Consider the following 45,511-nt stretch of genomic DNA (forward strand, 5'->3'; position numbering starts at 1 on the left):
CGCGAGCGATTGGGTACCGGTATTTCCGGTCATCCCGGCAATCATTGGCATGAAGAAGGCGAGCGCGACGACTTTTGAGAGCGTCTCTTCGAACTGGCTGATGATCGATCCGGAGACGAGCCCGATGAACAATAGCAAGACGAGCCACGGCAAACGACGGGTCGCAGCAATCCACGGCTTCGTCTCGAAATCGATCGATTTACCGGACGCCGAGAGTTTCTCGATGTCTTCGTTCGCTTCTTCCCGTAAGACGTCAAGCGCATCATCGACCGTGATCAGTCCGACAAGAATATCGCCCTCGACGACGGGTAACGAGACGAGATCATAGCGTTCGAACAGTTGCGCGACCTCTTCCTGATCGGTCTCTGCTGCGACCCGGATCACCTTCGTCTCCATGACGTCACTGATCCGTTCCGTATTTTCAGCTAAGATGACATCCCGGTATGAGATGACCCCAACGAGTTCACTGAGTTGATTGACGACGTAGACATAGTTGATCGTCTCCGAGTATTCGATGTAGTCGCGCATCTTCTCGACCGTCTCACCGACCGTAAAATCCTCTCCGACCCAGATGAACCGGTTCGTCATCAAGCGTCCGGCCGTTTCTGGTGGATACGTCAAGAGATTGCGGACGATCAGAGCCTCGTCCGTCCGCATGCTGCCAAGCAAACGGTCGGTCTCTTCCGGTCCCAGTTCCTCAAGTACATCCGCGACATCATCGTTCTCCATTAAATCGAGGACGTGCCCGGCACGCTCGACGTCTAAACGACGTAAGACGGCGAGACGTTGCTCCCCTTCGAGCTCTTCGAGGACATCTGCCAATCGCTCGTGATCGAGATAGTCGAGGAGTCGTGCCTGATCGTCTTCGCCCAACTCTTCATACACTTGCGCGATATCATACGGATAGACCTCTTCGATGACTTGCTGTGCTTGCTCCCGTTTTTCCTTCGCGAGTGCATCAAGCAAGAGCCACTTCCATTGCTGTTCTGCTGTCTGACGCAATCTCCTCACCCCCTGTATTCTGCCTTTTCATCTTAGCACGAGTTGATTCGCGATCGATATCGAAAAACAGTTGACATCTGTTTCCTACGGCTTTAAAGTTTGCCTTAAGGAAACATTATTTGTAGACCAAATCTTTCTCCAGAAATTGGAGTTAAAATTTTTATCCTACTTTTTGCCCTAAGGAAACTTTCCTTCTATATACCACAAAACCAAAGGAGTGATCATTCATGTACGCCCTTGACGTTGATCGTCTCACCGTCTCTTATTTTGATACCCATGCACTCGACGGAGTGTCCGTTCGCCTCCCGTTCGCTTCGTTGATTGGCATCATCGGACCGAACGGTGCTGGTAAATCCACATTCTTAAAAGCCATCCTCGGTCTGATCCCGGCTCGGATCGAGCAGTTACGCGTGCTCGACCAATCACTCGAAGACGTCCGGTCACGCGTCGCATATGTCCCGCAACGAAGTGCAATTGATTGGGACTTCCCGGTTCGTGTGCAGGATGTCGTGTTAATGGGCTGTTATCCGAAGCTCGGCTTATTCAAACGACCATCGAAGGCACAAAAAGCGTTCGCCATGGAATGCCTCGAGCGCGTCGGTATGGCGGGTCATGCCGAACGCCAAATCGGTGAACTGTCAGGTGGACAGCAACAACGGGTCTTTCTGGCGCGCGCCCTTGCCCAAGAAGCAGAGCTGCTATTGCTGGACGAACCGTTCGTCGGCATCGATGTTGCGAGTGAACAGATGATCATCGAACTCTTACGGACCCTTCGAGCCGAAGGGCGGACGATCGTCGTCGTCCACCATGATTTGCATAAAGCAGAGGACTACTTCGACACATTGATGCTGTTGAACAAACAACTGATCGCTGTCGGTCCGCCGTCTGATATCTTGACACCGGAATGGCTCGAACTAGCATATGGCTTACCCCTATTCGAACGACGCAAGGAGGGACAAGGATGACGTTCATCGAGGCATTACTTCAGTATGAGTTCTTACAAAAAGCGATGATCACCGCCGTCATGGTCGGCATCATCTGTGGTGTGATCGGTTGTTTCATCATCCTTCGCGGAATGTCGTTGATGGGGGACGCAATCTCGCACGCCGTTTTACCTGGTGTTGCGATTTCCTACCTACTCGGGATCAACTTCCTGATCGGTGCTGTCGTGACGGGTCTCGTGACAGCGCTCGGAATCGGCTTCGTTAGCCAGAACAGTCGCATCAAGAACGATACGGCAATCGGAATCATGTTCACATCGGCCTTCGCCCTCGGGATCATCCTGATTTCGTTCTTGCGTAGCAGTAGCGATCTCTATCACATTCTGTTTGGTAACGTCCTCGCGGTCCGTCCGAGCGACATGTGGATGACCGTCATCATCGGATTGATCGTCCTCGGTGGAATCTTCTTGTTCTACAAAGAGTTGCTGATCAGCTCGTTTGATCCAACGATGGCGCAAGCCTATGGACTATCAACGCGCTGGATTCATTACGGACTGATGACGTTACTGACACTCGTCACCGTCGCTTCACTTCAGACCGTCGGCATCATCCTCGTCGTCGCGATGTTGATCACACCAGCAGCGACCGCGTATTTACTGACGAACCGCCTCTCACGGATGCTGTTCCTAGCGGCAGGATTCGGTACGTTGTCCGCCATCGTCGGACTGTATTTCAGCTTCACCTATAATCTATCTTCCGGTGCGTCGATCGTCCTCGTCGCGACGACGTTGTTCGCACTCGTCTTTGTCTTCTCACCACGTCACGGTCTGATGCGTCACCGGAAACGAAAGGAGTCTACTGTATGAAAGTAAAACTTTTTCTGTTCGTCCTCCTCAGCACAGTGTTACTTGCTGCTTGTTCGACACCAGCAGAAGATAATGGAAAGCTGAAGGTCGTTGCGACATATTCGATCCTCGCTGACCTCGCACGTGAGGTCGGCGGTGAACATGTCGATGTCCACAGCATGGTCAAGATCGGTGCAAATCCGCACGAGTATGATCCACTTCCAGCAGACGTACAAGCGATGGCGGATGCTGACGTCGTCTTCTACAACGGGTTGAACTTAGAAGCCGGCGGTGCGTGGTTCGATAAACTGCGGGCAACGACTGGCAAAGACGCATCTGACGCGCCCGTCTATCGTTTAAGTAAAGGCGTCGAACCGAAATACCTGACGACGAAAGGCAAGGAATCGGAGACCGATCCGCACGCGTGGCTCGACGTAAGCAATGGGATACGCTACGTCGAAAACGTCAAGCAGGCATTAATCAAGGAAGATCCAAAGCACAAAGCCGACTACGAAAAAAATGCCGATTCTTATATCGAAAAACTGCAGACGCTTGATCAGGAAGCGAAACAGCAGTTTGCCGCTATTCCGAAAGCAGAACGTCATCTTGTCACGAGCGAAGGAGCCTTCAAATACTTCGGAACCGCCTATGACGTCAAAGCGGATTATATTTGGGAGATCAACTCAGATAATCAAGGAACTCCGGCTCAAGTCCGCCGGATCGTTGATACGATCAAGGAGCAAGATATCCCTGTCTTATTCGTCGAAACAAGCGTCGATCGACGGAGCATGGAAACCGTCTCAAGGGAGACTGGCGTTCCGATCGGCGGCACACTCTTCACTGATTCGCTTGGCGCACCTGGAAAAGACGGTGATACGTATTACAGCATGATGCAAACAAACATCGAGACGATCACAACAGCACTTGCCAAGTAAGCGTCAACAAATCGTCACGCCTTCTGGATACGTCTTTCCTTATAATGAAAGCAAGACGATGAAAGAGAGGCTTCCTATGCAGACACGACTTTATCGTTTCGCACTTCCACTCAGCCTTAGCCTGCTTCTTGCCGCGTGCGGGACGGCTGATCAAACGGGTGCTCCGAAAACAGAACAGACGAATCACGGAGACCATGCGGACCATGCCAGCCACGGTGCTGGTGATCAACTCGAGAAGACCGCGGGACCAGACACATTACCCGCTTTTCTGAACGAACAGGATGAGTCGATCCAGACAATTTACCGCTCCGTCGCTAAACATCCTGATCTCTTGAAGAAAATGCCTTGTTATTGCGGTTGCGGCGAATCTGCTGGTCATACAAGCAACTATGACTGCTTCATCGAAGAGCAGACTGCTAGTTCCACGACCTGGACGACGCACGGCATCACGTGCGGCACCTGTCTCGATATCGCAGCACAGTCGATTGTCGCTTATCAAAAAGGTAGCTCCGTCAAGGAAATCCGGACTGCCATCGATCAAGCGTACGCGAAGACTGCTGGCACACCGACGCCGACGCCAGCGCTTTAAAAATAGCCTGCTTCTTGTCACGAACCATGTGATCTGAAGCAGGCTATTTCGTTTAGACCGTCACAGCAACTTGCGCCGTCAACGCCATCGTATTTTGTTCCGAATCCTTAAAGAACGCCATCCACGTCTCTTCCGTCTCGGAACGCGTAATCATGTGTGGTTCTCCGAGAAAAACGACACCTTGTTCTTGCATCCGCTTATATTCTACTTGCAACGAATCAACCTCAAAATATATAACGGAACTCGGATGATCGAATGCCTCTGTCTCTGGCAAAGTTAACATTAATTGAATATTCCCACACTGAAGGAAAACCATCGTCTCGAGTTCAAATAGGACGGATAATTGCAACACATCCCGATAAAATGCTGTACTACGCTTAATATCCTTCACTGGAATTCCAATCTGTTGAATGCGTTTCATTTCATTTCCTCCCTCTGTTTGGCTCGTAAGACAAGCGGTCGACCCGACAACAGCTCATCCAGTTGATAGTACGTATGTGCCCGAATCGGTCGATCCGTTCGTGGCAGGTGACGAAGCTCATATGCCACTTCGAGTAAGTAAAACTTGTATTCCTCCCCTTCATCAAAACCGAAGCTCGCGCGCCGTTCTTCGATATACGCAAGGACACGCTCCTGTTGTGAGAACGAGAGCCGCTGGACTTGTGGGGCGAGTGCCTCGTGCGGAGAGAGCACGATTTCCCGCTCCGTGCGATACAATCGATGCATGACGCCACCACTTTGACGCAAGGCAATCAGACGCGCGGGTCGATATGGACGGGGGTGCGGATGCGCATGGACGAGGTAACGTTCAATCGTGACTTGAGTCGGTCCTGCCGGTAGAGAGATGACGTCATACATACAAAATCGCTCCTTCTCAAAAAATAATAGCTACTCTCATATGCTACCATATCTATCTAGCATTATTCCGTTGACGACAGAAGGGGAATCCGTTTTCAAAGTTTCGCAACTGGTTTTAAGACGAAGCGAGCGTGGAACAGATGGAGAGAAGCGATTCCTATCTGGAAAGGATGATTGTAGATGTCGAACATGTCCGCTGTCGGTTTCCACCGACACTTACCACTAACGGAACACGAAAGTCTGATTGACCTGGAACTACCACGCCCGGAAGCAACGGGACACGATCTCTTAGTTGAGATCAAAGCTGTCTCCGTCAACCCGGTCGATACGAAAGTCCGTGCTCACGGGAAAGAAGAAGACGCCCCGAAGGTTATCGGTTACGATGCAGCCGGAGTCGTCGTTGAAGTCGGCGATGATGCCTCCCTCTTCCAAGTCGGTGATGAAGTTTATTACGCCGGTGCAATCCAGCGCCCCGGTTCAAACAGTGACTTCCAACTCGTTGATGAACGAATCGTCGCCAAAAAGCCGGAACGGTTGACGTTCAGCGAAGCCGCTGCTCTCCCGTTGACGACGCTGACAGCTTACGAAGCATTGACCGATCGTCTCGGATTGACGTTTGATGCTAAGTCGAATCTCGAGAAGACGATCCTCATCATCGGAGCTGCTGGTGGTGTCGGTTCAATCGCGACACAACTCGCGAATCACGCTGGGCTGACCGTCATCGGAACGGCGTCGCGTGACGAGACGATTGATTGGGCAAAGGAACACGGTGCACATCATACGATCAATCACCACGAGGCATTCCGTCCTCAGCTGGAAGCCCTCGGTTACAAATACGTCGACTATATCTTCTGTCTCAATGCGACGGACCAACATTTTGAGACGATGGTCGATGTAATTGCACCACAAGGGAAAATCTGTAGCATCGTCGAGACGGATCAAAAACTCGATTTAAGTGCGCTCCAACAAAAGAGTGCGACGTTCGTCTGGGAGTTCATGTTCACGCGTCCGCTGTTCGAGACAGAGGACATGATCCGCCAACATGAGATTCTGACACAAGTCGCAACATGGATCGAAGAGCATACACTTGAGACGACGGTGACACAGACGTTAATCGGCATGAACGCTGACAATCTGAAAGAAGCACACCGTCTCGTCGAGAGCGGAAAAACGATTGGGAAGATTGTCGTCGAACATCATTAATGGGCATCGGAGCAGGTTGGGAGTAAAATCCCGTCCTGCTTTTTTGTCGTTCTAAGTTTTCTTTGTGAACCTGTATCTCTTACTTTGAAGATATTTTAAGCATTATGACTATATTTATTCGTCTAAAAAATGTACGATTACGGTAACAAATATTCCAACGTAATACATCTAATCGACGCTTGACTCACATAGACAAAGGAGCATCCATAATCCATATGCGAAAATGGTTCAATCAAAAGATCAGCCGACAGATCATGTCGTCGTTTTATCTCATTCTTATTACACTATCGATCTCTTCCCTGGCTGCTTATTTTTATACGAACCACCAAGTCACGGATGCGAAACAAGAGCTCGATGCGATCAGCTTGCGCGAAGATCGAGCGACAAAACTTTGGGACGATTGGCAGTCCCTTCAATACGAGATGCGGGGTTATATCGTCTTCGGTGACGATGCCGTGCTCGACGTGATTGATGAAAAAAAAGCCTCACTCGAACAACAGACGGCTTGGTTTGAGAAAAATCGTCTCTACAAGGCGGATCAAATCTATGCGTCTGATATTCGTTCGCTCTATAATTCTTATACCAATTTCGTCATGCCGAGCTTAATTAAATATGTCCAAGCAAAACAAGAAGGAAAGATTGACGAACGTTTCTTGCAGATGCCAAGTCTGAAGGCGATGATGCCACAAGTACCACGGGATCCGAATCGGAAATTCAAGATGAATGCCTCGAACAGTGAGACGATGCGTAAAAGTGTCAACACGATGGAGAGCACATTCACAAACTATCGGAGTAGTCTTCGCGCGAAAGAACTCGGTGCAAAAGAACAACTTGTCACCCAGACAAAGTATGCTGAGTGGATTTGGCTCGTCAATCTGCTCGTCCTATTCCTTGTCATCTTGCTGATTGTCCGCCCGTTCATCGAACGGACGACACGACAAATCCATCTCTTGAGTAAAGAGAGTAAGCTTCTTGCGAGCGGTGAGCATACGTTACCACTTATTCCGCTCAATCGTGCTGACGAGATTGGCGAATTGAGTAAATCGTTCCATCAGATGGCGACAGCCTTGATTGAAAATAAACACCAATTGATGTCGACGAACAACAATCTCGAAGATGCATTGAAACTAACGCAACGGAACGAGTCCCACTTGCGCCTGCGAAACCAATTGACCGAAACACTGGCATCGCGCGATAGCATCAGTGCTTATCCTTCTGTCATCCAAAAGATGGTTGAAATCACGCAGTCTGATCAAGGCGCACTGATCTTTAAAGAAGGAACAAAAGTCATCGATATCGTCTTTTATCCACAGACACCGCTCACAGTCGAGGATTGGATGCCAACGATTGAGCCGTTATTGCGTGAATCGCGACAAGATAAACGACCGCATACACAGTTCGAGGACGAAGTCGCACGCGCTGTCACACCGGTTCTTGATCCGAGTCAAAATGAGATCATCGCCTATATCTTCTTGTCCCGCGATCAGGATCGGTTTGATCGTTACGAGCTGGAAGAACTAGCCGCTTTCGCGCGCCAGCTGGCATTGTCACTCTTGCGGATGCGGACGTTCGACGAGATTGAACGCGAGCGGGAAAAAACGGCGCGACTATTGAACTCGATTCGTGAATCGATCGTCTATATCGAACCCGAAGGCGATATTCAATTGATCAACCGACCGTTGCTTGACCTGTTCGATCACCCGGTTGATGACAGCCTCGATGAGAACGGACTGATGAACATCACTCCGTCTGTCGTTCAACTCAAGCATCGCGTCGACCAACTATCGGAATTCGAACGTTACTTGAAAAAGACGTTCGTGAAACGAGAAATCGGTGAAGGAATCACCTTCTCGATCGATCACGAGCGACGCTTCATCAAGACGTATTCCGAGAGCATTCATTATGGTGGACAGTTCCGCGGGATTCTACTCGTCTTACGTGACGTGACGAACGAAGTCGAGATTGATCGAATCAAAAACGAACTCGTCTCGACGATCTCGCACGAACTGCGGACACCACTCTCGTCGATCTATGGCTTTACTGAGCTGATGATCCAGCGAGACCTGCCACCGAAGAGACAGAAGAAGTATCTCGAAGCGGTCCATTCGGAAACAGAACGTCTTTCACTGTTGATCAATGACTTCCTCGACCTGCAACGGATGGAAGCAAACCGTCAAGAATACGAGATGGCACCGTTCGATATCGTCGCGATGATTCGTGATTTGAAACAGTTGCATAGCCTGTCGTCTTCTTCCCACGCGATTGAAATATTCCGAAACGTCGAACCGCTGATCGTCGAGGGGGATGCGAAGAAGATTCGCCAATTGTTCAGTAACCTGATCAACAATGCGATCAAATACTCACCAGCGGGTGGAACGATCGATATCCAACTGACGCGACACGAATCACGTGTCACCGTCGCGATTCAAGATGAGGGCATCGGGATTCCGGCTTCCGCGATGAGTAACCTGTTCCAAAAATTCTATCGTGTCGACAATTCGGACACCCGTCAAATCGGCGGTACTGGTCTTGGGCTCTCAATCTGTCGCGAAATTGCGCGTGGACATGAGGGAGAAATCCATGTCGAGTCGATCGAAGGACAAGGCTCGACGTTCACAGTCGAACTTCCGTTGACGCAAAATACATGATGCATATGAAAAAGCGCCAGAATGCGAATCCGCATTCCGGCGCTTTTTAAATTAGGTAATGTTATGAGTTGAGACGGCTTGCCACTTCAACCGTCCGTTTCGCTTGATGTCGCACGGCTGGTTCGACGGATTCGACCATGTTGCCGTCTTGGTCGACAGTGACCGATGTACCATATGGATTTCCGCCCGCTGCGAACAAGACAGGATCCGAATAACCTGGTGCCGCAACGATTGCACCCCAGTGGAACATCGTCGTATAGACCGCGAGAACAGTCGCTTCCTGACCGCCATGCGGATTCTGTGCCGACGACATCGCACTGACGACTTTATTGACGAGTTTGCCTTGTGCCCACAGTCCGCCTGTCGTGTCGAGGAACTGTTGGAATTGTCCTGGGACATGACCGTAACGTGTCGGGACGCTAAAGATAATCGCATCTGCCCAGTCGAGTAGATCCGGTGTCGCTTCTTCGATATCACGTGTGGCATCCGCATGCTTTTGCCACAATGGGTTCGAAGCAATCGCTTCTGCTGGGGCTGTCTCCTTGATTTTTGCAAGACGGACTTCTGCCCCTGCTGCTTCTCCCGCTTCTTTTGCCCATGAGGCAAGTTGATGGTTCGTTCCGGTTGCGCTGTAATAGATGACCGCTAGTTTCACGTTTGACATGACTTCGCTCCTTTTTTAAAAGACAGTGACGGACGATGGACGTACACGCTTTCTATTCCCGCTTTCTGCGCAAATTAACGTCAATTGTTTGAATTCAAGAGGAAATATAGACCAATTCTTCAACCAAACGTTTGAGCCAAAGACCATTTTAAAATAAAACAGGAATCCTATAAGACATTTTCTGCCTTGAAGGATTCCTGTCCGCTCACTTATTTAACGGTTAAACTAAAGGTCTTACTCTTACGCAACTTGATCGACTCGGCATGTACCGTGACCCGAGTGCCTCGTTTTTGTTTCGGGAACGTCATCGTTTGTGTCTTACCGGTTGCGAGTTTCGTGTACCGCTTCTTATTGATTGTGACGACGATCGTCTTCCCTTTCGTCGCTTTGACTTTCCATGATGTACTCGTCGGACTGAGTGACGTCGTATACGACTTGAGTGTTGGATTGGCTGCTGCCACGACTTTCTGCCCGGAGACTTGAAGTTGTGTTCCTTTACGGGCAACGAACGTCACGACTTGACCAATCTTCAACGGTTTGGTTTTGATTGCAAAGATTCGTGTTTTCTTCCGATCGATGTATGCTGTATATTTCCCATCAATGTACAGCTTTCCGTAATCAGCACCCCAATCAAGAACTCCTTCGATCGTCGTATGTTCATCCGTTAGTGGTGCGGATAGATTACTGTAAATCATCACGCTATCTTTCAGAGAGAGTGATTTCGTAGGATACTCACCACTTCGTGTAACACGATATGACGCTAAGTCATTCGTATACGGAATCGTGATCTCGGTCTTTTTCGTTGCTGGAACAGATTGAATTTGTCGTTTCCCTGCATAGATTTTATAGATACCGCCTTCTTTGGCACTTTCTAAGCGGTATGTAATGAATTTAAAATTATCGTTTTTCGACTGGGTAATGCGTGGCACTTCATAACCTACGACGGTCCGGTTCACGGATGTTACTTGATTGAAGTCTCGTGTATTTCCGAACGTCCAACGCGTCACCTGACCGACAAGATTTTTCGTCGACACATTGATTTGGACACGTCCTGTCTCATCGGAGGCAGCACTTCCAAGTTGTTCGCCATCTTTTCCATAGACCGTCACCGGAACATCGCTTTGACCGATGTTGAAGCTATAAGATGTTGTGCCTTCCTTGATGGTTGGAATCGTTGAACCCTGTGCTTTTAAATAACGCTGGTATTGATAACGTGTCCGGTCCTCCAAGACCTTACCGGTTTCAGTCGTGTATGTCGTCCGGTACTCACTATACGGCAAGCGTTTCGGAGTCGTCGTGATCGTGAATAGCTCATTTTTCAGTTCGACATTCCCAGTGAACGATAATTTACTAGGCTCAACGATACCTGTCGTCCCATCTACGCGCGTCAGTTCAACGCTCGGAGCTAGAACCGTTCCTTCGAGCAGCGTCGTATCATCCTTCGTCAAGTCATCAATTGCGATCGGTTGGCGCAAATAGGACGAAAACGATAACATCGTCGCTTGATCTTTGCTTCGGTAGATGGCTTTTCCATCCGCTAACAGTTCATTCGCTAATTGCTTTGAATGGTCAACGAGTGTCATCAGTTGCCCACTCGCCGTATCTAAGTAGAATAACGATGACTCGCTTGACGAACTAGAATCGACCAGTTGAACGTACAATCCGTCTTTCGTTTCGTATGCTCCCTCAACGTAATATCCTCGTGAGACTTTCGGTAAGGTGATTTGTTGATTGGTGACGACTTGACGCAACGTGTCCTGTTCATCATCTAAGATCCAGTCATTCGTTAAAGGCGAGAACCGCTTCACGTCAACGGAAAGGGCTTTTGAGAATGTACCGTCCGGATTCACATCATACCAATCAGCACTGTCCTCTCGTTGGATCGAAAAACGATTCGCACCAATCCATTGCACCCGATTTTGAGAAGTCACTTTCATCGTATCTTGCTCAACGAATTGATCCCCTTCGCGAATAAAGACTGATAACTTATCAAACGAGGTATACCCTATCACCATATCGCGATTCAAGACACGCAGGTACTCCTTGCCTTCTGGAAGTTCCAGCAGTTCCGAAGCTCCCGTCTTCGCATCAATCAAATAATAAGGATGCTCGGTTTCGTCTCCATAATAATCTTCATACAAGAATAACGTTTTATCAGCTGACGTCGCCCGCATCACCATATACGGTGAGACGTCTTTCGGATAAGGTGTCGTCTCTTTTGTCTCTAAATCATAAAATCCAACGATTGCTTGATCTTTCGTTTTGACGTCATACGGTGCAGCATCCGCACTTACAGTGAGCGTCATCCATGTACCGTAGATCAGCGCGGCACTTCCCATCCATTGTTTCCAGTTCATCTATGTAGAACATCCTTTCAAAAATAAGTGATTACTTCTATTTTATTCCATATTCAGTAATTCTTCTAATGTTTTTTGAAGAAAACACTCAAGCGTTCGACACGTTTCGATTCAGGGTAAAGACTGTGTGACGACACACGTAAGGAGTACTGACCATGGCGATTCGCTACACCCTTTATTTGTTACTCGGCATGCTGAAGTTCATGCTGTTTAGTTACTTTACAAAGACCGATCTTTCGCTCCATTTAACACTCATGAACCTGGCCGGGATGCTGATCCTGTCGAGCTGGACATTACTGATTCCGTGGAATAAACGCCGCTGGGTCTGGCTCGGTCTACTGCTCGCGCACAGTTTTCTGCTCGCTTCCGACATGTGGTACTATCGTTACTTCGAGGACTTCCTCTCCATCTCGCTCCTCTCACAGATGACGCAGATGAGTGACGTCAGTAGCGGCTTCACCGCCTTGATCGTACCGCAAGACTTCCTCTTGTTTGCCGATAGTTTGATTTTCGTACTACTGCTCTTCGTCTTCCGCAAACGACCGGAGGTGACGACGGTACAAACACGCCGCCGGACAGCCGGACTACTCGCAATCAGTGGCATCGTCTTGTCTGCCTCACTGCTGACGTACCGGACGCTAACGGAAGATCGTCAACCGACGGCAACGATCTCCGATATGCGTGACTACTACCTGTTTGGTTTCTGGGGTTATCACGGATGGGATGTGTTCAAAGGCGTGACGGGACGACCCGGCGACGGACTGACGGCACAGGAGCAACAGCGCATCAATCAAAAGGAGCAAACGAATCCAACGGGCCCGAAACAGACACCGAATATCATTTTGGTACAGCTCGAGTCATTCCAGGCTTCAGTCATCGACCAAACCATCAACGGTGAAGAAGTGACGCCGAACCTAAATCAATTGAAGAAGGAATCGCTCTACTTCTCGTCGCTCTATCACCAGACGCATGAAGGACGAACTTCGGACGCTGAGTTCATCACGAACACCTCACTTTATCCATTGAAATCAGGCTCTGTCTATACGCAATATCCGACGAATGAATTCGAGCCGCTCCCTGCATTGCTTGAGAAAAATGGATACGATACGGCAGCGATGCATGCCTACGAAAAAGGCTTCTGGAACCGTGACGATGTCTACAAGAATATTGGTTTTAAGCACTTCTTCAGCCAAAAGGATTATTCAAAAGAGAAGAAAATCGGAATGGCGTTAAACGATCAGCAGTTCTTCCTCGAATCGATTGATCATATGGAGACGTTACAAAAACCGTTCTTCTCGTTTTTAGTCGCGCTGACGAGTCATACACCGTATGAGATCGACAAGGAAGATCAGACGCTTGATCTGTCCGGATATAAGGATCCGATGTTGAAACGGTATTACCAGACTGTCCATTACGTCGATACCGGTGTCGGAAAGATGATCGACGAGTTAAAACAACGGGATCTTTGGGATCAGTCCCTCGTCATCTTTTATGGCGATCACGATAGTGGACTCGTCAATGAAGGAAGCGAGATGCGCAAAAAAGCGGATGTCTCGTCTCCAGTTGCTGCTTTTGAACTCGAGCGCCGCATCCCGCTCTTCATCAAAAAACCCGACCAGCAAACCGGTCGGGTCATGAAAGAGAATGGTGGACAGATTGATATCTCACCAACGATCATTGATTTGTTGAATCTTAAGACGTCCTATATGATGGGACAATCCCTCATCGACGACAAACCGAATTTGACGGGCTTCCGCGATGGTTCGTTCCGCTATCAGGACTATTACTATGAAGCAGATTTGACGAAAGCATCCGGTGAAGGCACCTGTTACGACGTCTCAACGGAAAAGAAAGTTGAGCTGAAGTTCTGTCGAAATCAAGTGAAGGATGTGAGTAAGCAGTTAAAGCTGTCGGATAAGATTATTGAGGAGAATGAACTGGAGTAATCAGAGTGCATCTGATTTTCTTAAAATAAACAAGCCTGACTTCTCACTAGACGTGAGGAAGGTCAGGCTTGTTTATTGATTGTTATCTCCACCTATCCTCGAGCCCATCAGTAGAAAGTAAAATGGTCTTCGATCCATTGCCATTCTTCGTCAAACAAGACTTCTCTTTTTGTTTGAATGATCCAATGAAATAATTTAGGAATCGCCTGATGGGAATGCTGGTATCGATGTAAAAATCGAAGAGCGATTAGGACTTCATCTGTTTGTATTTGTCGCGTTCGCTTCAATAATATTTGTACACGTTTGATCACCGGTTCAATCGCTACTTCATCACCATGTCGCTCAATTGCGACTAACGCATACTCTCTCACATTGCTAGATCGATCTTTTAGTCCATGCAAAAATATTGAAAGATCTAATCCATTTCCAAGTTCACTCAGTGCAGCTAAAGCCGAATGTCTCACGTCTCCTCGAGAATGATCCAACAAAGGAGTCAAATAAGGAACGGCTCGCTCTGTTCCAATCGTGGCTAAAACAAAATTAGCATTCATGATATCAAAAGAGTTATTTGATGTCGTAATCAAACGAATTAGCGCATCTTCTGCTGTCTCATCTCGACAGGCTCGCAATGCTTGAATCGCAGCTTCTCGAACTGACGACCGAGAATCGTCTATATATTTTACGATTCGTTCTGTATCAGGAATGCATTGTTGTTTTGCTAGTTCTTCCAAAATGCTTTCAAGAAGACTCGGCTTTGTCTCTTGCTCCAGTTTTTCAAGCAATAACATCCCTGCACGAGCATCTCCCGAATTCACACCAATCGTTCCAATCATAAAATAAAGATGTTGTTTTTGTTCTGCTTGTTTCACTTTATCGAGTAAAGTGTTTAATATCGGAAGCATATTCACGTCCCTAAATTGACGGACTCTTGCATAAGCTAAGTCAGATGGTGATCCTTCGTTCGTACAGCACTTCAATTCTTCATGATAGAGGTATTCTTCATCAGACATCTGTTCAACTAAATATAAAATCTCATCGTCCTTCATATGCGATAGTTGCTCCTTACCCCTTTAAATATCTATTTAACTTTGTTCTAAAGCAAACTGAATTAATTGATACGATAGCCAGAACATTAAGCATCCTATTCCAAAATCTAGTACCTTCCACGCTTTTGGTTGTTTAAAGACAGGAATGAGCCATCTCGATCCATATCCTAATCCAAAAAACCAAACAAATGAGGCAATCAAAGCTCCGATCAAGAAATTGACTTTTTGATCAAATGTCAAAGTCCCAGCTATACCACCGATGATGACGACCGTATCTAAGTAGACATGTGGATTTAAAAGTGTAATCGCTAATGTGAGTATGATCGTTTTGTGAATAGGCATGATTTTAGAATCTGTTGAAACATTTATTGTATGTGATGACGAAAATGCACTACGAAACGATTTAAATCCATACAAGAAAAGAAACAGTCCTCCAACAATCGCAAGACCAACATTTGCAAACGTATTATTCTTAATGACGGTACCGACTCCCAGTACGCCCGCACACATCAACAACACATCGCACAAGAAACATACTAGCGCCACCCAGAAAATATTGTTTTTAAGTAAACCTTGTTTAAGGACGAACGCATTTTGAGCGCCGATTGCGACGATGAGTGTACCCGAGGTTACTATGCCTTTTAAAATTTCATTCACTTGACGTCTCCTCTTTCGTTGTCTTTATTTTTAAATTGATGAGTACTGTTTATGTAATTCTTTCAACTATTAAGTATACTATCGCAAACAAAAAGTACCGAACCCTATTTACTAGGATTCGGTACTTTTAGATGAAATGTCTTACATCATTCCGCCCATTCCACCCATGCCGCCCATATCAGGCATTGCAGGAGCAGATCCGGCTGGTTCTGGTTTATCGGCGATGACGGCTTCTGTTGTTAAGAACATCGCTGAAACCGACGCTGCGTTTTGAAGTGCTGAACGCGTTACTTTCGCTGGGTCGACGATTCCTGTCTCGATCATGTCGACATACTCATCTGTTGCCGCATTGTAGCCCATTCCTGGCGCTTCATGCTTGAGACGTTCGACGATGACCGAACCTTCTTGACCCGCGTTTTCCGCGATTTGACGAAGTGGTGCTTCGAGTGCGCGAAGAACGATGTTGACACCTGTTGCTTCGTCGCCTGTTGAGACCGACAGAATCGATTCGACGGCTTTCGTGACGTGAATGAGAGCTGTTCCCCCACCTGCTACGATGCCTTCTTCAACCGCTGCACGTGTCGCGTTAAGAGCATCTTCAATCCGAAGCTTACGTTCTTTTAGTTCTGTCTCCGTTGCTGCCCCGACTTTAACGACGGCTACGCCACCTGCGAGTTTCGCCAGACGTTCTTGTAATTTCTCACGATCGAAGTCGCTTGTCGTCTCTTCGATTTGTGCACGGATCGTCCCGACACGTGCTTCGATTGAATCGCCGTGTCCGTGGCCTTCGACGATCGTCGTGTTGTCTTTTGAGACGACGACTTTCGACGCGCGACCGAGTTGCGTGATTTGTGTTTCCTTGAGATCAAGACCGAGGTCTTCTGTGATTAATTCTGCGCCTGTGACGATCGAGATATCCTCAAGCATCGCTTTCCGGCGGTCACCGAAGCCTGGTGCTTTGACTGCTACCGCGTTGAACGTACCACGGAGTTTGTTGACGACGAGTGTCGCAAGTGCTTCGCCTTCAACGTCTTCTGCGATAATAAGGAGTGGTTTGTTTTGTTGAACGACTTGCTCGAGGACCGGAAGAATCTCTTGGATGTTCGAGATTTTTTTGTCCGTGACGAGGATGTACGGGTTCTCAAGGACCGCTTCCATCTTGTCTGAATCCGTGATCATGTATGGTGATGCGTAACCACGGTCGAATTGCATCCCTTCGACGACGTCGAGTTCTGTCGTGAAGCCGCGTGATTCTTCGATCGTGATGACACCATCTTGACCGACACGTTCCATCGCTTCTGCGATCAATTGACCGACTTCTTCGTCCGCTGCTGAGATCGCTGCGACTTGTGCGATTGCTTCTTTACCTTCGATTGGTTTTGCGATCGTGTGCAACTCTTCGACAGCGCGACGAACCGCTTTTTCGATTCCTTTACGGATGACCATCGGGTTTGCGCCCGCTGTAACGTTTTTAAGACCTTCACGAATCATCGCTTGTGCGAGGACTGTCGCTGTTGTCGTACCATCCCCTGCGATCTCATTCGTTTTTGAGGCAACTTCTGCAACGAGTTTTGCGCCCATGTTCTCGAAATGATCTTCGAGTTCGATTTCTTTTGCGATCGTCACACCATCATTCGTGATGAGTGGTGAACCGAACTTCCGCTCGAGGACGACGTTGCGTCCTTTTGGTCCGATCGTGACTTTGACTGCATCCGCTAATGCGTCGACCCCGCGGAGCATTGCCCGACGTGCTTCTTCACTGAATAAAATCTCTTTTGCCATGACTGAAATCCCCCTTTAGATGATTGACTGAATTACTCGGCTACTGCCAAAATATCGCTTTCGCGTAAAATTAAGTATTCATTGCCGTCGACTTTGACCTCTGAACCGGCATATTGTGCATAGATGACGTGATCTCCGACACTCACTTCAAGTGGTACACGTACGCCTTGCTCTGTCACACGGCCTGTACCGACAGCGACGACTTTACCCTCTTGTGGTTTTTCTTTCGCTGACCCAGGAAGAACGATTCCTCCGAGTGTTGTTTCTTCTTTTTTAACGACTTCGATCACGATGCGATCACCAAGTGGTTTTAACATGCGAAACATCCTCCTTGAAAATGACTGTTTTTTAGCACTCACTTTCATTGAGTGCTAACATATTTTTATCTTATACGCTTTCTCTTCTGAATTCAAGCCTGAACCTTTATCCGTTTTCCCGAAATCGACACCTTTGAATCATCGTCAATCGTGCGCCAAGACCGTTTGTTTGTTACAATCGGGACAGTACCTTCATTACAAAGGAGTTGTGTCCTGTACGATGAAAAATCCAATTAGTCTGCCTTTTCTGATGGCGGAGAAGTGGCAAAAGCGTCACGTCATCCCAATCATCATCTATCTGATCGTCCAATTGGTTCCGGGTTCGTTCCAGTATTTCCTTCCGAAAAACGTCATTGCTGACGTCGCCGGTTGGTGGCTTGCGATCGGCTTCACGGTCGCCGTCATCGTCTCCTACTACTGCTTGCGCCCCGATTGGCAGAAGTGGAAGGCAGAGGGACGTCAAACCGATCCGATGGATACGTTGAAATGGATCGGAATCGGGATCGTGCTCCTGTATGCGCTCTTGATCAGCGTCAACTTGATCGATGCCTGGATGGCAGGCGGGATCGAGAATGTCGCGAAATCGCAAAATACGGATCAGATCATCCAAGCGATCCAAGTCATCCCACTCCTGCAAGTCATGGTCGTCCTGCTCGGACCGATCATGGAAGAGTTCTTGTTCCGGCATATCCTATTCGGCAATCTCTCCTCGAAGCTCGGTTTCTTCTTCAGCTTCATCTTGACGGGTGCATTGTTCGGACTGATTCACCAAGACAACAAATTTTTAATCTATGTCGCGATGAGTTTCGTCTTCTCACTCGTCTTCGTCAAGACGCGCCGGATCATAGCTCCGATAGCCATCCATGTCTTTAACAACGGAATCGTCGTACTCGCCATCTACGCGATGTCTTAATTTACGAAAGGTCGTGTTTTCATGCGTCAAAGCTCGAACTTCATGGCAGTATTCTATGCCATATTCGGTATTCTCTTCATGTTCCTCGCCTACAACAACTCGGTCGAAGCAGGAACGGTCTTTAACTTCTGGACGATCCTGCTGACGTTGTTCGCTGCGATCGACTTCTACCGTCTCTACTTGATCTTCCGCTTCCGCGCAGCAGCAAAGAAGATGATCAAGAAGGAACAGGACAAAAAGAACGACAAGCAATAAAAAAACGAGATTTCCGTCAGACGGGAATCTCGTTTTTTGGTTTATTCTTTCGCTTGACCCTTGCGGTAGGAGTCGATGATTGTCTTCGCCACATCGAGACTCAACCGTTCATCTAAGACCAAGTTCTTGATCATGTTGACGAATTCGACATCTTCCTGCTGCACCGAATCAATCCGCTCGATCAACTGGTTCAACTTTGCCCGGACGGTCGGGTAGGATACTTGATAGGCTGTTGCCATATCCTTCAACGAACCAGAGCTCAAGACGAACTTCCGGATGAACTCGAGATGTTCCTGTTCGAGTGCCAGTACCCAAGCGGGCACGTCTTGTCGTTCCATCGTGTTCCCTCACTTCTCTTACAAATCTTGAATCTCCATTCGTTCTTTTTCACGCTTCAGTTGCTTACGGCGCGAGTCGACACCCATCTCAGCCATCGAGATCATCATGGACAACCCAACACACGTACCGATTCGGATCAATGACTCCCGATCCGACGAGTGTGGTCCTGTTCCGAAATACCAGTAAATTCCGAGACCGATGATGATTGCTGGAATGATGAAACTCCAGACTCTTCCGCGCCGTGCTAAGTAAAATTGTACGATACAGACTGTGACAATACCAATGACGATTCCTACCGTTTGCATCCTATCGCCTCTCCCTTATGATTATATCAATAATATTAACTTTAAAATTAATAATGTTCAACTTATTTTTAACTATAATCAAAAATAAACGATTTTCTTTAAAAACAATCGACTTTAATCTATTTTCAGGGACGAAAAAAAGAAGGACTGACGATGCAGTCCTTCCTTGTATTTACGATAGTCACGCACTGCGGACGTCGTCTTTTTTACCTTCTGTCGACATGAACGTCTCGAGTTGGTCTTCATCCAGGACACCTTCCCACTTCGCGATGACGAGTGAAGCGAGTGTGTTTCCTGTCACGTTGACGACCGAGCGCATCATATCCATGATTCGGTCAATCCCTGCGATGAAGGCAAGTCCTTCTGCCGGGATACCGACCGTACCGAGTGTTGCGAGTAAAACGACGAAGGAGACGCCAGGAACGGCAGCCATCCCTTTTGATGTCAGCATCAAGACGAAGACAAGCGTCAGCTGTGTTCCGATCGAGAGATCAATGCCGTACATCTGTGCAATGAACAAGGCAGCAAGTGCTTGATACAGCGCTGATCCATCGAGGTTAAACGAATAACCCGTCGGTACGACGAAGCTGACGATTGATTTCGGAACGCCCATCCGTTCGAGTTTTTCCATAATCCGTGGTAATACCGTCTCAGACGATGCTGTCGAGTACGTCAACAAGAGCTCATCCTTAAAGATACGCGTGAAATCAGAAACCCGAATCCCGACCCATTTCATGATCGCACCGAAGACGATGACCATGAAGAGAAGCGCCGTGACGTATAATGTCGCAATCAGTTTAAACAATGAGCCGAGCGATTCAATCCCGAACGTCGAGACCGTGACACCGATCAAGGCGAAAACACCGATCGGTGCAAATTTCATAACGATATTAACGAGGTTGAACATCGCTGCTGCGACGCCTTCAAAGAAACGAACGACCGGTTGGCCCTTCTCTCCTGCAAAACCGACACCGAGTCCGAATAAGACCGAGAAGAAAATGATGGCAAGCATATCACCGCGGACCATCGCGTCCAAGATGTTCGTCGGAACGATGTTGACGATCTTGTCGACGAGTCCTGCATCTTGTGTCGTCTCTTCCGTTTCGACATACGTCGAGATGTCCGTTTTATCGAGTGTCGACATGTTAATACCAGCACCCGGTTCAACGAGATTGGCTGCGAACAGCCCCGTGAAAATCGCGATCATCGTCACGATCGTGAAGTAACCGAGTGTCTTGACGCCAAGACGTCCGAGACTTTTCGGGCTACCGACTGATGAGACACCGAGAACGATCGTCGTGAAGACGATCGGAACGACGATCATTTTCATCATCCGGATAAAGATGTCACCGATTGGCTTAAGCCACTCCGCGACATGGGGATTCCCATAAAATACACCACCGACTGTGATCCCGAGAATCAAGCCGATTAAAATCTGCCAGGCAAGACCAATGGGCTTACGTTTCGTAGTTGTCATACGCTTCCTCCTTATACATCCGTCTTACTTGTATCCTACATGTAGTGGAACATAAGTAGAATTTTGTCCTAAATACAGCACGTTGTCAAATCCACCTGTTATAGTACAAAACTGAATTCTGTATGAAAAAACGTCCAAACTCCGCTTGTTTCCAAGCATTTTGGACGTTTGAACATTATTCAAGATTGTTGATTGACGCGTTCCTCAATCAACGCCCGATTGCGTTTTTTGAAGACTTCGTTGTGCGATGAGACCATTGCTACTTTTGGCGCTTCCGGCTCGATGAAGCGTTTCGCCCGATTGACGGCGTTTGCCGCATCTTGGAACGCACCCGAGATCAAATGGACCTTCCCGTCGTGCGACAAGATATCTCCAGCCGCATATAATCCCGGGACACTCGATTCACTCGCGGCGTTCCCTGCGATATAGAAGTCATCGACCCGTGCGATATCGAGATCACACGCGTCAAGCAGTGCTGCATCCTGTTCATACCCATGATTGATGATGACTTCATCAATTGGAATCTCGACGATTTCCTCTGTTTGACAGTCGATCAATTCAACTGATGCGATCCGTTGATGATCGGGACTTGCGATCAGCTTGTGAATCGTCGTGTTGAGGAGACAAACAGCCGAACTTTTAACGAGCTGGTCGACTTGCGCCTCGTGCCCCGAGAAACAATCCCGGCGATACGTGACGTAGACTTTTTTCGCGACCGGTTCGAGCTCATTCGCCCAGTCGATCGCAGAGTTCCCACCACCTGATACGATGACGGTCTTTCCTTTAAAGCGCTCGATTGATTTGACCGTATAGTTCAAGTTCGACACTTCAAAGCGCTCCGCACCCTCGACCTTTAGTTTTTGTGGATTGAGGATACCGCCGCCGACCGCGACGATGACCGTCTTCGAATAATGGATCCGTCCCGATTCCGCTTCTAAGACGAAGTTACCGAAGACGTCTTTTGCGATCGAGATGATCTTTTCATTCAATTGAACGGTCGGTTGGAACGTCAGTCCCTGTTCGACGAGTTGAGCCATGAGTTTTTCCCCGGTGATCGGTGGCTGTCCACCGACGTCCCAGATCATCTTTTCCGGATAGACGTGCAGTTTTCCTCCGAGTTCTGCTTGATACTCGATCAATTTCGTCTTCATGCCCCGAAGACCACTATAGAACGTCGAATATAACCCTGCAGGTCCTCCGCCGATGATCGTTACGTCGAACAACTCCTGTTCCCTCATCTCACTCACTCCTCATCTTTGATTACGATTGATTATCATTCTCACTCCCTCATGATAACGTGAACATCTCTTGAACACAAGAAAAAATGTTGACAGCGTTTTTACAGGACTGGTATGGTTAATGAGACGATAGTGATAATCATTATCAGTGAAAACGGAGAGAACAACGAAGGAGTCGTCGCGTATGGTACGTCTAGCAACAGAAGAAATCAATATCGGCTACGGTGATCGTCCCATCGTCAAAGACTTGTCCGTCCAAATTCCCGATCGACAAATCACGACGATCATTGGGGCGAACGGATGTGGCAAATCGACTTTATTGAAAGCGATGACACGGATCATTCCTCATCAGTCAGGACGTGCATTGCTCGATGGTCTCGATATCGCCAAGGAAAGTACGAAGCTACTTGCCCGGAAGATGGCTATTCTGCCACAAACTCCAGAAAGCGCAAGTGGTCTGACGGTCGCAGAGCTCGTCTCATACGGTCGTTTCCCGTACCAAAAAGGATTCGGACGCTTGACGAAACACGATTACGAGATCATCGATTGGGCACTCGAAGCAACGGATACGATGGCATTCAAACACCGTCCGGTCGATGCGCTGTCGGGTGGTCAACGTCAACGGGTCTGGATTGCGATGGCACTCGCCCAAGAGACGGACATCATCTTCCTCGATGAACCGACGACTTATCTTGATCTCGCCCACCAACTCGAGGTGCTCGAACTGCTCGAACATCTCAACCGGACCGAAGGACGGACGATCGTCATGGTCCTGCATGATTTGAATCAAGCGGCACGGTTCGCCGACTATATCATCGCCATGAAAAACGGTGAAGTCGTCAAAGCCGGAACGTGTGAGGAAGTCATCGCAAAAGACGTCTTACAAGAAGTATTCCATATCGATGCTGAAATCGGACGCGATCCGCGGACGAACAAGCCGATGTGTATCACCTACAACTTAATCAAGGGAGATTGAATCATGAAGAAACTACTTTTACCGGTTCTACTCATTCTCACGCTCGTCATCGCAGCGTGTGGCAATACAGAGAAGAAGGACAATGCAGCATCTGGGTCGAAAAACGAGACGATCACGTATAAATCGGAGAATGGTGACATTAAAGTTCCGGCTAATCCAAAACGTGTCGTCGTCCTCGCTGGTTTTGCCGGCAACGTCATGGCACTCGACGTACCTGTCGTTGGTGTCGATTCGTGGTCAAAAGCGAATCCGAAGTTCGACAAACTCAAGGACGTCACGGAAGTATCGGAAGAGAACGTTGAAAAAATCATCGAACTCGAACCAGATTTGATCATCGGCTATTCGACAACGAAAAACCTCGATAAAATCAAAAAGATTGCTCCGACGGTCACGTACACATACGGAAAAGTCGACTACTTGACGCAACACATCGAAATCGGTAAATTGCTCAACAAAGAGCAAGAAGCACGCGACTGGGTCAAAGACTTCAAAACACGCGCTGCTGCTGCCGGTAAAGACATCAAAGCAAAAATCGGTGAAGATGCTACTGTTTCTGTCATCGAAAGCTTCGATAAACAACTCTACGTCTTCGGCGATAACTGGGGTCGTGGAACAGAGATTCTCTATCAGGAAATGAAATTGAAAATGCCGGATAAAGTTACGAAAATGGCATTAAAAGACGGATACTACGCGTTGTCACCAGAAGTCCTTCCTGAATACGCAGGCGACTACCTCGTCTTCAGTAAGAGTGCGGAAGCGGACAACTCATTCACGAAAACAGATACGTTCAAGAACATTCCAGCTGTCAAAAACGATCGTGTCTTCGAAGTCGATTCAAAGGAATTCTACTTCAACGATCCACTCACACTCGAACGTCAACTCGAGTTCTTCAAGAAAAGTTTCCTTGGCGCATAATGAATAAGGGAGGGAACCTGCGGGATCCCTCCCTTTTTTTGTGGCTCACTCACTGAATCAGAAATGGAGGCGACATTCATGTCAGCTGGTCGAATTCCGTTCGGCATTAAAATCACACTCGGTCTCGTCCTCTTTTTCGGGATGTTCTGGATCGCAATGACGTTCGGTGCCGCCGATACGACGACGCGCGAAGTCTGGAACGCTTTGACTTTCGGACCGTTGAATGAAAAAGCAAAAATCGTCCAGGAAATTCGCTTGCCGCGGGAACTGGCAGCAATCCTCGTTGGAGCGGCACTCGGTGTCTCAGGTGCCATCATGCAAGCGATGACACGCAATCCCCTCGCCGATCCTGGTCTGCTCGGTCTGACGGCAGGAGCAAATGCGGCACTGGCGCTCGTCATCGTCCTTTTTCCGAAAATTGACTACTTCGGGATCATGATCGCGTGTTTCGTCGGAGCAGCACTCGGGGCAGCACTTGTCTTTGGAATCGGCGCTTCGAAAAAAGGCGGCTTCTCTCCGCTCCGGATCGTCCTTGCCGGTTCCGCGATCTCAGCGTTTCTGTACGCGATTGCGGAAGGCATCGGGATTTACTTCAAGATTGCCCAAGATGTCTCACAATGGACGTCCGGGGGACTCGTCGGGTCGACATGGGGACAACTACAAGTCATCACGCCGGTCATCGCGATTGGCATCGTGATTGCGTTTATTTTCTCGCGGCAATTGACGATCCTCAGTCTTTCGGAAGAAGTCGCGCTCGGACTCGGACAGAACATCCAGCGGATCAAAGCGGTGCTTTATGTCGTCGTCATCCTGCTTGCCGGTGCTGCTGTTGCCCTCGTCGGCAACATGGCGTTCATCGGGCTGATGATTCCGCATATCGTCCGCGCAATCGTCGGGACGGACTATCGGTTCATCCTGCCGATGACCGCGATCTTTGGTGCGACATTCATGTTGCTTGCCGATACGATTGGACGGACACTATATGCACCCTATGAGACACCAGTCATCGCAATCGTCTCGATGCTCGGGCTACCATTCTTCCTCTTAATCGTTCGGAAAGGAGGGCGTGCTTTCTCATGATGGAATCTCGTTTACGCCGTCGCCAGCAACTGACGTTTTGGACGTTACTGGCACTATTAATCGCAACACTCGTCGTCAGCATCGGTCTTGGACCTGCTTCTCTCTCGTACGATCGTTTACTGCCGACGTTACTTGGAAACGGATCGTTCAAAGAGGAGTTCGTCCTCTATTCGCTCCGCTTGCCCCGACTGCTCATCACCGTCATGGCAGGAATGGCGCTTGCCTTATCGGGTGCCATCTTACAAGGCATCACCCGCAATGAACTCGCTGATCCTGGTATCATCGGCATCAATACGGGAGCTGGCGTCGCCGTCGCCTTGTTCTTCCTGTACTTCCCGACCGATGTCGGGTCATTCATCTATCTGTTACCGATTGCTGCCTTCTTCGGTGCACTCGTGACTGCGACAGCGATCTACTTGTTCTCGTACGACCGCATACAAGGACTCCAACCGATCCGGTTGATTTTGACGGGTGTCGGCTTCTCGATGGCACTGTCTGGAATCATGGTCATCCTGATTTCGTCGACGCGTCGTGAAAAGGTCGACTTCATCGCGAAGTGGCTCGCCGGTAACATCTGGGGAACGGACTGGATTTTCGTCTACTCACTCTTACCGTGGTTGCTCGTCTTGATTCCACTGACATTCTATAAGGCGAATAAGCTCAATCTGCTTGCCTTGAATGAACCGGTCGCGATTGGTGTTGGCGTCGCGATTGAAAAAGAACGGATTCAACTCTTGTTGACAGCTGTCGCGCTCGCTGCTGCTGCCGTCTCCGTGACAGGGGGAATCTCCTTCATTGGTTTGATGGCGCCACATATCGCTCGAGCGCTCGTTGGACCACGCCATCAGTTCTTCCTGCCAATCGCCCTCTTGCTCGGCGGCTGGTTGCTTGCGTTCGCTGATACGATCGGACGCAACATCGCGGGACCAGACGGGGTACCGGCTGGGATCGTCGTCGCCTTGATCGGAGCACCATACTTCATCTATCTCCTGTTGAAGAAATAATCAAAAATCCGCATCAAACAGCTTCTTTTTCGCTGATTGATGCGGATTTTTTGCTTTACCGTTTCCACCACGCACGTTCGATTTCACCCATCGAGACGTACGCGGGATCGATTTGTTTGGCTAACCGGTTTAGTCGAGTGACACCTAGACTGACTCCACCAACCCAAAAGAGGAAGATGCCAAATAGATAACCAGGGGAACTTGGAATCGACAGCATGACGACAGCAATCAACCACGCTACGACATAACCGATGATTGTCAAACGAGCTACTTTTTGAACAGTTTGTTGATAGATAGTCGGTGTTAAATACGACTTCATGAGTCGTAGCCGGACGATTTCTCGAGCGACTGCGGTCGCGCAAAGACAAAAGAGCATGATTGGGAAAAAGACGGATGCAATTGACGTCATAAACCAAGCAAATACTGCAAAAATCAATCCAGGGATCAAAAAGAAATAGGCGACGACACGCACCGGTCGTTTCATTACATTCAGACGTGCTTGTCGCTCGAATAGGTGTTCCATTGCGATGTTCCTTTCTGTCTGACGAAGCGGGCTACTTCTCCGTCACTGATATAGTCCGGATCACGCGCCCCATCACGTCGGATGATCCATTCGCTGATGAAATAGAGCGGTGTTAAAATCGCAAAAATTGCCACAAGCATCTGCCAGAACGGTCCCTCGATCGTCTGGGTGATGACGACCGTCAAGACAGCGTACAGCAGGACGTGACTACCAATGCGGAGTAAAAATTGGCGACGGACCTGCGCTTTTGAGATGTAGCCGTCTAAAATTTTTCGTTTTTTTAGTTGGTAGCGAAAATCAGAGCCGAGAAAAAGGGCTGGAATCGTCAAAATCAACAAGGGGATATCGGTCCACTCGATCAGCATACCAACTGTTATGAATAAGAGCACGTTCCAGTACCAGCGTGTGCCGAGCCACTCGACATCCCGGTACGCGAGCGCAAGTTTTTGTAGACGTTCTTCACGAGCCGTTTGCATAGTACCTTCTCCTTTAGCGCGCTTTGTGAATTTCTTTTTCCGTGATATACGTTGGATCAATCTTTCGTGAGATGAACTCTAACGTTTTTCGACAGATCCAGTAGAACGGAATGACGATGATGATCAGACCGAGCAAAAAAGACGTGTTCGGTCGATCGGCTGCCCAGACAATTAGACCGGCAAGCGCTCCGTATTGTAAGATGCCGATCAGCACATGTACCTGATAGAGCCGTCTTGCTGAATCCTCTGATGTGTATTCTGCAACAAGCGCGAACCGCTTTCGTTGTAGTAACATGTCATAGCCAAAATACAATAACGGGACGATCATCGCGTAGACTGGTTTCTCGAGTGTGTTACTGAGCGCTAAGAATGCCGCAAGCATGACCCACATGCCGGTCTTCGTCTTCTGATGCATCTCTTCGTACAGCGCCGCCAAGGCATCCGTTTGTGTATGTACGTGTTCCATGATCATCCACCTCTCTATACTGTCATATACTTACATTTTACTAGATTGGTTTCATCTGTAGTACGATTTTCGAAAAAAAAAGACGTCCTACCGCTTAGGGTAAGACATCTTCCATGAAGACTACGCACTGACCTGAATGATCAGATAAATGACGCTATAGGCAACGATCGCGAGCGGTATCATCGCGACACCAATCAGCCAACCGTTTTTGTCGCGGATACCGAGATATAAGACGAGACACCCTACGATGAAGGCGATTAAGGTCGTGAACGGATTCATGGTTGTTCCCCCTCTGACTTGTTTCTGTTCTTAAAATTCCCCCTCTTCTCATCTCATAAACCCTTCAAGGCGCTTCGGCACGCAAGAAAAGCCAGACGGATTTCCGCCTGACTTCATCTTTTGTTCCTTATTTTTTCGTGATGACGACTGTTTTCGTAACAACGTGTCCACCGAGGTCCTTCAGTTTCAAGTTGTACGTGTTTTTCCCCTTCTTGAGTGTCACTTTTTTCGTGATTGTCTTTTTGAAGGCTTTCATCTCGTACGGCTCTTTGAACGTCCGGCGGTATTCCGCGCTACCGTTGAAGTCAAAGCGTAATTCGCTATAGTTATCGCGAAGAACGATCTTCATCTCAGCTGTTTTTGTTTTGCTTGAAACGGTTTTTGGTGCTGTGACGCGAATCGTCGGTAATTCTGTGTCGATGATGACTTGACGACTGAACGCCACACGGTTTCCTTTACCATCGTACGCTTCGACCTTGAATGACTTGACGCCATCCGTCGTATACGTCACGTCGTGGCTGAAAGCATAGTTTTGTTGAGCCGCATCGAAGCGAAGTTTGACAGATTTACCATTGATTTTGAACGATTTGATGCCTGATTCATCAGAGACGTGACCTGCGATGTTGATGACTTTTGATGTCGCAAGACCAAGTGCGACTGGTGTATCGATTTGAACGTTCGGTACCGCTTTATCGACACCTGTCGTGTTGACGTCTTTTTTCACACTGTTTCCTGCATAATCCTTCACGACGAAGGCAATCTTCGCGCGCTCTGGAAGATCCGTCAACGTGTACGCTTTTTCTGTTGCAGCAAGCGGTTGTTTCAAGACACTCTTACCATTGACGAGAATATCGTATGACGCGACACCTGTTCCTTGGTCACCTGCTGTCCACGAGAGCGTTGATTTTGACGCATCCCATTTCACGGTTGCGGCTGGTTTTTTCGTATCGACATAGACTGGGAAGAGGTTCGACTGCCATTTTGCATTCGGATAATCGATTACGGATTTGACTTTGTAGTAGTAAAGACCATCCTTGACCGGTTTCCCGTTGATCGTTCCGTCCCAAGCAGCGCTTGTGACTGGTGTGTATCCGTCCTCTGAACCGCTATCATAGTAGTTCTTGACGACGTCCGTTTGCGTATCGAGCTTCTGAAGCGTTGCTTTGTTCCGGTCAAGAATCGAGTACTCGACTTTTTTCGCATTACGGAGGAACGAGATGATCGGGAATGCTTCATCTGCGCTACCATCGTTGTTTGGTGAGAACGAGACTTTGTTCGCGACGACATCGCCCGCAGCATCTGCGCCGAGGAATTCGAAGTTATCCTTCACTTCTGTTGCTAGACCTGTCAAACCGTAGAACGTGTTGTCTTCATCGTATAATGGTGCGTCTAGAATCGGAGCTTGATCCCATTTTCCTTTGAAGCCAACGTAAGGAACCGTCAATTCTGGATTCTTACTCTTCGTATCGATCAGACGGACGAATCCTTCGACGAAGTAGCCGTTCTCAAAGACTTGTTCGAGCGGAAGTTCGTTTGCCCAGTCCGTTGTATCCTTCAGATCAACCGATACACTGACTTTCGTTGAGCTCTTCGGATTAATCGAGACCGAACTTGCTTTCTTCGAGCCAACTGCGAATGAGATCGGATATGTGCCTTTGTTTGCATCCACCGTACCGATCGTTCCCTTTTTAAAGATGCCGTTTGCTTCGAGGAAGTTTGATCCTTCTGCACCGAGATCTGATTGAACCGTTCCGGCTAACTTATATGTCACTTTTTCACTGCTGTAGTTTTTCAAATCAAGTGTGAACGTGAACTTCTCGCCGACTTCCTTCAAGGATGCCTTACCTTCACCTGACTTCGTCTCTGTGACGACGACTGGTGTCTTCATGGCAGCACGAAGATCCATCAATCCAGCTCCCTCACGACGTGGGGAGTAGAAGTTGCCTGTTTTTAGCTGCGCATTGTATTTTCCTTGATCGAGTTGCGGACGCGACGTGTTCATCAAGATGTTCTTCGCGAGCTTGACGCGTGTCGCACCATCGACTTTGAAGTCCTTCGCGATCCGTTGCATGACGAGTGCCGTTCCACCAGCGACGTGTGGTGCCGCCATCGATGTTCCACTCATGACACCATACTCGTTATCGTTGAGCGTCGAGTAGATTTTTCCACCTGGTGCCGTGATTTCTGGCTTGAAGTCAAGGCTTGGTGTGACACCCCAAGACGTGAAGTCAGACATTTGTCCTGCGACCGGGTTATCGGCTGAGACTGCTTTTCCGTCGAACGTGACAGCGATTGCCTTGCCCTCTTTTGCTTTTGCTTCAAGATCGTTTCCGTCTGCGATGCTGAGCGTGACGAGTGGAATCGTCGGATTGTTGAGCGCCATGCTGACGTAATCCCCATGATCGACTCGACCGCGGACGATGACACCTGCTGCCCCTTGCTTCTCAGCTTCTGCTTGGATCATGCCGTAGTTGAAACCACCGTTACGCACGACGAAGACGACTTTCCCTTTGACGTCTTTGCCTTCGTAGTTCGAAGCTTGACCGTCACCGACATAGACGACATCCTTCTTCTCTTTATCGAAGACAGCAATCGGATTCGGTGAATCTTGTTTTTGGTATGCCAAATAACCAGCATCCTGACCGTCGATCGTCAGCGCCATGCCTTCGAGTGTCAATTTCGTATTTTCGAGTGATGCGACTTGGAGTGCTTGGCTCGTTAAACCTGGTGCACCGACGACACCGATATCCGGGTTTGCTGTGTACGGATTACCTGCACCATGACCTGCGAATGCCGAGTTACCAGCAGAAATCGCACACAAGATACCGTTGTTCATCGCGTTGACGATTGCGCGTTGTTCTGGATCATCTGCATTGACGAACGATGCCGTCGAACCGAGACTCATGTTGATGACATCGGCTCCGAGTGCAATTGCATCATCGATCGCTTTAATGTAGATATCGCTGAATGTCGATGGCATTCCTGGATCGTTTCCGAAGACTTTCATCGCGAGGAGTTGTGTTTCCGGAGCGACCCCTTTGATACCGCCGTTTGCTTCATCGCCGTTTGCTCCGACCGTACCCGCGACGTGCATCCCGTGCATTGATGCGCCCGCACCTAAATCACGGATTTCGCTATCGTGATCGGCATAGTTATAGCCGTACGGTACTTTTTCCGTGAAGTACTTTCCTTTTAAGCCTTTTGTTTCTTTCGCACTATCGACTTTCGAAGAAGTCAAATCGATCTTCGTTTCTGGGCTCAAGACCATGTCCTTATGCGATGGATCGATTCCCGTATCGATGACGGCAACGATTGTTCCTTCCCCTTTAAAACCATAGTCCTGCCATGTTTCCTTCGCATTGACCATGTCCTTGCTGTACAGCATGTCTGGCTTGGCACCTTTAGCAACTTCCGGACGCGCGTATTCATGGGCGATATGTACGCTCTTGACTCCGCTCAGTTGTTTGATGTCTTCGATGTCTCCGAACTTGACTTCACCACTGAATCCGTTGATGACGGTTGTGAAGCTTTCCTTATATGTAACGGGAATCGCCTTTTTAGCGATGGCTGACTTGACTGATTTTTGGACGTTGACGAGACGATCTTTGATCGACTCTTTTTCGGCATTGCTCAATGTGCTATACCGCTTGTTTTGAGCCTGGGCGATTTGAATCGCCGGCTTCTCTTCCATCTCGATGACGACACGGACTTTATCCGATTGTTTGTAGTTCTTCTCTTGCCCCGATTTCTTCAGCGAGAGTGCTTGCGGTTTTTGACCCGTTGCTTTGTCTTGCGACGACAGTGCACCTTGCGCACTGACTAGATTGGAAGACGTCATTAAGACGGCTGCCATAAGTGCAATCTTCTTCTTCATGCGTTCGTTTTCCCCTTTTCTGTAAAACCATAGTAGTACTACTGATAAAACAGTTAAACGAAAATTCTGTATATTTAGTTTAATGAATTTAATGGAAATAAACAATTTATATTTGCCTATTTTTTTAATTTATTTGTTTTACGTGACATTTTATATTTTTGAGGAATTTAACTGGGAGTAAAATAAAAACTCCTCGACGCCTCGAGGAGTTGGATGTTTGATATTGGTGGAGACTATCGGGATCGAACCGACGACCTTTTGGCTGCCAGCCAAACGCTCTCCCAGCTGAGCTAAGCCCCCATGAATTATCTTTAGTATACGCATCGCTAACTGCTTTATCAATATAAAAATAACGCTTTCATAAAAAAGAATCCCTTCCAAAATCGTCGGAAGGAATTCACGATTCATTTATTCAATTCACGCATCAAATCCGCCTGTCGTTCAAGCTCTGCCTGTTGCTCGAGGATCAAGACCTTTTTGTACGTCCGCGCAGAAATCAAGATGCTGATCTCATAGAGAACGAACAATGGAACCGAGATCATCAAGTGTGACGTCACGTCCGGCGGTGCGATCAATGCCGCAACGACGAACAGCGCAAAGTACGCATATTTCCGATTCTTTCGCATGAAATATGGCGTCACGAGACCAAGACGTGTCAGGAACATCGTCACGACCGGCAATTGGAACAGAAGACCAAACGGCATCGTCAACCGGATTAAGAAACTGAAGTAGTTCTCGACTCCGATGACTTGTTCGATTCCGAGCTCTTTCCCGAGATCCGTTGAGACTTCAAGCAAAAAGGGAAGCAACCAGAAATACGAGAAGGCTACGCCAGCCAAAAACAGAAAGAAGATGACCGGAATATACGTCAATGTCGCTTTTTGCTCCTTGTCATAAAGTCCTGGTCGGACGAATGCCCAGAGTTGATACATCCAGAACGGTGACGCTAAAATCAGCGCAATGATGAACGCAAGATTCAAATACAACATTAAAGGATCGGCGACGTTGAAGGCATTCAAACCGATGCCGAGCTCTTTTAAGTCCGCTTGCAAGAAGCGAACGAGCGGTCGGACGAGCGGAAATGCGACAGCGAACAGGACGACGACGATGATAAGCGACCAGACGATCCGCTTACGCAGTTCGTCAAGGTGCGACGTCATGCTTTGCTCTTGATCAACCGTCATGATTCAATCACTTCTCTTTCGGTTCGTCCTTTTTATCGTCGTCCATGATGCCGTTCGTGGCATTCTTGAACTCTTTCAATGTCTGACCTGCAGCGCGTCCGAATTCTGGTAACTTCTTCGGTCCGAAAATGATCAATGCGACGACCGCGATTAATCCGATGCTCGCAGGTCCGATACCTAGTGTGAGCGGAATAAGGTTTTCCATTATGATTTCACTCCTTCAGCTGATTGCGAATAATGCTTCATGAAATAAACTAACGACTGCAACTCGATCGATAAATCAATGTGATGGACCCGGACGCTAGCTGGCACGTTCAACCGCGCTGGCGTAAAGTTCAGGATGCCTGTCACACCATACTCGACTAACTCATCCGCTACTGACTGCGCGAACTGGGATGGAACCGTCAAGATGGCAACATCGACCTGATTCGCTTCGATTTGTTCTTTCATGTCCGAAACATGATAGATTGGAACGTCATGCGTCGTTGTTCCGACCTTCTCTTCGTCCGCATCAAACGCAACGACTATCCGAGTACTATTATTCTTTAAAAAGTTATAATTTGCAAACGCTGTTCCGAGATGACCGACCCCGATTAAGGCAACATTCGTCACCTCATCTTGATTCAAGGTTTTGCGGAAAAACGTTAAGAGATGTTGAACGTTATATCCATACCCCTTCTTCCCTAATGCCCCAAAGTAGGAAAAATCGCGACGAATCGTTGCTGAATCAACCTTCACCGCCTCGCTTAACTCAGCAGAAGAGACGCGGAGCTTGCCTGAATTGTATAAACTTTGGATGAAGCGATAATATAGCGGCAACCGTTTTGCTGTCGCTTGTGGAATTTTTGTGTCTGGTCCATTCATCCTGCAGTTCCCCCTTCGGCCACATCCATCGTGGCACCCAAATCTTTGCAAAAAGCTTTCTACTCTCCTTGATTGTAAACCACTTCACATAGAGTCACAAATAATATATTCCGCAGGACCTCGCGCTTTTGTTCGTGATAGACTAAAGGGTGGAAGGATGGATGGAAATGATACTCTTACAAGTCAACCAACTCTCGAAATCATTCGGCGTCGAGCCGATTTTAGAAAATATCAAATTGGAAGTACAAGAGCGGGACCGCATTGCGCTCGTCGGACGAAACGGTGCCGGTAAATCGACCTTGCTCAAAATCATTGCTGGCGAACTCAGTCATGACTCGGGCGACATCATGAAAGGCAAGGATGTCAAAATCGGTTATCTCGCGCAAGACAGTGGTCTCGAATCGAACGAGACGATCTGGAACGAGATGCTGACCGTCTTTGAACATCTCCAAGAACAAGAACGGACACTGCGCCGGATGGAAATCGAAATGGGCATGGAGCATATCTTGAACGACCCGGTCGCGTACGATCGTCTCCTGAAGACATACGATCAAGCGCAACACGACTTCTCAGAAGCGGGTGGTTATCAGTTTGAAGCGAATATCCGCTCCGTCCTGCACGGGATGCGCTTTTATCCGGATGATTACTCGCGCCGGATTCAGACATTATCCGGTGGTCAACGGACACGGCTTGCCTTAGCGAAGATGCTCTTACAAGCACCAGAGCTCCTCATTCTCGACGAGCCGACCAACCACCTCGATATCGATACACTCGCTTGGCTCGAAAGTTACCTCGGTGGTTATCGTGGTGCCGTTCTGATCGTCTCGCACGACCGGTACTTCCTCGACCAAGTCGTCAATGTCGTCTATGAGCTGTCACGCAATGTCTGTCGTAAGTTCACCGGGAACTATACAAAGTACTTGGAACAAAAAGCGGCCTTGTACGATCAGGAAATGAAGCAGTTTGAACAGCAGCAAGAAGAGATCGCGAAGATGCAGGACTTCATTCAACGCAACATCGCCCGGGCGACGACGACAAAACGTGCCCAAAGTGTCCGGAAACGGCTCGAAAAGGTCGACCGGCTCGACCGACCAGATGGGGATGAGCGTAGCACGGTCCTGTCCTTCCCGATTGAAAAACAGAGCGGGAATGACGTTCTGCAAGTCAATCAACTGGCGATCGGTTACGAAGAAGCTGTCTCAAAAGACATCACGTTCCGCTTGCAACGCGGTGAATCGCTGGCACTCGTCGGACCGAACGGAATCGGAAAGTCGACGCTCCTGAAAGTCCTCGTCGGCCGCTTACGCCCCCTCTTCGGTGATTTCCGTTTCGGAACCGGCGTCTCGATCGGCTATTACGATCAAGAGCAGGCAGAACTCAATGATCGGAACCGTGTCATCGATGAGATTTGGAACGAATGGCCACTGATGCGTGAACAAGAAGTCCGGTCTGTCCTTGGGCAATTCCTGTTTAGCGGTGACGATGTCTTCAAGATCGTCCATGAGTTATCCGGTGGCGAACGCGGACGTCTCGCGCTCGCGAAACTGAAACTCCGAAAGACGAACGTCCTCGTCCTCGATGAGCCGACGAACCACTTGGATCTGGATTCGAAGATGGTCCTTGAAAACGCGCTCGTCGACTACGAAGGGACGCTGTTATTCGTCTCTCACGACCGTTACTTCATCGACCGGATCGCGACCCGCGTCATCGAGATGAGTGAAGCCGGCGTGACGGAATACCTCGGAGATTATTCGTACTACACGGAGAAGAAGGCGGAGCAAGAAGAGATTGCGCGTCTTGAAGCGGAGGAAGCAAAAGCCGCAAAAGTCACGGCGTCGAAGACGATCGATAAGGAAGCACAGAAAGAAGAACGCAAGCGCCGTCAGCAGATCGAGCAACTCGAGCAAGACATCGAGCGGCTCGAACAGCGTTCGGCAGAAATTGAACAATTGCTCTGTGAACCGGAAGTCTTCAACGATATTCCGAAAGCGACAGCTCTTTCAGCAGAACGTGACCAAATTGATGTCGATCTACTCGAATTGATGGAACGATGGGAGAACCAACACTGATGCGGACGAAAAGCTTTTTCATTAACTTGATTCAAGGACTGCTATCCGGCATCCTTTATTTCGTACCGATGTATGCGGACTACGTGTCGACCTTCATCCGTCCGGATGCTTTTAATGCCGCGCTTCCTTTGTTCCTCCTGATTTCTTGTATGATCGGTCTCGTCATCCAGACATGGAGCGGTCTTTTCGTCAGTTTACTCTCGGGATTATGCTGTACGCTCCTGACGACACAGCTATTCGTCGAACTCAATGACCCGTTGATCCTATCGTATTACGGTAGTGTCTCACCGCTCACCGCTTTCTTGATCAGCTGTGTCGGCATTTGGGCACTCGCAATCGTCTTTTATTTGCTCGATGGCTATCAGTATAGTAAACGTCATGGTCTTGAAGCCTCTTCAAACGAAATCGATCCGCAACCTTGAAGTCCGATCGATGAATCAGATGAACGACATGAGAAAAAGGAGTGGAGATTCCGGTAGCTAGACCGGTCTCTCCACTCCTTTTGTTTGAATCAAAACGAATCGTACGATGAATCAAGCATTCACGCTTCTATCATTTTGTCGGTCGGGCAATCGTAAACGTCTTCCCGATCGTCGCATAATCATTCCCTGCTAAACGAGCGACAGCCTTCAAGCCTGCTGCGTCAATCCGGAACGAATCGACGAGTTCATCCGCGACGTGATAACGCAGTACTTCCCCAATCAGAAGATCGGCACCTTCTAGCTCGACGTGTTGCGTCAAGCGCATCTCGAACCGGATTTTCGCTTCCGCGATTCCGGGTACTTCGATCGCGTCACTATCGACGAGCGTCAAATCCGTCCGCTCAAGCTCACTTTCACCGTAAGCAAGTGGCGCTGCTGTCTCATTGACTGCGTCGACGATCTCTTCGCTGACGATATGGATGACATAACTTTGTTTCGCTAAGATGTTACGTGCCGTATCCTTCTGCCCCTGATCCGTCCGTTGTACGGCGATCACCAGTTGCGGCGGACTGCTTGAAGCGACCGTAAAGAAGGAAAACGGTGCGGCGTTGACCGTCCCGTCTTCTCCTTGCGTTGTCACGAAAGCAATCGGACGCGGAATGATGCTTCCGATCAGTAATTTATAATTGTCTTTTGCGCTAAGCGTTGATGCCTCGAACTTCATGAATGACCCACCTTTTTCTTCACCCGATGAGTGCAGCGAGTGAATAGTCTCCAGCACCGATCATCGCTACACCAAGCGCGATGACGATCAATGCCATGTTGTATTCGTACCCGTTCTGCGTCACCCAGTAACCATTCGCACCGTGTACTTTAACGATCGCGACAAGCATCGATCCGATGATGAGGAGTGCTGCGATCCAGAGGAATACGCCTCCTGCAAACAACAAGCCGCCGATCAATTCAGCAAGACCTGCTGTAATCGCGAGTGCCTTCCCTGGCTTCATGCCGATTGATTCAAACCAACCGCCTGTTCCAGCGATTCCGTGTCCACCGAACCAACCAAATAATTTTTGTGTCCCGTGTGCAGCGAATGTTAAGCCGATGATTAAACGAATGATTAAAAGTCCTGTATCCATCATTGCTCTCTTCTCCTTTTACCTAATGTATTTTAGTTACTTTAAGTAACTCAATAAACAGACTATATCTTATCACTTACTAAAAGTAAATAGATTTGTTTTAGTTCTTTTTGTTACATTAAGTAAAATGATTCGATTTTTTTAGCAGAAGCGGGTATACTACAACTATAGAAAGGATGAGTGCTGATGGAAGAAGTCGCAATCCAACCGGCTCTTTGTCCCAAAGTCGAACATGCCTTTGAAATCTTAGGTAAGAAATGGACGGGTCTGATCTTACGTCACTTGTTGACGAAGACATGTCGTTTCAATGAGATTCAAGATGCCATTCCCGAATTATCAGGTCGTATGCTCACGGAACGTATGAAGGAGCTCGAAGCGGAAGGCATCGTCATCCGGACTGTCATTCCCGATCGTCCGATTAAGATTCAATACAGTTTGACCGACAAAGGGCGCCAACTCGAACCGGTCATTCGTTCCATTGAGGAATGGGCCGAACTACAAGACTAATTTATAGAAAAGCATCTTCTTTCGAAGGTGCTTTTTTATATGTCCTTTGACATTGATAATCATTATCAATTAAAGTAGAGAAGTACAGTGAAAGGAGGAAGATGCATGCATATCGCGATTGGATTCGTCAGCATGTCCGGTAATACGGAAGATATCGTCTCACTCATTCAACATGAACTCGAGCAACACGATGTCGATGTGACGATCACAGAACTAGATCAATTCGTCGGGGAGGACTTATCACGTTTTGATGGTCTATTACTCGGCTCATATACATGGGGAGACGGTGATTTACCGTATGAAGCAGAGGACTTCGTCGAGGAGCTTCGGGAACAATCCTTAGACGGGATACCGGCGGCTGCTTTTGGTTCGGGGGATCTTGATTATCCGAAGTACTGCGCAGCGGTTGATTTGATTGAAGACGCGTTAAAAGAAGCTGGGGCGACCCTCGTCACGGATGGCTTGAAGATTGAGTTTGATCCGAATACCCCGGAGAAACAGGCCGCTTGTCGTGCATTCGCGCAAACGTTTCATCGCTTTTTGCAACAGGTTCATTCTTGAGTGTCGTTTGAATCCGTACTGTAAGGGAATCGTTAAAGCAGACTCTATGAAAGTGAGATGAATGTTTTATGACGATTCAAGCACTCGTCTTTGACGTCTACGGTACATTATTCGATGTCCATTCCGTCAAAGAACAAGCCGAAGCGCTTTATCCGGATCACGGAGAAGCGATCAGCAAACGCTGGCGGGAGAAACAACTGGAGTACTCTTTCCTCCGGCAATTGAACGGACAGTATGTGCCGTTCAGCCAAGTGACACAAGATGCTCTCCGCTATACGTTACTCGAACTGAAGCTCCATGTGACCGAGGAACAAATCACGACCTTAATGGAGACGTACCTGACGCTTGATGTATATCCTGAAGTCAGCTCCGTTCTCGAGACGATGGCGGACAAGCGTCTGGTCGTCTTCTCGAATGGTTCCCATGATATGCTCGATCCGCTCATTGAGCAGTCAGGCTTAGCCGATCGGTTCGAACATCTCGTCAGTGTCGATGATATCAAACAGTATAAGCCAGCACCTGCATCCTATATGCATTCCTTAAACACGCTCGGTCTAAAACGTGAGGAGATCCTCTTCATGTCCTCGAACGGTTGGGATATCACCGGGGCGAAGAGTTTCGGCTTCAAAACGGCATGGATCAATCGAAATGGACTTCCGGTCGAGGAATTGAATCTCGATCCCGATCGCATCTATGATGACTTGACGGGTATCACTGAATGGCAATGAACGAACAACAGCGGACTCCTATTTAGGAATCCGCTGTTTTCATGGATTTAGTAATTAGACAAACGTGAGTAACCCTTCTTGAATAGATCGAGTTTCAGACCGCCTTCTTTTTCGATGAAGAAGAGGTATTCGTTTTGATCCGTATCCTTATAGAAGACCTTAAATAACGTCAACGTCCGTTTTTTATTGTTCTCAACAGCCGTCACCTCATGCTTTGAGATGACCTCGGCTTGGACTTGTTCTGCATCCATCTTTTGAATCATTGGTTCGAATGACTTCTTTTCTTGATCCGTCACCGGTGTTCCGGAAGCAATCATGAAATAATCATCACTCGCCTTGTTCGTTAAACCATACTTCCGATCGACGATGACGACGTTACTGAGCTTACCATTGATTGTCTGATCAAAAGCATATAACTTTTGAATCCGGGTCTTTTCCCCTTCTGCTCGTCCGATTTCGTAAAGTGGACGTTGTTTCGTATTCGTCTCGACCGCTTTCTTATCGGGTACGAGTTCTTCCTTATAGGCGACTTGGTATGCGTTGACGATTTCTCGGATCTGAAGTCCGATCGCGACGATGACCAGTACCGCTAACAATGCGATGATGACTTTTTTCATTCCATTTCCCCCAAGTTGTTCGGATTCCTTACTTTAAATCTAGCCCAGGTTCTGCGTTCATGGCAAGTGTCGAATAGCGTAACGCGCGATACGGATGAATCGCAGCCGCTCCGATCATCGCCGCATTATCTCCACACAGGTGCATCGGCGGAATGATGAGATCGATTCCTTCCTTCGCACACGCCGCTTCGAGACCTTGGCGTAATCCTTTGTTGGCAGCGACGCCACCAGCAAGCAGTAATTGACGTCCCCCTTTATCCTTCACGGCACGGACCGCCTTCGTCACGAGTACCTCGACGACGCTCGCTTGGAAACTCGCAGCTAAATCTTCCGGAATGATCGTTTCTCCCCGTTGTTCGGCGTTATGCACGGCATTGATGACTGCTGACTTCAAACCGCTGAAGCTAAAGTCATACGAATCCTTTTCGAGCCAGACACGTGGAAAATGGAACGTATCCTGACCGGTCTGTGCTAATTGGTCGATCCGTGGACCACCTGGATACGGTAACTTCAACGTCCGAGCAACTTTATCATATGCTTCCCCCGCGGCATCATCCCGTGTTTCACCAATGACTTCATATACACCGTCTTCCGGCATGTAGATCAGTTCCGTATGCCCACCTGATGCAATCAAACAGACGAGCGGGAACTCAAGCTCTTGCACGAGACGATTCGCATAGATATGACCTGCGATATGATGAACACCGATTAATGGTTTATCATGCGCAAAGGCGAGTGCCTTCGCTGCGCTGACACCAACGAGTAATGCTCCGACAAGTCCAGGTCCTTCCGTGACGGCGATCGCATCAATATCGTCGATCGTGACGTTCGCTTCCGTCAAGGCGTCATCAATGACGTATGTGATTCGTTCGACGTGATGCCGTGAAGCCACTTCAGGCACGACGCCACCGAATCGTTTATGACTTTCGATTTGAGACGAGACGACGTTCGATAAGACGTCGGTTCCTCCACGGACGACGGCAGCCGCCGTTTCGTCGCAACTCGATTCGATTGCTAGAATCAATGGTTGTGTCATAGGTCTTCTCCCTCCAGCTCCAGCCAGTAGATGGCAGCATCTTCATTGTTATCTTGATAATATCGTTTTCGGACACCGACATACTGAAATCCGAGTTTTTCATATAAAGTCCGCGCTGGTGTGTTCGAGACACGTACTTCGAGCGTCATCGCCCGCAAATCAAGTGCACGACCGACGGCGATCAATGCCGTTAGCAGATCTTCTCCGAGTCCTTGTCCGCGATGCGACTGCTTGACGGCAATATTCGTAATATGTCCTTCATCCGCAATATGCCACAGACCAGCAAACCCGACGATACCATCTTGGTCGGCAACGACATAATAGGCATTCGGATTTTGTGTCATTTCCGCTTCGAAGGCATCTAGCGTCCACGGTGTCGCAAACGATTCGAGTTCAACCGCGTGAACACCTGCAGCATCCTGTACGGTCATCCGACGAATGCCCTTACTCATGACGCTGTGCCTCGATCCATTTCGCTTCTGCTTCAGCCAGGCGCAGGTAACGTGGCTCAAACGCATGCGCTTCGACCGTCTGACGCGTTGCACCGAGTAAAGCGAGTACGCCGGCACGTGGCGTCCGGAAAGCAGGAGCCGCCTTTTCGAAGGGCTGAAGAATCTCTTCGAACGCATCGACGTCTCCTGTGACGAGCGTATCTGGCGGTAACGTCTTCACAAAAGAAGAAATCTCGATATGCTGTTCTTCACCAATTCGTTTCCCGGCGTCGTACACTCCGACAAACCCTGCTCCACGCCGCGCATCTTGAATCGCCGCAACGCGTCCTGTATGACCAGTCGAAGCTGCCATCAGTTCAAGTGTCGAGATGGCAACAAGCTCGATACCGAGTGTATAAGCAAGCGTCTTCGCTGTCGTCGCTCCAATCCGTAATCCCGTATAAGAACCAGGACCGTCAGCAACGACGACACGTGTCAGTTGAGCCGGTATCCATTTTGCTTCCACCATCAAGCGCTCCAGCAACGGCATGAGTTTCGTCGCATGATTCAAAGACGTGACGTAAGAAGCTTCTGCTACAATCTGTTTTCCGTCTGAAAGAGCGACTGATAATTGTTTCGTCGATGTATCAATAGCTACGATTTTCATGATTTCAATCCCTCACATAATGTAATGTATCGTTCTCCGATCGGCGTCAGCTCAAAACGTCGACTATCATCACCTGTTCGCGTAATCGTGATTGCCAACCGTTCAGGTGGGAGGCTGTCCGCAATTAACTCAGACCACTCGACGACGGCGACGCCTTCACCATTCAAATATTCTTCAAGTCCGATATCATCACCGGAACCTTCCAAGCGATAAACATCCATATGATAAAGAGGAAGACGTCCCGTATAGACTTTCATGATCGTAAAGGTAGGGCTGTTGACGTGACGCGTCACACCTAATCCTTTCGCAAAGCTTTGCGTAAAAGTCGTTTTCCCAGCACCTAAATCCCCATCGAGCGTAATGACCATCCCTGCTTCAGCACGTCGTCCGAGTTCAAGAGCCAAGGCAGTCGTTTCTTCCAAGCTGTTCATTTCCAGTTCTATCATACGATGTCTCCTCCTTAATACGTACTGTTCGTCCTTCTCTATTGTAACGGACGAAAAAGGCAAAAAAAAATACGAAACGCTGAACGTTTCGTAGTAAAGTTGAAGTTAAGTTTAAAATTGGTTGCGGGGGCCGGATTTGAACCGACGACCTTTGGGTTATGAGCCCAACGAGCTACCAGACTGCTCCACCCCGCGACGATAAACGTTTCGGATTTAATTATTAAAAATTGGTTGCGGGGGCCGGATTTGAACCGACGACCTTTGGGTTATGAGCCCAACGAGCTACCAGACTGCTCCACCCCGCGATGATATAACGTTTCGACAGATATTAATATAACATGTGTCTTTTAAATTGGCAAGTCTTTTTGCCTTATTTCTTTTTACTAACTGTCATAATGAATATTCTTCTATACTGATACGAAAGGAGTGAGCAGATGGGATACTTATTAGATTTACGAAAAATCGTAGGCAGCCGACCGTTGATCAGCGTGGGTGCGACCGTACTCGTCATAAATCCACAACATGAACTGCTATTTCAGTATCGTTCGGACACCCACAGTTGGGGACTTCCCGGTGGTTCGATGGAACCAGGTGAGACACTTGAAGAAGTCGCGATGCGTGAATTACAAGAAGAAACCGGACTTCAAGCACGCAGCGTTCAACTGCTAGACGTCTTCTCGGGTCCTGATTACTTCTTCCGTTATCCAAATGGCGATCAAACCTACAGTGTGATCCATCTCTTTCAAGCAAAAGGCGTATCGGGTACATTACAAATGACGGACGGAGAGAGTCTCGACTTACGGTATTTCTCCCTGAATCAATTGCCAACACCGCTTGAAGCGCGTGCTGCAGCGCTCTTACAGCAAGTTACGCCTCGTCTTCTTGACACACCTTCTTCTTTTTAATCTAGATGCTTCGCTTAAACTGACTCGATGGCGGATTAACGTCCATTCGTCAGTTTTTTTATTTCTTTCCTATCTAAAAGGAGTACACAAAAAGACCGACCTGCAATCTGCAGATCGGTCAAGTGCCTGGCAACGTCCTATCCTCACAGGGGGAAGCCCCCAACTACTTTCGGCGTTCAAGTGCTTAACTTCCGTGTTCGGCATGGGAACGGGTGTGACCACTTGGCTATCGTCACCAGACGACGGGCTCGCGCCCTCAAAACTGAAGTCATCAACAATGCATCTGCTAGAACAAGGCCTCGACCGATTAGTATCACTCAGCTCCACATGTCGCCATGCTTCCACCCGTGACCTATCTACCTCATCGTCTCTGAGGGGTCTTTCTTGATTACTCAAAGGGAAATCTCATCTTGGAGGGGGCTTCATGCTTAGATGCTTTCAGCATTTATCCCGTCCGCACGTAGCTACCCAGCGATGCTCCTGGCGGAACAACTGGTACACCAGCGGTGCGTCCATCCCGGTCCTCTCGTACTAAGGACAGCTCTCCTCAAATTTCCTGCGCCCACGACGGATAGGGACCGAACTGTCTCACGACGTTCTGAACCCAGCTCGCGTACCGCTTTAATGGGCGAACAGCCCAACCCTTGGGACCTACTCCAGCCCCAGGATGCGATGAGCCGACATCGAGGTGCCAAACCTCCCCGTCGATGTGGACTCTTGGGGGAGATCAGCCTGTTATCCCCAGGGTAGCTTTTATCCGTTGAGCGATGGCCCTTCCATGCGGAACCACCGGATCACTAAGCCCGACTTTCGTCCCTGCTCGACTTGTAGGTCTCGCAGTCAAGCTCCCTTCTGCCTTTGCGCTCTACGAATGATTTCCAACCATTCTGAGGGAACCTTTGGGCGCCTCCGTTACTGTTTAGGAGGCGACCGCCCCAGTCAAACTACCCGCCTGACACGGTCCTCCAGCCGGATCACGGCTGCGAGTTAGAGACTCTATGCATGAAGGGCGGTATCCCAAGGGTGACTCCTCCGAAGCTGGCGCTCCGGGCTCGACGTCTCCCGCCTATCCTGTACATCATGCACAAAGCCTCAATATCAGGCTGTAGTAAAGCTCCATGGGGTCTTTCCGTCCTGTCGCGGGTAACCTGCATCTTCACAGGTACTATGATTTCACCGGGTCTCTCGTTGAGACAGTGCCCAAATCGTTACGCCTTTCGTGCGGGTCGGAACTTACCCGACAAGGAATTTCGCTACCTTAGGACCGTTATAGTTACGGCCGCCGTTTACTGGGGCTTCGGTTCAAAGCTTCGCTTGCGCTAACCCATCCCCTTAACCTTCCAGCACCGGGCAGGCGTCAGCCCCTATACGTCATCTTGCGATTTAGCAGAGACCTGTGTTTTTGCTAAACAGTCGTTTGGGCCTATTCACTGCGGCTCTACTCATGTAGAGCGTCCCTTCTCCCGAAGTTACGGGACCATTTTGCCGAGTTCCTTAACGAGAGTTATCCCGCGCGTCTTAGAATTCTCATCTCGCCTACCTGTGTCGGTTTACGGTACTGGCGCCTTCCCCCTCACTAGAGGCTTTTCTTGGCAGTGTGAAATCGTGACCTACGTCCCTACGGGACTCCGCATCGTTCCTTGACTTTGATGCCTGACGGATTTGCCAATCAGACGGTCTTGAAACTTGCACATGCACTTCCATCCGCATGCGTCACTATCCTCCTGCGTCCCCCCATTGTTCAAACGGTGGATCGGCGGTACAGGAATATCAACCTGTTATCCATCGCCTACGCCTTTCGGCCTCGGCTTAGGTCCAGACTAACCCTGAGCGGACGAGCCTTCCTCAGGAAACCTTGGGCTTTCGACGGAGGGGATTCTCACCCCTCTTTTCGCTACTCACACCGGCATTCTCACTTCCAAACGCTCCACTGCTCCTTCCGGTACAGCTTCACAGCGGTTTGGAACGCTCCCCTACCATTCCTTACGGAATCCGCAGCTTCGGTGGTATGTTTAGCCCCGTTAC

47 protein-coding genes, 3 tRNA genes and 2 rRNA genes (2 of these 52 cut by a window edge) are annotated in these 45,511 nt (G+C 48.6%); 19 read left to right on the forward strand and 33 right to left on the reverse strand.

Annotated features, from left to right (window positions below):
• Positions 1 to 1,002, reverse strand: the 5' portion of a protein-coding gene (mgtE, locus tag K7G97_RS14945; protein WP_223040954.1) for a magnesium transporter. 351 nt of this gene lie to the left of the window's left edge; only the first 1,002 of its 1,353 coding nucleotides appear in the window; it begins with the start codon at positions 1,000 to 1,002; the stop codon falls past the left edge of the window.
• Between the two features lie 227 nt (positions 1,003 to 1,229).
• Here mgtE and K7G97_RS14950 point away from each other — a divergent pair, with 227 nt between their 5' ends.
• From K7G97_RS14950 to K7G97_RS14965, 4 genes are all read left to right on the forward strand, one after another.
• Entirely contained in the window at positions 1,230 to 1,967 is a 738-nt protein-coding gene (locus K7G97_RS14950) for a metal ABC transporter ATP-binding protein (RefSeq protein ID WP_223040955.1), read from the forward strand.
• The gene (locus K7G97_RS14955) at positions 1,964 to 2,809 is read left to right on the forward strand and encodes a metal ABC transporter permease (protein ID WP_058264503.1); all 846 of its coding nucleotides are present in this window, start codon (positions 1,964 to 1,966) and stop codon (positions 2,807 to 2,809) included. Before K7G97_RS14950 ends, K7G97_RS14955 begins: the two co-directional genes overlap by 4 nt.
• Positions 2,806 to 3,723: a metal ABC transporter substrate-binding protein gene (locus K7G97_RS14960; RefSeq protein ID WP_223040956.1), complete on the forward strand. Its 918-nt coding sequence runs from the start codon at positions 2,806 to 2,808 to the stop codon at positions 3,721 to 3,723. The genes K7G97_RS14955 and K7G97_RS14960 overlap by 4 nt, the downstream gene beginning before the upstream one ends.
• Before the next feature lie 76 nt (positions 3,724 to 3,799).
• Positions 3,800 to 4,312 (forward strand): PCYCGC domain-containing protein, encoded by a 513-nt coding sequence (locus K7G97_RS14965; RefSeq protein WP_223040957.1) that lies wholly within the window; start codon positions 3,800 to 3,802, stop codon positions 4,310 to 4,312.
• A gap of 52 nt (positions 4,313 to 4,364) precedes the next feature.
• On the opposite strand, the gene K7G97_RS14970 is transcribed toward K7G97_RS14965, so the two are convergent.
• Together K7G97_RS14970 and K7G97_RS14975 are read right to left on the reverse strand one after the other, a co-directional pair.
• Complete coding sequence (locus tag K7G97_RS14970) at positions 4,365 to 4,733, reverse strand: VOC family protein (RefSeq protein ID WP_223040958.1); 369 nt, start codon at positions 4,731 to 4,733, stop codon at positions 4,365 to 4,367.
• Positions 4,730 to 5,170, reverse strand: a complete 441-nt coding sequence (locus K7G97_RS14975) for a hypothetical protein (protein ID WP_195864325.1) — start codon at positions 5,168 to 5,170, stop codon at positions 4,730 to 4,732. The genes K7G97_RS14970 and K7G97_RS14975 overlap by 4 nt, the downstream gene beginning before the upstream one ends.
• A 189-nt stretch (positions 5,171 to 5,359) precedes the next feature.
• On the opposite strand from K7G97_RS14975, the gene K7G97_RS14980 reads away from it, so the two are divergent.
• Positions 5,360 to 6,373, forward strand: a complete 1,014-nt coding sequence (locus K7G97_RS14980) for a zinc-binding alcohol dehydrogenase family protein (RefSeq protein WP_223042050.1) — start codon at positions 5,360 to 5,362, stop codon at positions 6,371 to 6,373.
• A gap of 215 nt (positions 6,374 to 6,588) precedes the next feature.
• On the forward strand, positions 6,589 to 9,021 hold the full coding sequence (locus K7G97_RS14985; protein WP_223040959.1) for an ATP-binding protein: 2,433 nt from the start codon (positions 6,589 to 6,591) through the stop codon (positions 9,019 to 9,021).
• A gap of 61 nt (positions 9,022 to 9,082) precedes the next feature.
• Here the strand turns inward: K7G97_RS14985 and wrbA are convergent, their stop codons facing one another.
• Both wrbA and K7G97_RS14995 read right to left on the reverse strand, forming a co-directional pair.
• The gene (gene wrbA, locus K7G97_RS14990; protein WP_023469582.1) at positions 9,083 to 9,685 is read right to left on the reverse strand and encodes an NAD(P)H:quinone oxidoreductase; all 603 of its coding nucleotides are present in this window, start codon (positions 9,683 to 9,685) and stop codon (positions 9,083 to 9,085) included.
• Between the two features lie 209 nt (positions 9,686 to 9,894).
• Positions 9,895 to 12,042, reverse strand: coding sequence for a hypothetical protein (locus tag K7G97_RS14995; protein WP_223040960.1), 2,148 nt, complete (start codon positions 12,040 to 12,042; stop codon positions 9,895 to 9,897).
• A gap of 155 nt (positions 12,043 to 12,197) precedes the next feature.
• Here K7G97_RS14995 and K7G97_RS15000 point away from each other — a divergent pair, with 155 nt between their 5' ends.
• Entirely contained in the window at positions 12,198 to 13,988 is a 1,791-nt protein-coding gene (locus K7G97_RS15000) for an LTA synthase family protein (RefSeq protein WP_223040961.1), read from the forward strand.
• A 107-nt stretch (positions 13,989 to 14,095) separates the two neighbouring features.
• Here K7G97_RS15000 and K7G97_RS15005 read toward each other — a convergent pair whose 3' ends face one another.
• From K7G97_RS15005 to groES, 4 genes are all read right to left on the reverse strand, one after another.
• Positions 14,096 to 15,034, reverse strand: a complete 939-nt coding sequence (locus K7G97_RS15005) for a HEAT repeat domain-containing protein (protein ID WP_223040962.1) — start codon at positions 15,032 to 15,034, stop codon at positions 14,096 to 14,098.
• Between the two features lie 36 nt (positions 15,035 to 15,070).
• On the reverse strand, positions 15,071 to 15,691 hold the full coding sequence (locus K7G97_RS15010) for a LysE/ArgO family amino acid transporter (RefSeq protein WP_223040963.1): 621 nt from the start codon (positions 15,689 to 15,691) through the stop codon (positions 15,071 to 15,073).
• 141 nt (positions 15,692 to 15,832) lie between these two features.
• Positions 15,833 to 17,473, reverse strand: coding sequence for a chaperonin GroEL (gene groL, locus K7G97_RS15015; protein WP_029342811.1), 1,641 nt, complete (start codon positions 17,471 to 17,473; stop codon positions 15,833 to 15,835).
• 32 nt (positions 17,474 to 17,505) lie between these two features.
• On the reverse strand, positions 17,506 to 17,790 hold the full coding sequence (gene groES / locus K7G97_RS15020; RefSeq protein WP_023469587.1) for a co-chaperone GroES: 285 nt from the start codon (positions 17,788 to 17,790) through the stop codon (positions 17,506 to 17,508).
• A gap of 220 nt (positions 17,791 to 18,010) precedes the next feature.
• On the opposite strand from groES, the gene K7G97_RS15025 reads away from it, so the two are divergent.
• Together K7G97_RS15025 and K7G97_RS15030 are read left to right on the forward strand one after the other, a co-directional pair.
• On the forward strand, positions 18,011 to 18,703 hold the full coding sequence (locus K7G97_RS15025; RefSeq protein ID WP_029342812.1) for a CPBP family intramembrane glutamic endopeptidase: 693 nt from the start codon (positions 18,011 to 18,013) through the stop codon (positions 18,701 to 18,703).
• Between the two features lie 42 nt (positions 18,704 to 18,745).
• Positions 18,746 to 18,958, forward strand: coding sequence for a DUF4305 domain-containing protein (locus K7G97_RS15030; protein ID WP_230088481.1), 213 nt, complete (start codon positions 18,746 to 18,748; stop codon positions 18,956 to 18,958).
• Between the two features lie 41 nt (positions 18,959 to 18,999).
• Here K7G97_RS15030 and K7G97_RS15035 read toward each other — a convergent pair whose 3' ends face one another.
• From K7G97_RS15035 to K7G97_RS15050, 4 genes are all read right to left on the reverse strand, one after another.
• The gene (locus tag K7G97_RS15035; RefSeq protein ID WP_023469590.1) at positions 19,000 to 19,296 is read right to left on the reverse strand and encodes a DUF2089 family protein; all 297 of its coding nucleotides are present in this window, start codon (positions 19,294 to 19,296) and stop codon (positions 19,000 to 19,002) included.
• A gap of 18 nt (positions 19,297 to 19,314) precedes the next feature.
• The gene (locus K7G97_RS15040; RefSeq protein ID WP_195864318.1) at positions 19,315 to 19,602 is read right to left on the reverse strand and encodes a hypothetical protein; all 288 of its coding nucleotides are present in this window, start codon (positions 19,600 to 19,602) and stop codon (positions 19,315 to 19,317) included.
• A gap of 181 nt (positions 19,603 to 19,783) precedes the next feature.
• Positions 19,784 to 21,079: a cation:dicarboxylate symporter family transporter gene (locus K7G97_RS15045; RefSeq protein ID WP_223040964.1), complete on the reverse strand. Its 1,296-nt coding sequence runs from the start codon at positions 21,077 to 21,079 to the stop codon at positions 19,784 to 19,786.
• 179 nt (positions 21,080 to 21,258) lie between these two features.
• Positions 21,259 to 22,317 carry an NAD(P)/FAD-dependent oxidoreductase gene (locus tag K7G97_RS15050; protein WP_023469593.1) on the reverse strand — a complete coding sequence of 353 codons (1,059 nt, stop codon included), beginning with the start codon at positions 22,315 to 22,317 and terminating at the stop codon, positions 21,259 to 21,261.
• A gap of 184 nt (positions 22,318 to 22,501) precedes the next feature.
• Between K7G97_RS15050 and K7G97_RS15055 the strand changes: the two genes are divergently transcribed.
• The 4 genes from K7G97_RS15055 to K7G97_RS15070 all read left to right on the forward strand — a co-directional run bounded on the left by K7G97_RS15055 (position 22,502) and on the right by K7G97_RS15070 (position 26,292).
• Positions 22,502 to 23,293 (forward strand): ABC transporter ATP-binding protein, encoded by a 792-nt coding sequence (locus tag K7G97_RS15055; RefSeq protein ID WP_023469594.1) that lies wholly within the window; start codon positions 22,502 to 22,504, stop codon positions 23,291 to 23,293.
• A 3-nt stretch (positions 23,294 to 23,296) separates the two neighbouring features.
• On the forward strand, positions 23,297 to 24,208 hold the full coding sequence (locus tag K7G97_RS15060; protein WP_223040965.1) for an iron-hydroxamate ABC transporter substrate-binding protein: 912 nt from the start codon (positions 23,297 to 23,299) through the stop codon (positions 24,206 to 24,208).
• 78 nt (positions 24,209 to 24,286) lie between these two features.
• Positions 24,287 to 25,288: a FecCD family ABC transporter permease gene (locus tag K7G97_RS15065; protein WP_223040966.1), complete on the forward strand. Its 1,002-nt coding sequence runs from the start codon at positions 24,287 to 24,289 to the stop codon at positions 25,286 to 25,288.
• Positions 25,288 to 26,292, forward strand: a complete 1,005-nt coding sequence (locus K7G97_RS15070) for a FecCD family ABC transporter permease (protein WP_223042051.1) — start codon at positions 25,288 to 25,290, stop codon at positions 26,290 to 26,292. Before K7G97_RS15065 ends, K7G97_RS15070 begins: the two co-directional genes overlap by 1 nt.
• A 55-nt stretch (positions 26,293 to 26,347) precedes the next feature.
• Here K7G97_RS15070 and K7G97_RS15075 read toward each other — a convergent pair whose 3' ends face one another.
• The 9 genes from K7G97_RS15075 to K7G97_RS15115 all read right to left on the reverse strand — a co-directional run bounded on the left by K7G97_RS15075 (position 26,348) and on the right by K7G97_RS15115 (position 33,958).
• Entirely contained in the window at positions 26,348 to 26,815 is a 468-nt protein-coding gene (locus K7G97_RS15075) for a hypothetical protein (protein ID WP_223040967.1), read from the reverse strand.
• A complete protein-coding gene (locus K7G97_RS15080) occupies positions 26,782 to 27,291 on the reverse strand; it encodes a hypothetical protein (protein WP_223040968.1) in 510 nt (169 codons plus the stop codon). Before K7G97_RS15080 ends, K7G97_RS15075 begins: the two co-directional genes overlap by 34 nt.
• Positions 27,292 to 27,304: 13 nt before the next feature.
• Positions 27,305 to 27,757, reverse strand: a complete 453-nt coding sequence (locus K7G97_RS15085; protein WP_223040969.1) for a hypothetical protein — start codon at positions 27,755 to 27,757, stop codon at positions 27,305 to 27,307.
• A gap of 120 nt (positions 27,758 to 27,877) precedes the next feature.
• Positions 27,878 to 28,036, reverse strand: a complete 159-nt coding sequence (locus K7G97_RS15090) for a hypothetical protein (RefSeq protein WP_014971497.1) — start codon at positions 28,034 to 28,036, stop codon at positions 27,878 to 27,880.
• 127 nt (positions 28,037 to 28,163) lie between these two features.
• Positions 28,164 to 31,910 carry a S8 family serine peptidase gene (locus K7G97_RS15095; protein WP_223040970.1) on the reverse strand — a complete coding sequence of 1,249 codons (3,747 nt, stop codon included), beginning with the start codon at positions 31,908 to 31,910 and terminating at the stop codon, positions 28,164 to 28,166.
• A 224-nt stretch (positions 31,911 to 32,134) separates the two neighbouring features.
• Positions 32,135 to 32,210 (reverse strand) — tRNA-Ala (locus K7G97_RS15100).
• Positions 32,211 to 32,314: 104 nt separating this feature from the next.
• On the reverse strand, positions 32,315 to 33,094 hold the full coding sequence (tatC, locus tag K7G97_RS15105; protein ID WP_029342824.1) for a twin-arginine translocase subunit TatC: 780 nt from the start codon (positions 33,092 to 33,094) through the stop codon (positions 32,315 to 32,317).
• Between the two features lie 7 nt (positions 33,095 to 33,101).
• Positions 33,102 to 33,299, reverse strand: coding sequence for a twin-arginine translocase TatA/TatE family subunit (locus K7G97_RS15110; RefSeq protein ID WP_029342825.1), 198 nt, complete (start codon positions 33,297 to 33,299; stop codon positions 33,102 to 33,104).
• A complete protein-coding gene (locus tag K7G97_RS15115; protein ID WP_023469604.1) occupies positions 33,299 to 33,958 on the reverse strand; it encodes a redox-sensing transcriptional repressor Rex in 660 nt (219 codons plus the stop codon). The genes K7G97_RS15110 and K7G97_RS15115 overlap by 1 nt, the downstream gene beginning before the upstream one ends.
• A 167-nt stretch (positions 33,959 to 34,125) precedes the next feature.
• On the opposite strand from K7G97_RS15115, the gene K7G97_RS15120 reads away from it, so the two are divergent.
• On the forward strand, positions 34,126 to 36,027 hold the full coding sequence (locus K7G97_RS15120) for an ATP-binding cassette domain-containing protein (RefSeq protein WP_029342826.1): 1,902 nt from the start codon (positions 34,126 to 34,128) through the stop codon (positions 36,025 to 36,027).
• Entirely contained in the window at positions 36,027 to 36,449 is a 423-nt protein-coding gene (locus K7G97_RS15125) for a hypothetical protein (protein ID WP_064299193.1), read from the forward strand. Before K7G97_RS15120 ends, K7G97_RS15125 begins: the two co-directional genes overlap by 1 nt.
• Before the next feature lie 130 nt (positions 36,450 to 36,579).
• On the opposite strand, the gene K7G97_RS15130 is transcribed toward K7G97_RS15125, so the two are convergent.
• Together K7G97_RS15130 and K7G97_RS15135 are read right to left on the reverse strand one after the other, a co-directional pair.
• A complete protein-coding gene (locus K7G97_RS15130) occupies positions 36,580 to 37,173 on the reverse strand; it encodes a flavin reductase family protein (protein ID WP_064299192.1) in 594 nt (197 codons plus the stop codon).
• A gap of 19 nt (positions 37,174 to 37,192) precedes the next feature.
• Positions 37,193 to 37,591 (reverse strand): DoxX family protein, encoded by a 399-nt coding sequence (locus tag K7G97_RS15135; protein ID WP_023469608.1) that lies wholly within the window; start codon positions 37,589 to 37,591, stop codon positions 37,193 to 37,195.
• 183 nt (positions 37,592 to 37,774) lie between these two features.
• On the opposite strand from K7G97_RS15135, the gene K7G97_RS15140 reads away from it, so the two are divergent.
• The 3 genes from K7G97_RS15140 to K7G97_RS15150 all read left to right on the forward strand — a co-directional run bounded on the left by K7G97_RS15140 (position 37,775) and on the right by K7G97_RS15150 (position 39,384).
• A complete protein-coding gene (locus K7G97_RS15140; protein ID WP_023469609.1) occupies positions 37,775 to 38,095 on the forward strand; it encodes a winged helix-turn-helix transcriptional regulator in 321 nt (106 codons plus the stop codon).
• Between the two features lie 105 nt (positions 38,096 to 38,200).
• Positions 38,201 to 38,656 (forward strand): flavodoxin, encoded by a 456-nt coding sequence (locus tag K7G97_RS15145; RefSeq protein ID WP_174316696.1) that lies wholly within the window; start codon positions 38,201 to 38,203, stop codon positions 38,654 to 38,656.
• A 68-nt stretch (positions 38,657 to 38,724) separates the two neighbouring features.
• Entirely contained in the window at positions 38,725 to 39,384 is a 660-nt protein-coding gene (locus tag K7G97_RS15150; protein ID WP_223040971.1) for a haloacid dehalogenase type II, read from the forward strand.
• Positions 39,385 to 39,431: 47 nt separating this feature from the next.
• On the opposite strand, the gene K7G97_RS15155 is transcribed toward K7G97_RS15150, so the two are convergent.
• From K7G97_RS15155 to K7G97_RS15185, 7 genes are all read right to left on the reverse strand, one after another.
• The gene (locus K7G97_RS15155) at positions 39,432 to 40,001 is read right to left on the reverse strand and encodes a hypothetical protein (RefSeq protein ID WP_087681571.1); all 570 of its coding nucleotides are present in this window, start codon (positions 39,999 to 40,001) and stop codon (positions 39,432 to 39,434) included.
• A gap of 28 nt (positions 40,002 to 40,029) precedes the next feature.
• On the reverse strand, positions 40,030 to 41,037 hold the full coding sequence (gene tsaD / locus K7G97_RS15160) for a tRNA (adenosine(37)-N6)-threonylcarbamoyltransferase complex transferase subunit TsaD (protein WP_223040972.1): 1,008 nt from the start codon (positions 41,035 to 41,037) through the stop codon (positions 40,030 to 40,032).
• Positions 41,034 to 41,489, reverse strand: coding sequence for a ribosomal protein S18-alanine N-acetyltransferase (gene rimI / locus K7G97_RS15165; protein ID WP_023469614.1), 456 nt, complete (start codon positions 41,487 to 41,489; stop codon positions 41,034 to 41,036). Before rimI ends, tsaD begins: the two co-directional genes overlap by 4 nt.
• On the reverse strand, positions 41,482 to 42,135 hold the full coding sequence (tsaB, locus tag K7G97_RS15170; protein WP_223040973.1) for a tRNA (adenosine(37)-N6)-threonylcarbamoyltransferase complex dimerization subunit type 1 TsaB: 654 nt from the start codon (positions 42,133 to 42,135) through the stop codon (positions 41,482 to 41,484). The genes rimI and tsaB overlap by 8 nt, the downstream gene beginning before the upstream one ends.
• Complete coding sequence (tsaE, locus tag K7G97_RS15175; RefSeq protein ID WP_023469616.1) at positions 42,132 to 42,581, reverse strand: tRNA (adenosine(37)-N6)-threonylcarbamoyltransferase complex ATPase subunit type 1 TsaE; 450 nt, start codon at positions 42,579 to 42,581, stop codon at positions 42,132 to 42,134. The genes tsaB and tsaE overlap by 4 nt, the downstream gene beginning before the upstream one ends.
• Before the next feature lie 118 nt (positions 42,582 to 42,699).
• A tRNA-Met gene (locus K7G97_RS15180) sits at positions 42,700 to 42,776 on the reverse strand.
• A 33-nt stretch (positions 42,777 to 42,809) separates the two neighbouring features.
• Positions 42,810 to 42,886 (reverse strand) — tRNA-Met (locus K7G97_RS15185).
• Positions 42,887 to 43,015: 129 nt separating this feature from the next.
• Here K7G97_RS15185 and K7G97_RS15190 point away from each other — a divergent pair.
• On the forward strand, positions 43,016 to 43,486 hold the full coding sequence (locus K7G97_RS15190) for an NUDIX hydrolase (protein ID WP_223040974.1): 471 nt from the start codon (positions 43,016 to 43,018) through the stop codon (positions 43,484 to 43,486).
• A gap of 124 nt (positions 43,487 to 43,610) precedes the next feature.
• On the opposite strand, the gene rrf is transcribed toward K7G97_RS15190, so the two are convergent.
• Both rrf and K7G97_RS15200 read right to left on the reverse strand, forming a co-directional pair.
• A 5S ribosomal RNA gene (gene rrf / locus K7G97_RS15195) occupies positions 43,611 to 43,726 on the reverse strand.
• Positions 43,727 to 43,773: 47 nt separating this feature from the next.
• Positions 43,774 to 45,511 (reverse strand): 23S ribosomal RNA (locus K7G97_RS15200) (it continues 1,176 nt past the right edge of the window).

Source organism: Exiguobacterium acetylicum (assembly GCF_019890935.1).
Classification (GTDB): Bacteria; Bacillota; Bacilli; order Exiguobacteriales; family Exiguobacteriaceae; genus Exiguobacterium_A; species Exiguobacterium_A abrahamii.

Coding starts and splice junctions, on each gene's coding strand:
- K7G97_RS14950 (WP_223040955.1), top strand. CDS start 1,230: ATGTACGCCCTTGACGTTGATCGTCTCACCGTCTCTTATTTTGATACC.
- K7G97_RS14955 (WP_058264503.1), top strand. CDS start 1,964: ATGACGTTCATCGAGGCATTACTTCAGTATGAGTTCTTACAAAAAGCG.
- K7G97_RS14960 (WP_223040956.1), top strand. CDS start 2,806: ATGAAAGTAAAACTTTTTCTGTTCGTCCTCCTCAGCACAGTGTTACTT.
- K7G97_RS14965 (WP_223040957.1), top strand. CDS start 3,800: ATGCAGACACGACTTTATCGTTTCGCACTTCCACTCAGCCTTAGCCTG.
- K7G97_RS14970 (WP_223040958.1), bottom strand. CDS start 4,733: ATGAAACGCATTCAACAGATTGGAATTCCAGTGAAGGATATTAAGCGT.
- K7G97_RS14975 (WP_195864325.1), bottom strand. CDS start 5,170: ATGTATGACGTCATCTCTCTACCGGCAGGACCGACTCAAGTCACGATT.
- K7G97_RS14980 (WP_223042050.1), top strand. CDS start 5,360: ATGTCCGCTGTCGGTTTCCACCGACACTTACCACTAACGGAACACGAA.
- K7G97_RS14985 (WP_223040959.1), top strand. CDS start 6,589: ATGCGAAAATGGTTCAATCAAAAGATCAGCCGACAGATCATGTCGTCG.
- wrbA (WP_023469582.1), bottom strand. CDS start 9,685: ATGTCAAACGTGAAACTAGCGGTCATCTATTACAGCGCAACCGGAACG.
- K7G97_RS14995 (WP_223040960.1), bottom strand. CDS start 12,042: ATGAACTGGAAACAATGGATGGGAAGTGCCGCGCTGATCTACGGTACA.
- K7G97_RS15000 (WP_223040961.1), top strand. CDS start 12,198: ATGGCGATTCGCTACACCCTTTATTTGTTACTCGGCATGCTGAAGTTC.
- K7G97_RS15005 (WP_223040962.1), bottom strand. CDS start 15,034: ATGAAGGACGATGAGATTTTATATTTAGTTGAACAGATGTCTGATGAA.
- groL (WP_029342811.1), bottom strand. CDS start 17,473: ATGGCAAAAGAGATTTTATTCAGTGAAGAAGCACGTCGGGCAATGCTC.
- groES (WP_023469587.1), bottom strand. CDS start 17,790: ATGTTAAAACCACTTGGTGATCGCATCGTGATCGAAGTCGTTAAAAAA.
- K7G97_RS15025 (WP_029342812.1), top strand. CDS start 18,011: ATGAAAAATCCAATTAGTCTGCCTTTTCTGATGGCGGAGAAGTGGCAA.
- K7G97_RS15030 (WP_230088481.1), top strand. CDS start 18,746: ATGGCAGTATTCTATGCCATATTCGGTATTCTCTTCATGTTCCTCGCC.
- K7G97_RS15035 (WP_023469590.1), bottom strand. CDS start 19,296: ATGGAACGACAAGACGTGCCCGCTTGGGTACTGGCACTCGAACAGGAA.
- K7G97_RS15040 (WP_195864318.1), bottom strand. CDS start 19,602: ATGCAAACGGTAGGAATCGTCATTGGTATTGTCACAGTCTGTATCGTA.
- K7G97_RS15045 (WP_223040964.1), bottom strand. CDS start 21,079: ATGACAACTACGAAACGTAAGCCCATTGGTCTTGCCTGGCAGATTTTA.
- K7G97_RS15050 (WP_023469593.1), bottom strand. CDS start 22,317: ATGAGGGAACAGGAGTTGTTCGACGTAACGATCATCGGCGGAGGACCT.
- K7G97_RS15055 (WP_023469594.1), top strand. CDS start 22,502: ATGGTACGTCTAGCAACAGAAGAAATCAATATCGGCTACGGTGATCGT.
- K7G97_RS15060 (WP_223040965.1), top strand. CDS start 23,297: ATGAAGAAACTACTTTTACCGGTTCTACTCATTCTCACGCTCGTCATC.
- K7G97_RS15065 (WP_223040966.1), top strand. CDS start 24,287: ATGTCAGCTGGTCGAATTCCGTTCGGCATTAAAATCACACTCGGTCTC.
- K7G97_RS15070 (WP_223042051.1), top strand. CDS start 25,288: ATGGAATCTCGTTTACGCCGTCGCCAGCAACTGACGTTTTGGACGTTA.
- K7G97_RS15075 (WP_223040967.1), bottom strand. CDS start 26,815: ATGGAACACCTATTCGAGCGACAAGCACGTCTGAATGTAATGAAACGA.
- K7G97_RS15080 (WP_223040968.1), bottom strand. CDS start 27,291: ATGCAAACGGCTCGTGAAGAACGTCTACAAAAACTTGCGCTCGCGTAC.
- K7G97_RS15085 (WP_223040969.1), bottom strand. CDS start 27,757: ATGGAACACGTACATACACAAACGGATGCCTTGGCGGCGCTGTACGAA.
- K7G97_RS15090 (WP_014971497.1), bottom strand. CDS start 28,036: ATGAATCCGTTCACGACCTTAATCGCCTTCATCGTAGGGTGTCTCGTC.
- K7G97_RS15095 (WP_223040970.1), bottom strand. CDS start 31,910: ATGAAGAAGAAGATTGCACTTATGGCAGCCGTCTTAATGACGTCTTCC.
- tatC (WP_029342824.1), bottom strand. CDS start 33,094: ATGACGGTTGATCAAGAGCAAAGCATGACGTCGCACCTTGACGAACTG.
- K7G97_RS15110 (WP_029342825.1), bottom strand. CDS start 33,299: ATGGAAAACCTTATTCCGCTCACACTAGGTATCGGACCTGCGAGCATC.
- K7G97_RS15115 (WP_023469604.1), bottom strand. CDS start 33,958: ATGAATGGACCAGACACAAAAATTCCACAAGCGACAGCAAAACGGTTG.
- K7G97_RS15120 (WP_029342826.1), top strand. CDS start 34,126: ATGATACTCTTACAAGTCAACCAACTCTCGAAATCATTCGGCGTCGAG.
- K7G97_RS15125 (WP_064299193.1), top strand. CDS start 36,027: ATGCGGACGAAAAGCTTTTTCATTAACTTGATTCAAGGACTGCTATCC.
- K7G97_RS15130 (WP_064299192.1), bottom strand. CDS start 37,173: ATGAAGTTCGAGGCATCAACGCTTAGCGCAAAAGACAATTATAAATTA.
- K7G97_RS15135 (WP_023469608.1), bottom strand. CDS start 37,591: ATGATGGATACAGGACTTTTAATCATTCGTTTAATCATCGGCTTAACA.
- K7G97_RS15140 (WP_023469609.1), top strand. CDS start 37,775: ATGGAAGAAGTCGCAATCCAACCGGCTCTTTGTCCCAAAGTCGAACAT.
- K7G97_RS15145 (WP_174316696.1), top strand. CDS start 38,201: ATGCATATCGCGATTGGATTCGTCAGCATGTCCGGTAATACGGAAGAT.
- K7G97_RS15150 (WP_223040971.1), top strand. CDS start 38,725: ATGACGATTCAAGCACTCGTCTTTGACGTCTACGGTACATTATTCGAT.
- K7G97_RS15155 (WP_087681571.1), bottom strand. CDS start 40,001: ATGAAAAAAGTCATCATCGCATTGTTAGCGGTACTGGTCATCGTCGCG.
- tsaD (WP_223040972.1), bottom strand. CDS start 41,037: ATGACACAACCATTGATTCTAGCAATCGAATCGAGTTGCGACGAAACG.
- rimI (WP_023469614.1), bottom strand. CDS start 41,489: ATGAGTAAGGGCATTCGTCGGATGACCGTACAGGATGCTGCAGGTGTT.
- tsaB (WP_223040973.1), bottom strand. CDS start 42,135: ATGAAAATCGTAGCTATTGATACATCGACGAAACAATTATCAGTCGCT.
- tsaE (WP_023469616.1), bottom strand. CDS start 42,581: ATGATAGAACTGGAAATGAACAGCTTGGAAGAAACGACTGCCTTGGCT.
- K7G97_RS15190 (WP_223040974.1), top strand. CDS start 43,016: ATGGGATACTTATTAGATTTACGAAAAATCGTAGGCAGCCGACCGTTG.